Genomic DNA, 56,522 nt, shown 5'->3' with positions numbered 1-56,522 from the left:
GCCGGGACGATCGCCGTCACCGACGAGATGTCGGCCAAGTTCACCAGGTCGGACGAGCTGCTGGGGCGGTTGGTGGCCCGCGCGCACGAGGCGGGGGCGCTCAGGCCGGACGCCTCGGCCATGGACATCTCGCTACTGATCGAACAACTCGGCAAGTCCCCCCTGATCGACCAGCTCGACCGGCAAGGGCGTGGCGACCTGATCGACGCGGCCCGCAGCGCCCGGAAGCGGACGATCGCGATCGCTCTCGACGGCCTGCGCCCGCGCCACCCCCGGCTGCCCGGGACCGCCCCCTCCCCCACTCTCCTGTCCGAACGCTGGGAGCACGCCCTGGCCGAGTCGCCGAAGCAGCCGTAAGGCGGCGTTCTCCACGGCCGTCTGGGCTCCGTGTCGCGGGAGGCTAGGAGTAGGGGTCGAGGAACCAGGCGGCTTCGTCGACGCACGCCTGCAGCAGGCGCAGGTAGTCGCCCGCGAGATCGGCCGCCCGAAGAGCGGCCTCCACCTCCGTTTCCGCCGCGTACCGCACCACCGACCACTGCCGTCGGCCGTCGAACCGCAACACCGTGCCGGTCCCCGTCCAGGGGGTGGACGAGCGCTTGGTACCGGAGGTTCCGAAGTAGGCGGCCAGGCCTTCGCACGTCTCGATCAGTTCGTCGAGGACGCCCTCCAGCGGCCAGGGGAGGTCGAACTGGAGGAACCGCAGCCGCACCACGTCCCGCAGGCGGACACACGTCGACCGCGTTCCCGCCACCCCGCCGGTGACCGCCCGCAGGACGGGATCCTGCGACCACTGATCCACCATGCGGCGGACAGCCGCGTCGACGTCGGCCTGGCTGGTGTCGGACTGGAGAAGGCTCTGCGCCCGTGCGAGCGTCTCGGGCAGCTGCGAGGGCAGCCCCGGGCCGCTCGGGTTGTACGGCACCTGCGTGTGGACCAGCGCCGCCTCCAGATCGGCGCCGAGGCTGCGCGCGCCCTGCCGTAGCAGCGTGATGGCGACGTCCTGCTCGGTCCGCCGCGCGATGTGGCGGGCCACGTCCTGCAACAGCAGCAGGGCGACGGGGGCGCCGACGAAGAAGGCCGTGATGCTCGTCGCCAGGTTGGTCAGGAAGGGCAGCGCCGACCAGGTGCCGGTCAGGTCACCGGCGATCCCGGCGGCGCCGGCCGTCAGGCCGACCGCCCACATGAACGCGATGCCTCGCCGTACGGGCAGGCTGGTCGAGCGCCAGATCCGGCCGACACGCGAGCGGAGCTTGCCGAGATCGCCGAGGAAGCCGCGCTCGCGGGCGGCCGCGTCCCGCAGATCCCGCCCGCGTTGTGAGAGGCTCATCTCCCCCATATCGGAACCGCCGGTAGCCCGTTACCCGTGAGCGCCCGGCCCCGCTCATGCGCGCCTCCGGCCGGGACCTGCCGTGGTGAGTCGCCGCAGCGCCTGCGCGAGGTGGTCGAGGTGCTCAGGGGAGGTGAACAGCGCCGGGGTAGGGCGGCGTCCACGGCGAGGACGGGGGCGACGTCCCTGGTTCCGGAGTGGACTCGGGAGCGGATGTCGTCGGCGGGGTGGCTCTGGTCGGCGTAGGCGGGGTCGATGTCGGCCAGACGATCGCGGCGAATGTAGAGAAAACCGCTGCCCAGAGGTGCGCCCATCCATTTGTGCAGGGAGAACACCCCGAAGTCCGCGTCCAGGTCGGCGATCGTGAAGTCGAGTTGGCCCCAGGAGTGGGCGGCGTCGACGATCACGTCGACACCCCTGGCGCGGGCCATCGCGACGATCTGCCGTACCGGCAGGACGAGCCCGGTGCGGTTGTTCATGTGGGTGAGCAGGAGCAGCCTGAGCCGAGGGGTGGCCGACAGCGCGGCGGCATAGGCGTCCAGGACGGCCTGCCGGGTGGCCGGTTCGGGGATGACCAGGCGCTCGACCCGGACGCCGCGCCGCTCGCGCGGCCAGTCCATGGCGTACTGGGCGCTGTGGTAGCCGAGGTCGGCGTACATGACCGCGTCGCCGGGGCGCAGGCGACGGTAGCCGCCGATCAGGTTCTACAGCGCCTCGGTGCCGCCTCGGGTGAGGGCGATCTCCTCGGGGGCGGCGCCCAGGACGGCGGCGACACGTCCTCTGACCTTGTCGGCCAGCGTCTTGTAGGTGGTACGCAGCAGGTGGCTGTTGTGCTCGTTGAGGTGGTCGACGGCGCGATGGTGGGCCCGTCTCACCGGCTCGGGCATGATCCCGTAGTAGCCGTTCTCCAGGTTCACGAAGTCGGGGCTGACCCGGTACTGCCGTGCGACCGATCGCCAGAAATCCTCGTCCTGGGCGACCTGGACGGGTGAAGGAGCAGGGGGCGGGGTTCGCCGCGTGCGGGCGGGAGCCATGAAGGGCGCCGGCAGGCTGCTGAGCGCGGCGAGCAGACCACGGCGTGACAGATGCGGAAGGGTCATCGACGATCCCGGTGAACTCAGTGGAAGTGCCCCACGGGCGCGAGCGGCCCCGGTCAACGTGGTCGTGCCCGCATCGGTCGCTTCCCAGGCCGGGTGACCATCAGTCGTTCTCGGCAGCACAAGGTCATGTCGGGTCTCGGCATCCTCTTCTCCTGCGGGACATTTACCCCTTATTTGTGCAGGTGGCGGGCCTGGAAGTGGGCGTTTCGATAGGCTGCCACCGGCTTCGTGGCACGCCCCCGGCTCGCAGGCCCGCGCTTCGCACGAAGAAGAGAGGGACCACCGGATGGGAACCATGATCGCCGGCCGCGGAAGCGTCCGCTGGGGGGCCGCAGTGCTGATCGCACTGGTGTCGCCCGTAACCGCCCAGGCCGGGTCCGCCGTGGGCTCGGCGCCGCCGCTCACACCGTCCGTGCACGTCGAACCGCAGGAGCAGGTGCCGGAACTCGACGCTCCCGGCGCCGCCGAACCCGTGGTCTTCCCGCCGGACCACCGTACCCGCGCCGGGTCGGGCACGTTCACCTTCACCGCGCCGCGCCACACCCGCATCACCCGCCTGGAGATGAACTGCCGCCCTCGCGCCTGCGCGGAGGCCATCGCCTCCGACGGCTCCACCGCCACCGTCCGCACACCGCCGGGGCGGTGGCGATGGCGTCTGCCGGTGCGTGTCTGGATCCAGGCCGGCCTCAGCGCTCCCGTGCCCCGGGCCCGTTACAGCGGAAGCCTGAACGTCGACGGCGAGCGGCAACCTCTCGACGTGATCATCACCGAGGGCCGGCCGGGCCTGTTCGGCATCACCCGCAAGGACACTCCTGACAACAGCGGCGCGCTGGTGTCCTCCGTCACGCCGGGCGGCCCCGCCGACAAGGCCGGGATCCGCCCCGGGGACGTCATCGTCTCCTTCAATGGCAAGACCATCACCAACGCCGACCAGCAGGTCGCCGCCCGCAGGGAAGTACGCGCGGGAGCCACGGTCCCTGTCGTCTACCGCAGACCGGACGGCTCCGTCAGAACCACCGAGGCCACCCTGGTCGACACACTCTGACCTGACAGCGCCCCGCCGTGTTCGGTCTCCTCCGATGAACCAGGCCATCGGCGACTGACACCGAGGACACGCAGAACCCGCTCGCCACGTAGGACAGCCGATCAGTAGTGGACATCGGGTGGACACCACTGAGGCATGATGGCGGTGTGGCCAACACCTCGCAACGCGCGCTACGACTGCTGTCGCTGCTCACGACACATCGATACTGGTCGCTGAGCGAACTCGCGGCGCGACTGGAGGTCAGCGAGCGCACCGTCCGCCGCGACATCGAGACTCTGCGTGCGCTCGACTACCCCGTCATGACCGCCCACGGTCCGGGCGGCGGATACCGGCTGGGTGCCGCACACGCGCTGCCGCCCCTGTCGTTCGACGACGAGCAGGCGCTCGCGGTCGCGGTGGCGCTGCAGACCGCGCCGAGCACCGTCTTCGGTCTCGGCGAGGACGCCGCCCGCGCGCTCGAGACCCTCACGCGTGTCATGCCGGCCAGGCTCCGGGCGGCCATGGAGTCACTGCGCCTGACCAAGCTGCAGAACTACTGGGAGTTCCCCGCGCCGCCCATCGGTTCCGAGACGCTCAAAGCCGCAGGAAGCGCGGTGCGTCACCGCCAGGTCCTGATCGTCCACATGCTCCGGGCCGACGGCAGCCGCCCGGCGCCGGGCGACGACGACTTCTCCCCCGCCCGCCGTGTCGAACCGCATCATCTGGTGACCTGGGCCGGACGGTGGTACGTCGTCGGCTACGACCTCGCCGACGCGGCCTGGCGGGTGCACCGTCTCGACCGTCTGCATCTGAATCCCCCTACCGGCCTACCCGTGCGTCCCAGGGAACTGCCCGGAGGGGACGTCGCGCATTTCGTCATGACCAGCCACGACCGAGGGGACATCACCGACACCTGGCAGTGCACCGGCAGCGCACGCATGAACCTTCCGGCCGAGACCGTGGCCCGCTGGGCGCCCGGCGGGTCCGTGGTCGAGTACCTCGGCCCTGATCACTGCCGGCTCACGATCGGAGCCTGGTCCTGGGCCGGGGTCGCGGGCATCCTCGCCACCTTCGACACCGACCTGGACCAGGTGACTCCCCCGGAGTTGCGGCGGGCCTGCCGGCGGCTGGTCCGGAGGTGGCAGGCCGTGAGCGCCGATCTCGGGGACGGCTGAGAGAACCCCACGTCGACCGACCCGGCCTACCCGCCGCAGAACACCAGCTTGCGGAGGTTCTCCATCGGCTTCAGCCACTGGACCTCGGTGTCACCGTAGGTGAGCGAGGCGGTCAGCGTCTTCTTGCCGTCGGGCGTACCGAACATCACCGACACGTAGCCCGCCGTGGCGCTGCCGTGGTGGTGGAGGACGGTGCCGCACTTCTTGCCCAGGTTCTCCACGGACAGCCCCAAACCGTAGGCGAGCGGACCGCTCTCGGGGTGCGGCTTGCGCATCTCCGCGAGCAACTCGGGCGGCAGCAGCCTGCCTCGGTTGAGCGCGGAGAAGAACCGGTGGAGATCCTTGGTGGTCGAGATCATGTCGCCGGCACCGGCCACCATGGAGGGGTTGTGGCGAGTGACGTCGACGACCTTCCACTTTCCGGCGTCCTGGTAGCGGTAGTAGCCCCGGGCGTGCGGCCCGGGGATGTCCGTACTGCCCGGCACCACGGTGTCCCGCAGCTTGAGCGGCCCCAGGATCCGCCGCTTCATCTCCTCGCCGATCGAGCGGCCGGCGACCTTTTCGATCAGCAGTTGGGCCAGTGTGTAGTTGGTGTTCGAGTAGCTGAAACCTTTCCCCGGCTCGAAGCGCGCCGGCTTGGACAACCCGAACCGCACCAGTTCCTCGGGCTTGTAGGTCTTGAACCGGATGTCCACCCACTGCTTGCCCGCTGCGGGGATCCCCGCCTCGATCGAGCCGTCGGCGCGGTACTCACCGGTGTAGGCGTACAGCCCGCTCGTGTGCTGCAGCAGCATCCGTACGGTGATCCGCCGGTCCAGCTTGAACTCGGGCAGATAGTCGGCCACCGGTGAGTCCAGCCCGATCTTGCCGTCGGCCACCAGTTGCAGCACCACGGTCGCGATGAAGGTCTTGGTAGAACTGCCCAGCCGGAACCGTCCGTTCGTCGGCGGCTTGGCGCTCGCGCCGAGCTTGCGCCGCCCGGCGCTGCCGACCCATTCGCCACGCTCGTCGTTCAGCCGCAACTGCATCCCGAGGAATCCGGCGTCGACGAACGCCTGGACGGCCTTCTGCATTTCCGGGCGGTCCGGTCCGGCAGCGGCCGAAGCGGGTGCGACCGCTCCGGCCAGCAGCGCGGCGGCCACCGTTGTGACCACCACCGGGCGGAACACCCTCGGTGTCCGTCCGGTGACGCTCTCGGCGGGTTTGGGGGATTCGCTCACGACTCGTCCTCGATTCACGATAGTACGTGTTTTGTGTAATCCGAAAGCTATGTTGCATTCAATATTCTGTCAATCAAGGAGAACCGTTATCCCAGCTAGAAGGCCAAGAATTGAAGCAATGACGCTGCACCTGAATGCAAGTGTTGTTGCAATGAATGACGGCGAAGACAATACTTGCGGCATGCCAGGAGAACGACTGACCCAACAGGACCGTGAGCGCATCGCGGCCGGGCTCGCCGGCGGGCTCTCGTACGGCGAGATCGCCAGGCGGCTCGACCGGCCTACCTCGACGATCACCCGGGAGATCGCCCGCAACGGCGGCCCCGCCGAATACCGGCCACAGCAGGCGCACCAGGCGACGGTCCAGCGGGCCCGGCGCGGCACGCCGACACCCCCGAGCGAGGACGCACCGCCCGCAGGCGTGATGGCAGAGGAACTCCTGGAGATGGCCGTCAGCGCGGGAACCCCGAAGATGGCCGCGCGCATCCACCTGGACCTGGTGCTGTCCGAGGACGGCAGACGCACCGCCGCCGAACTGGCCCGCAGGCTGAACGTCAGCCCGGCCTCCGTCTCCGTGGCCGTGAACTTCCTGGTCCAGCAGGGATTTGTGCGGCGCGAGCGCGATCCGCAGCGGCGTCGTGACATCTACGTGGTCGACGACGACGCCTGGTACCACGCGATCATGACCAGCGAACGGCAGACGCTGGAGAACGCGCGGGTCACGATGGCGGCGGCCGAGGCGTACGGACTCGACAGCCCCGTGGGGCGACGGCTGGCGAAGACGGCGGCGTTCATGGAACACCTCAGCATGGACATCATGGAGGTGGCCGACCGCTGGCGCCCTCTCCTGGCGTGACCGGGACCACCCTCTGGCACCCGGTGGGGAACCCGGCGACGCCCTTCGGGAGACAGCACGGTGAAACACCGACTCACGAAGGAGAGGCGTTGAGTGCTGAGACGGTCGAGATCGACGACGGAGAGCTGATCCGTCGATCGGTACACGACCCCGAGCAGTTCGCCGTGCTGTTCGACCGCTACGCCAAGCAGATCCATCTGTATGCGGCGCGGCGGCTCGGAACACAGGCCGCCGACGACATCGTGGCCGAGACGTTCCTGGCCGCCTTTCGCAGGCGCGGGACGTACGACACCTCGTTCGCGCTGGCCAGGCCCTGGTTGTACGGCATCGCCACCACGTTGATCGCCAGGTGCCGGAGGCAGGAGGAGCGACTGCTGCGGGCGCTGAGCCGTACCGGAGTGGACCCTCTGCCCGAGGCGCTGGCCGACACCGTGGCTCGGCGGGTCACGGCGCAGGGCAGGGAGCGTGAGCTGGCGGGGGCGCTGGCGTCCCTGCCGCGCGGGCATCGGGACGTGCTGCTGCTGGTGGCGTGGGAGGACATGTCGTACGAGGAGGTGGCGCGGGCGCTGGACGTCTCGGTGGGGACCGTACGGTCACGGCTGCATCGGGCACGCAAGAAGGCCAGGAACGTGCTGGGCGAGGAGGAGCTGCCATGAAAGTGTTGAAGGAGTTCCGCCGGAACACCCCGGCGATGACGGACGAGACCGCGGAGTCGGTCAGGGCACGGCTGATAACGGCGATCCACGGGCCGGAGACCGTACCGAAGCGGGCCGCGAGGCGGCTCGGCCGGCGGGTCGTGCTGGCGGCGGCGCTGGCCCTGGTCGTCGGCGGGACCGTCGTGACGCTCAACGGCCCGCAGGAGATGGCGCCGGTGTCCGGCGTGGCCGAACTGGGCGAGCGCGCCGCCCGTGCGGCGGAGAAGGACCGCGCGCTCACCCCGGACCCCACCCAGTGGCTGTACACCAAGGAACTGCAGCTGAGCGGCGTGGTGGGAGACGTGGACCGCGACCAGCGCAACACCTGGGAGCGGTGGACCAGTGTGGACGGCAAGCAGTCGGCCTGGTACCAGGACGGCAAGCTGATGTTCCAGGGCAGCGCCTCCTTCGACCCGGCCGTGCTGGCCGAACCCCCTGTCACCCCGGCCAGAGTGATCGCCAAGATCGAGGCGGCCATCCTCGACGAGGACCGCCGGGGACCGCAGGAGCTGAACGGCCGTGTCCCGCCGAAGATCCTTCTCACGGTGATCACCCAGCTCATCACCGAACAGTGGCTCGCCCCCGAGGTGCGGGCCGCGCTCTACCGCGCGCTGCCCACGATCAAGGGCATGAAGGTGGCTCAGGATGTGCCCGTGGCCGACGGGCGGCGCGGTGTGGCGTTCAGTCTCACCGATGCCGAGGCACGCAGCTATCTCGTCCTCGATCCGCAGACCTTCCGGTTTCTGGGCACCAACTCGACGCGGCTGAAGGATCGCACGTTCAAGTGGGCCGATGGCAGCAAGGAGACATTCAAGGAGGGCACCGCAGGAATGACGGCGCGACTGGTGGCCGAGATCGTGGACCTTCCGGGCCAGCGCCCCTGATCGCGGAACGCCTACACTCCTGACCATGGACGCTCCTGTGCGGGTGACGATGGCGGGTGCGGGAAACGCCTTCGGCGACGGAGGGCTGCTGCAGTCCTGTGTGCACGTCCAGCCGGCGGGCGCCGACGGGGCGCTGCTCATCGACTGCGGAGCCAGCGCCCTGTCCGGCCTCAAACGCCTCGGTCTCGACCCCGGCGACGTGGCCGTCGTCGCGGTGTCCCACCTGCACGGCGACCATTTCGGCGGACTGCCGTACCTGATCCTCGACGGCCAGTTCAGTCGCAGGCTGCGGCCGCTGCACCTGGTGGGCCCGCCCGGCCTGGGCGAACGCCTTGAACAGGCGATGGAGGTGCTCTTCCCCGGTTCTACTGCGGTGACGAGGCGGTTCGCCGTGCGGGTGCACGAGGTCGCGCCGGGGTCGCGGGTCGAGGTCGAAGGCTGCGGCGTGCAGGCGTTCGAGGCGGACCACGCGGCCGGGGCGGTCGCGCTGGCGCTGCGGGTCGAGGTGGGCGGTCGCACGATCGGCTACAGCGGCGACAGCGCCTGGACCGACACTCTGATCGAGGTGGCGGACGGCGCGGACCTGTTCGTCTGCGAGGCGTACACCTTCGACCGGCCCGTACGCTACCACCTGCACGTACCCGACCTGCTGGCCAGGCTGGGCGAGTTGCGGTGCGGGCGGCTGCTGCTCACGCACGCGGGGCCGCAGGTCCTGGCCCGGCGAGCGGAACTCGGCCTCGAACTGGCCGAGGACGGCATGGTCGTGGAACTGTGACGACCTGCTAGCCCGGCGGCCGGGTGGACTCGCGGATGAGGAGTTCGGGGCCGAGCACGACCGGTTTTCCCGGTCGCTCGCCGCGCAGGAGCCGGGCCAGCATGCCGACGGCCGCGTGGCCGGCTTCCTCCAGCGGCAGACGCAGTACCGTCACGGCCGGTTTCGTGGACTGGAACAGGATGAAGTCGTCGGCGCTGGCCACGCTGACGTCCTCGGGCACCCGAACGCCCTGGGTGCCGAGCCCGTGCAGGAGGCCGAGCACGGTCGCGCTGTTGTAGCCGATCACGGCGGTGACGCCGGCCTTCGCGACCGTCTCCGAGACCTCGATGCCGGCGTCCACCGTCGGCGGGATGGGCCCGGCGACGACGAGGTCGGCGCCGCTCTCCTCGGCGCGGCCGCGCAGGGCCGCGATCCGAGGCGCGTCCGCCCACGAGCCGGGCGGGCCGCTGACGTAGCAGAGCCTGCGGTGGCCCGCGCCGATGAGGTGGTCGGCGATCGCGGCGACGCCGCTCGGAGTGTCGATCAGCACCGAGGGCAGCCGTCCGACCCTGCGGTCGACGAGCACGAGGGGGATCCGTTTGGCGACCTTGCGCAGAAAGGGGTCGCCGCAGAGCGAGGTGGCCACGATGAGGCCGTCCACCTCGGAGGAGAGTCGTTCGATGAGCCGCGTCTCCCGCTCTGCGGACAGCTCGGAGATCATCAGGACGATCTGGCGGTCCTCCTCTTCCGCCGCCTGCTGGACGGCCGCCACGAGCGGCCCGAAGAAGGGGTTGGACAGGGTGGGGACGACGAGGCCGAGCAGACCGGTGCGCCCGGTGCTCAGGGCCCGCGCCACCCGGCTCGGGCGAAAGCCCATCTCGTCGGCGATCCGCCGGATGCGCTCCCGCGTGGGGGCGGCGACGAGGGTGGGATGGATGAACGCCCTCGACACCGTCGATTTCGCGACCCCCGCGACCCGGGCGACGTCGGCCATGCTCACCGACTTTTGCTGGCGCATGCGCGTACCTCACGTTTTCCGACCTGTTCGCCCGCCGTTCTCCCCGGCGGCGCACGGCGATTCTCCGTAAAGGACGGCTCGCAGTGCAACCGGTAGCCGTGATGGCCTGCGGTTCTCACGGGCCTGCCGCGCCGGGGGCGGCGGAGACGACCGCCGGTTCCCAGCTTCGGTCGGTGACCCGGACCAGGCCCCGGTCGGTCAGCTTGATCTGGGGGGAGACCGGCAGCGTCAGCGTGGCGACGCTCATCAGCACGTTGCGGTGGCGCCAGCCCCACGCGTGCAGCGCCTCCCGCACTCGCCGCACTCCGTCGGCGACCTCTTCGGCGGGGCGGTCGGACATCACGCCCGCCACGGGCAGGGGCAGGCGGACCGGTTCGCGGCCGCCGCGCGCCACGCAGATGCCGCCGTGCGCGCCGATGACCCAGTTGGCCGCCGAGCGCATCAGCCGCGCGTCCGTGCCGACGACGGTGACGTTGTGGCTGTCGTGGGCGTAGCTGGTGGCCACCGCGCCCGTGCCCAGCTCGAAGCCGGTCACGGGCACCATCGCGTGCCGCCCGCTGCGCCGGTGGCGCTCGTAGACGGCCATCAGCGCCGTCCGGCCCTCCCAGCGGACCACGCCGTCGCGTACGGGCAAGGTGACGGTTCCCGGCACGGTGTAGGTGTCCTCCGCGTTCACCTGGATGCTGCGGAAGACGTGCTCGCCGTCGGGCAGTTCGACCCGCCAGACCGGGTCCGGCCCGGTCAGGGCCGAGAGGTTCACCGACGCGCCGAACGGGTTGAGGGTGGCGGCGCCCTCCTGCCGCCGGACGAGCCGCCCGCCGCACACGACCGCGACCGGGGTGAAGTCGGTCAGGTTCCGCAGGAGCACCAGGTCGGCGCGCCTGCCGGGGGCGACGGCGCCCCGGTCGTCGAGTCCGAGCCGGCGCGCCGGGTGCAGGCTGAGCGAGCGCAGCACGGTCAGCGGCGCCATGCCCGCCTCCAGCGCGAGCCGCGCGATGTGGTCGAGGTGCCCCCTGTCCATGATCGAATCGGCGGCGATGTCATCGGTGACCAGGCAGAACTCGGGAAGTACGGGCAGCCGTTGGAGCGCGCTCACCAGTTCCGCGCTCAGCGACTTCTCCTGGAGCATCAGCACCATGCCGAGGCCCGCCTTCTCCACGGCGACGGCCGTGCGGTTCTTGGTGTGGTCGGAGTCGATGCCCGCCCACAGGTACTCGTTGAGGTCGTCGCCGGACAGGTTGGGGCAGTGCCCGTCGAGCCTGACGCCCAACCGGCGGGCCGCGCGGACGATCTCCATCGTGCGCGGGTCGCCGGACACCACGCCCCGGTAGTCCATGACCTCGCCGAGTGTGCGGACACCGTCCCGGCTGAGCAGGTCGGCGATGTCGGCGACGGTGAGCCTTGCGCCCGAGGTCTCGAAGCCGTCCAGGGCGGGCACGCACGACGGCGCCGCCCACAGCATGGTCTGGGCGGTGGTGCGGCCCTGTTCCATCATCCAGGACATGCCGTCGGGTCCCACGACGTTCACGATCTCGTGGGGGTCGGCGAGCACGGTGGTGGTGCCTCTGGGCAGCGTGATCCGGGCGAACTCGGCGGGCGTGAGCAGGGAGCTCTCGATGTGCATGTGGGCGTCGATGTAGCCGGGCGCGACCAGCAGCCCGGTCCCGTCGATCACCTCCGGGGACTCGACGACGGTGCCGGGGCTGGCCAGCGCGCGGATCCGCGCGCCGCTGATCATCACCTCGGCGCGGCGGGTCTGCCCGGTGTGGACGGACACGACGCGGGCACCTCTGATGAGGACGTCGCAGCGTTGTGGCAGTGGCATGTGCGGCCTCGCACTCTCGGTCACGGCGGACGCGTTCGCGGCGCCCGCCCGCGCGGACGGTCGGACGGCGGCTATCCAGCGATCTCCCGGGCGAAACGCTGGATCCAGGCGTGGTGGTGCCGCATCACGAAATCCAGGTCGATGGGGCGGAACCCGGCGCCGATGGGGTCGGCTGCGGCCGCGCCGCTCACCCTGGTCAGTGCCGGGGGCAGCCTCGCCGTACGGTTGACGGGCTTGTCGTGGAAGGCGGTCGCGGCCCGTTCCTGGACCGGGCGGGAGAGCAGGTAGTCGATGAACCTCTCCCCCATGGCCCGGTTCGGCGAACCTTTCACCAGTTCGACGCGGTTGGTGATGAGGTAGCGGCCGAAGTCGGGTGGGGTCCAGGCGATGGGCCGGCCCCGCTCGACGAGGTCCACGGCGAAGATGTCGAGCGAGGGCGCCATGACGACCTCGCCCCGGTCGAGCAGACTGGCCAGTTCCGTGCTGCGGTTGTAGAAGGTGAGCACCCCGGGCTCCAGCCGGGCGAGGGCGCGGAAGGCGGCCTCGACGTCCGCCGGGCCCGATCCGTACGCCTGGGCGAGCGCCAGCAGGAACGGCACTCCGGCGGAGACCGCGGTGCCGGGGAGGGCGACCTGCCCCTGGTACGGCGCCGCCCCGAGCCGGTCGAGCGTCGGCGCGGCCGCGAGCCGGTCCGTGCGGTAGGCGATGCCGAGCAGTGCGTAGGTGTAGGCGGGTCCGTAGCCGCGCGGGTTGCGCGCGAAGGCGTGGGCGTCGGCCAGGTTCGGCAGGCGGGCGGGGTCCAGGGTGTCGAACAGTCCCTCCTTCTCCCCCATGGCGGCGTAGAGGTCGGACATCAGCACGACGTCGACGGTGGGAGCGGTCCTGTTCGCGCGCAGCTTGCTCAGCCGGTCGGCGTTGCCGCCCGTCTCCAGGACCACGTCGATGCCGGTCTGCCGTTCGAAGGGGGTGACGACCGCCTCCTCGACGCGGTCGGCGGCGTACCCGAAGACGCTCACGACCAGCGTCCCCCGCGCTGTCTCCGGCGTGCCGCCGCACGCGGTCGCGACCAGGACGAGGAGGGCCGGTAGTGCCGCTCGCCACGTCATGGCGCCCGCCCGTCCAGGCCGACGGCCCGTGCGAGCGGGACGGACAACCGGATGGCCGTGCCGGGGGCGAGACCCGCGTCGGCGCGCAGGACGACGACCGGCCCGCTCTCGTCCGTCTCGACGGTGACCGCGTAGCCGGTGCCCCGGAAGCGCAGGTCGCTCACCGTACCGGCGAGGACGACGGCGTCCGGGGGGAGGCGGTCTCCGGGCCTGAGCACCCCGATGTGCTCGGGCCGTACGGTGACCAGGCCCTTGCCCGGGAGGTCGAGGAAGTTCTGGTAGCCGAGGAAGTCGGCGATCCAGCGTGAGGCCGGTGCCCTGAAGACCTCCTCGGGGGTGCCGTGCTGCATCACCCGCCCTTTGTCGAGGATCGCGATCTCGTCGGCCAGTTCGAGGGCTTCCTCCTGGTCGTGGGTGACGAGGACGGCGGTGAGCCCCGTCTCACGCTGGACGCGCCGCAGTTCGCCGCGCATCTGCACGGCCAGCCGGGCGTCCAGGTTGGACAGCGGCTCGTCGAGCAGCAGCACAGCGGGCCGGATCGCCACCGCCCGGGCCAGGGCGACGCGCTGCCGCTGGCCTCCGGACAGTTCGTGGGGACGGCGGGCGGCGAGGTCGGCCAGCCCCACCAGGTCGAGGGACTCGCGCACCCTGCGGCGCAGATGCTCGCCGCGCAGGCGCCGCATCCGCAGGCCGAAGGCCACGTTGGCGGCGGCCGTCAGGTGCGGGAAGAGCGCGTACGACTGGAACACCATCCCGATGTCGCGGCGCTCCGGCGGCAGTGCGGTGGCGTCCCTGCCGTTCAGCAGCACCCGTCCGCCGCCGGGCCTGAGGTATCCGGCGATGACCCGCAGGATCGTGGTCTTGCCGCATCCGCTGGGCCCGAGGAGGGCGGTGATCCGGCCGGGCGGGGCGGCCAGGTCGACGTCGTCGAGGGCCAAGACGCCGGGGACACCGGGGAACTCGTGGCGCACCCGCTCCAGGCGTACTACCGGTTCCATCGGGTGGCCTCCTGCCGGCCGAAGACGTGGGTGAACCCGGCGAGCCGTTCGGTGACCAGCGTCACGGCCACGGCGAGGGCGAGCAGCAACGTGCAGGCGGCGGCGACGAGCGGGTCGAAGGCGAACTCGACGTGATGCAGCATCTCGACCGGCAGCGTGGTCGTGCCCGGCCCGTTGAGCAGCAGCGACAGCGGCACGTTGTTGAACGAGGTCACGACCGACAGCACGGCGGCCGCGACGATCCCCGGCCGCGCGACCGGCAGGGTGACCCGTGTGAACGTGGTCCAGCCGGTCGCGCCGAGGCCGCGCGCGGCCTCCTCCAGGGACGGGTCCGCGCGGGCCAGTGCGGCGCCGGTCACCCGGACGGCGTACGGCAGCAGCAGGACGGTGTGCCCGGCCAGCAGTGCGCCGAACGCGTCCACCCGCAGGTCCACCATGAGCGTCTGGAAGAGCGCGTAGCCGAGGACCAGTTCGGGCACGATGACCGGCAGCGTGAACAGGGTGCCGACCCCGGCGCGCAGGCGGGCGCCGCTGCGGGTGAGGGCCAGCGCCACGGGTAGCCCGAGCAGCAGCGCGAGTGCGGTGCCCGCCGCCGCCAGCAGCACGCTGGTCCGGAGGGCGGCGAGAAACGGCTCGTGGGCGACCGCTTCGGCGAACCAGCGCGGTGACAGCCCGCGCGGCGGGAACTCGATGGTGTCGCCCGCCGTGAGCGCGATCCCGATCACCGGCAGGATCGGGCCGAGCAGGAAGGCGAGGGCGACCAGGGCGATCCCGGTCAGCAGCGGGTGACGGCCGCTCATGACGGCACCGCCTTCGCGGACGCGCGGGCCGCGAGCGCCGCGGCCGCGAGGACGACACCGGTCATGACCAGCGCGACCGCGCCCGCCGACCGCCAGTCCACGCTCACGCCCGCGTAGGTGTACAGCAGTGTGGCCAGCGTCGGCGTACGGGCGCCGCCGAGCAGCAGCGGCGTGGTGAAGGCGGTGACGGCGCCGGCGAACACGAGGGTCGCACCGACCAGGATCCCCGGCAGGGCCAGTGGCAGCACGATCCGGCGGAACGCGGCCCCGGCGGAGGCGCCGAGTCCTCTGGCGGCGGCCTCCAGGTCGGGGTGGACCTGAGAGAACGCCCCGTACGACGTGACGACCACCAACGGTGTGAACAGTTGGGTCAGTCCGATGACCACGGCCGTCTCGGTGTAGAGCAGTTGCGTCGGCCGGTCGCTCAGCCCGAGTCCGGTGAGAACGGTGCTCATGAGCCCGGTACGCCCCAGGATCACCAGCCACGCGTAGGTGCGCACCACGGTGCTGAGCAGGAGCGGGAAGAGCGCCAAGGCCAGCAGGAGGGCCTGGCGGCGGGCGGGGCTGCGAGCGATGAGGCGGCCCAACGGCAGGCCGAGCAGCAGGCACAGGCCGGTGGTGAGCGCGGCGATCCGGACGGTGCGGGCGGTGGCCCGCCAGATGTGGTCGTCGGCGGCCAGCGCTCCCAGCCTGCCGGCCAGCCCGCCGTCCGCATCCGGTGACGGGGCCAGCAGCGCGGCGGCGACCGGATAGAGGAAGGCCAGGGCGAGCACGGCCAGTCCGGGCGCGAGCAGCAGCCGGGTCGTTCTCGTGTGCCACAAGGCGATCGTCCTCCCTCCCGGGGCCGACAGGGTCGTCCGGAGGACAGGGATGGGACCGGTAGCCGCAACCGGTTCCATTTCTATGAGAACTACAGCCGTAAAAGCGGGTCAACCATCCTCATTCAGGACACTCCAGCATTGTGATCAGCGGCCCCACCTGGCATTCCGCCTACCGGCACCCTCTGGCGCGACAAAAGAAGCCCCAGGTCAGAGACCTTTGCAGGAGAAGAGAAAATCTTGAGGAGGAATGTCCTTAATTCAATCGTTATCGCCATGTCAACTTATTGACAGACTTCCGGTGAACCCGCCGTTAACCTCGCATGACACATTCAAACGATCAATTCTCGTCTGATCATTGTGCGCGTTCTCCGGCCGCGCGTGCTTGCCACCCATTTCCGCATGTGCTCACATGACAAACGGAACAGGGAGCTTTCAGCCGCATGAGCGCGCTGAGCCAACACAATGCGCGCCTGTCATTCACTCGCAACACAAGGGTTGACGTCCGCATGTCCACTTCTCGGTTCTCTTACGACGCCCTGCTCGCCGGGCCGCCACGGCTGCTCGCCGGGCCCGGCGAGCTGACCCGCGTCGCCTCGGTCGCCGAGGCCGTGGCGGACCGGGCCGGCGGCCCCCTGCGCGCGCTGCTGGTCGTGGGCGGCGGGTTCCACCGGCGTTCCTGGCGGGAGCCGGTGCTCACGGCGCTACGGCCGTTCCGGGTACGGCTGGCCGTGCAGCCGGACATGCCGACACCGGACTGCGTGGCCCGGCTGGCCGCCCAGGTCCGCGCGCACCGCGCCGACGTCGTCGTGGCGGTCGGCGGCGGCAGCGTCATGGACGCGGGGAAGGCCGCGGCGGCGATGTCGGCCGAATCCGTGATCACCGCGGACCGGGTCGTCGAGGCGTGCGAGGAAGGCGCCCCCAGCCGGGGTGTTCCGGTGGTGGCCGTACCGACCACGTGCGGCACCGGAGCGGAGGCCACCCCGTTCGCCACCGTCTGGGACCGGCGGCGCGGGTGGAAGCTGTCGCTACGCGGCGGCGCGGTCCGGCCCGCCGCCGCCGTCCTCGACCCCGACCTGCTCGTCGGACTGCCCGCCGACCAGCTCGCCGCCAGCCTGCTCGACACCCTCGCGCAGGGGGTGGAGGCCGCGTGGTCCACGCGGTCCGACGAACGGTCGGCCGCGCTGGGCGCGGCGGCGTGGGCCGAACTGGCCACCCTGCTGGAGCGGCCGAGGCCGCTCGGGCCCGCCGAGCGGCGCTCCGTCCTGCTGGCCGGGCACTACGCGGGGCGGGCCATCGCGACGGCGGGCACCACGATCTGCCACGCGCTGTCCTACCCGCTGACCCTGCGCCACGGTCTGCGGCACGGGCATGCCTGCGGCCTCACCCTGGCGCCCGTCCTGCGCTACAACGCGGCCGTCGGCGAGAGCGACTGCGCCGACCCGCGCGGACCGGCGCGGGTGCGCGCCGCCATCGCCGGCGTCGCCCGCGCAGCGGGCGCCGACGGCCCCGGCGACCTGGCCGGGCGGGTGGAGTCCTTCCTCGCCGCCGCGCCCCTGCCCCGCGTGGCGGGGTTCGGCGACGCCGACCGGATCGCCGTGGAGGCGCTCGGCTACGACCGCGCCGCCGGCAACCCGCGCCGGGTCGACGCCCGGACCCTCGCGCGGATCCTGACGAACCTGCCCTGATCGACTCCGTGGAGGCGGACATGCACGTTGACACGTACAAAGTCGTGCACTGGATGAACGTGCGGAAGATGACGGCGGCCCAGGTCGCCAAGGCGTCCGGGATCGAGGCCGACGCCTTCGCGGCCTCGTTGTCCGGCGACGGCGAGTGGCCGGACGACGTGGCCGCGGCCGTCGCCAGGACCCTGGTGATCGAGCCGGAGAAGCTGGCCGCCAGCGGCAGGCGCGACCTCACCGTGCTCACGAGGACCGCCCGGCAACTGCACGACACGCGGCGGCCCATCCAGCGGGACGGGATCCACTTCTACAACTACTACACGATGGCCGCGCCGCCGGGCGCGGTCGCGCCGGTCATCCTCGACATCCTCTGCCCCGAGGGCCGCGTGCCCGCACTCAACAACGGGCACATGGAACCGGCGATCACCGTGAACCTCGGCCCCGGCGACATCAACGGCCGCTGGGGCGAGGAACTCAGCCCGGCCACCTGGCAGGTGATGCGGGCCAACGGGGACGGCGACGCCTGGATCGTCGGCGACTCCTACGTGGAGCCGTCGTTCTGCCCGCACAGCTACTCGCTGGCCTCCGGCATCCCGGCGCGGATCGTGTCGTACACCGGCCACTCCAACCTGGCCGCGCTGGTGGAGGACGTCAACGACTGGGCGGAACGGCCCGCCCAGGCGCTGCTCGACCATCTCGGCGACGGCCCCTCCCCCCGGGCGCTGGCCGTCCTGCTGCTGTCCAGGCGGGGGCACACCATGGACTCGGCCGCCGCCGTGCTCGGCACCAGCGGCGAGAAGCTGGCCGCTGCGCTCGACGACAGTGCCGGCGACACTGCCGACGACGTGCTGCGCGAACTGGGCTCGGCGCTCGGCTTCGACCACCGGCTGCTGCTGCCCCCGGAACGCCGCCACGACAGCGTCGGCAAGACCTACCGCGACATCGCCGAATGCCGTCGCGACACCCGGCCGTTCCTCGGCTACCAGGTCACCTCGCTGGCCAGCGCGCCGCACCTGCCCGACCTCACCGGCCTGTACGTGCGGGTGGACGGGGACGGCGGCGAGGACCTGTGCGAACCGGCGGAGACCCACTACCTCGTGACCGGCGGCGAGGTGAACCTGCACTGGACGACCGCCACGGGCCGCGACGCCTCGACCCGGCTGGAGCCGGACGGCAGCGCGTGGGTGGCACCGTTCGCCGCGCACCGGTGGACCGGCGACGGCGCCCTCATCAAGCTCGGCTCCGGCCGGCACCTCAGCTACCTCGACCTGTACGAGCTGGCCAACACCTACTCCGCCGCCGCCACCCTGCGCCGGGCCCGCCGTGACGGGCGCGGCTGGGGATACGACTCCTGAGGAGGACAGACAGATGCGCGTGGTGTACACCGACGCCGCCTGGTCGCTGGACGAGTCCGGCCAGGTGGAGCCGGCCAGGGCCGGCATCGAGCGCGAGGTGTTCGGGCCCGGTGTGGAGCTCGACTTCGGGCTGCACGACGGCCGCTTCCTGCTCGACGGCCCCGAGTTCCACCGGCATGTCCGAGGCGCGTCCGCACTGGTGATCTACCGCTGCCAGGTCACCCCGGCACTCCTCGACGCCGTCGGCCCGAGCCTGCGGGTGATCGCCCGCAGCGGCGTGGGGGTCGACAACCTCAACGCGCCCCTGCTCAAAGAGGCCGGCATCGCCGGCTTCAACATCCCCGACTACTGCGGCGACGAGGTCAGCACCCACACCCTGGCCCTCCTGCTGGCGCTGGAGCGCAACATCTGCGCACAGGACCGGCTGGTCAAGGGCGACCGGTGGAGCGTGCACGCGGGCGGGCTGCCCCGCAGGGTGTCCGCCAGGACGGCCGGAATCGTCGGCTTCGGCCGCATCGGCCGGGCCAGCGCCCGCAAGCTGCGCGCCTTCTACGACCGGGTCGTCGCCTACGACCCCTACGTCTCGGCCGACCTCATGGCCGCCCACGGCGTCGCCCACGCCGCCGAACTGGGCGAACTGTTCGCGGCGGCCGACGCCGTCGTGGTGCACGCCGCGCTCACGCCGGAAAGCGACCGGCTCGTCGACGCCGACGCACTGGCCCGGGCCCGGCCCGGCGCCCTGCTGGTCAACACCGCGAGGGGCCGCCTGGTGGACGTCACGGCGGTCCTCGACGCCCTGGAGCGCGGCGGCCTCGGCGGCTTCGCCTCCGACGTGTTCTCCCCCGAGGACCCCAACGACGATCCGGTGGCCCGCAAGCTGCTCGAACGCGACGACGTGGTGGTCTCGGCGCACCGCGCCTTCCTGTCCGCCGAATCCGAGCGCAGCGTCAGGCGGCGCGTCGCCCAAGGCGTCGCCGACGTACTGCACGACTCACTAGAGAGAGACGATGACAATCACTAACTCCCAGAGCCGCGACCGGCTGGGCCGCTCGCCCCGCAGCCCCGGCGCACTGCTGCGCGCGCTGCTCGCCGAGCCGGGGCCCACCCTCGTGATGGGCGCCCACGACGGCCTGAGCGCGCGGATCGCCGCCGAGGCCGGATTCCCCGCGCTGTGGGCCTCCGGCCTGTGCATGTCGACCGCGCTCGGCGTGCGCGACAGCGACGAGGCGTCGTGGACCGAACTGCTCGGCATGGTCGCGAGGGTGGTGGAGGCGTCCGCGTTGCCCGTGCTGGTGGACGGCGACACCGGCTACGGCAACTTCAACACCGCAAGGCGCTTCGTCACCCGGGCCGAGCGGATCGGCGCCGCCGGGGTCTGCCTGGAGGACAAGGTCTTCCCGAAGATGAACTCGTTCGTCGGCGACGGGCACGTGCTCGCGCCGGTGGCGGAGTTCGGCGGAAAACTCGCGGCCTGCCGCGACGCCCTGCGCGACCCCGACTTCATGATCGTGGCCAGGACCGAGGCACTGATCGCGGGTGCCGGGCTCGCCGAGGCGCTCGACCGGGCCGAGGCCTACCGGCTGGCGGGCGCCGACGCCGTCTTCATCCACTCGCGCAAACCGACCGTCACCGAGATCGCCGAGTTCGCCCGCGCGTGGGAGGGCAGGCTGCCGTTGCTGATCGCGCCGACCACCTACCACGCCACCCCGCTGGAGGAGTTCGCCCGCCTCGGCCTGTCCGGGGTGATCTGGGCGAACCAGAGCATGCGGGCCGCCGTCACCGCGATGAAGCGGGCCTGCCACTCCCTGTGGGCGGAGGGCCCGGTCTCCCTGGAGCCGACCATCGCCTCGCTGGACGAGGTGTTCGACCTGATGCGCTACCAGGACCTCGCCGACGACGAGAAGCGCTACGAGGCGCGGGGACAGGACGGGGCATGATCGATGCCGGCGCCCTGCTGGGCGAGCTGGCCTCCCGTGGCGTCGCCGACGTCGCGGGGGTGCCCTGCTCCTATCTGACGCCGCTGATCAACCGGGTGGCCTCCGGCCCGGATGTCGGGTACGTGCGCGCCACCCACGAGGGCGAGGCCGTCGCCGTGGCCGCAGGCTGCTGGCTGGCCGGGGCGACGGCGGCCGTCATCGCCCAGAACTCCGGCCTGGGCAACATGGTCAACCCGCTCACCTCGCTGAACCACCCCGGCCGCATCCCGGTGCCGCTGATCGTCACCTGGCGGGGCGAGCCGGGCCGGCCGGACGAGCCGCAGCACGAACTCATGGGCGGCATCATGCCGGCGCTGCTGGAGGTCATGCGGATCGGCCATGCCGTGCTCCCCTCCGATCCCGGCGGGCTCGGCGCCTGCCTGGACGGCGGCTGGGCCGCGATGGAGCGCGAGGCGCTGCCGTACGCGTTCGTGCTGCGCGACGGCGTCGTCGCGCCCGAGCCGCTGCGAGAGCGCCCGCCGCCCGCGCCCACCGTCCCCGACGTCGTCGGACACGGCGCGGCCGGGCCGCCGCCCTCCCGGACACAGGCGCTGGAACACCTGCTCGAAGCACTGCCGGACGCGGCCGCCGTGGTGTCGACGACCGGCAAGACCAGCCGGGAGCTGTACACGATCGCCGACCGGCCGCAGCACTTCTACCTGGTCGGCGCGATGGGCTCGGCGAGCGCGGTGGGGCTCGGCGTGGCCAGGCACACCGACCGGCCGGTGGTGGTCGTCGACGGGGACGGCGCCGCCCTCATGCGCCTGGGCACCCTGGCCACCGTCGCGGGCCATCCGGCCGCCGGGATGGTGCACGTGCTGCTGGACAACGGCGTGCACGACTCCACGGGCGGCCAGCTCAGCCTGGCGGCGCAGGTGGACCTCCCCCGGGTGGCCGCCGCCTGCGGGTACGCCGGCGTGCACGACTGCGCCGACCTGCCCGGTTTCGTGGACGCGCTCAAGGCCGCGCAGGCCGCCACCGGGCCGACCTTCGTCTACCTGCGAGTACGCCCGGGATCGCCGTCGAGTCTCGGCCGCCCGAAGGTCCACCCGTCGGAGGTGGCGCGGCGCTTTCGCGACTTCGTGACGGGAGCGGTGCGGTGAGCGGCGACGGTGTCAGCGTCGGCGCCGGTGTCGGCATCGGTGTCGGCGTCATCCACGGACGTTTCCAGCCGCTGCACCTCGGCCACCTGGAGTACCTGCTGGCCGGGGCCCGGCGCTGCGACGTCCTCGTCGTCGGCATCACCAACCCCGATCCGGAGCTGACCGCGCACGAGCCCAGCGACCCGGCCCGCAGCAGCCCGGAGGCCAACCCGTGCACCTTCTACGACCGCTACCTGATGGTCGAGGGGGCGCTGCGGGAGGCGGGCCTCGCCGCGGAGCGGATCCGCGTCGTGCCGTTCCCGCACAGCTTTCCCGAGCGGCTGCGCCACTACGCGCCGCAGGACGGCACCTACTTCCTAACCGTGTACGACGAGTGGGGCGAGACCAAGGCGGCCAGGTTCGCCGCGCTCGGGCTGCGCACCGAGGTCATGTGGCGCCGCACCGACAAGCCCATCAGCGGGAGCCGGGTCAGGCGGGCCATCGCCGACGGCGGCGACTGGCGCGCGCTGGTGCCGCCGGCCGTCGCCGCCGTGATCGAGGAGAGGAGGATCGATGAGCGGATCAGGCACGCTCTATCTGATCGCGCTGTGCGGCGGGGCTGACCGGCCGATCGGGGCGCTCGGCGGGCGCACGCCGTTCGAGGCGGCCCCCACCCCGCACCTGGACGCGCTGGCCGCAGCGGGCCGCAACGGACTGCTGGAGATCATCGCCGACGGCATCCCGCCGGAGTCGGACTCCGGCGCGATGGCGCTGCTCGGCTACGACCCGGCCGTGTACTACACGGGACGGGGGCCGCTGGAGGGGTTCGGCAACCGCTACTGGGATCCCGGGGGGCACTCGGTGGCCTTCCGGATCAACTTCGCCAGCCTCAACGAGGAGACCGGGCGGCTCGACCGGCGCACGTCGAGGGATCTGGCCGACGAGGAGATGGAACACCTCGTGGCCGAGGTCCTGGAGCGGGTCAGGCCGGAGCCCGGTATCGAGGTGCGGCTCACCGGCTGGGGCAGGCACCGGGGCATCCTGGCCTTCAGCAGCAGAAGCAGGCGGCTGTCCGGAGAGGTGTCCAACACCGACCCGGGGTTCGTCAAGTCGGGGGCCTTCGGCGTACCGGTCGCGGGCCACGCCGGGCGGCCGCTGCCCGCCCGCGCGCTCGTGGACGACCCGGCGGCGCATCTGGTGGCCACGCTCGTCAACGACTTCGTCCGGGCCAGCGCGCGGGTCCTGTCGGCCAGCCCGGTCAACCGGCGGCGCGTCGCGGAAGGGCGCAAGCCGGCGAACCTGCTGCTGGTCCGCGACGGCGGCCACCTGCTGCCCGACCTGCCCCCTGTCTCCGGACGCGTCTCGATGTACGGGCAGGTGCCCGCGGAGGCGGGCCTGGCCAGGCTGATCGGGGCGGAGTTCACCACCGCGAAGGTGGCGCCGGGCCAGTCGGAGCCGGACTTCTACGCCCGCCTGCTGCCGAGTCTGCTCGCCGATCCGGCCGACGTGGTGTTCGCCCACATCAAGGGCCCGGACGAGCCCGGCCACGACAACCAGCCGGAGGAGAAGGCGCGCGCGATCGCCGACATCGACGCCCACCTGGTGGGACCGCTGCGGACGGCACTCGGCCCGGCCGACACCCTCGTCGTCACCTGCGACCACGCCACCCCGTGCGAGGCCGGCATCCACACCGACGACCGGGTGCCGCTCGCGGTGGCGGGACCGGGGATCGCCCCCGACGAGGTCACCGCGTTCGGCGAGGCGGCGGCCGCGCGCGGCGCGCTGCCGGTCAAGCGCGCCAGCGACCTCATGCCCTGGTTGACGAGCCTGCGGAAGCCGTCATGACGACGGTGACCGGGCTGCGGTTGCGCGGCATCCTCGACTCACGCGCCCGCCCGACCGTCGAGGCCGACGTGTGGGTGGACGACGTACGCGGCCGAGGATCCTGCCCGGTGGCCATCGCCCCCGGCCGGTTGGAGCGCCGCCGGGGTCTGCGCACCGGCGGCCTGGGCGACCTGCGGGACGGCCAGGCCGCCCAACTGCTCCGCGAGGGTCTGGTCGGACTCCCCTTCAAGGGCCAGGACGACCTGGACGGGCGGCTGCGCGACCTGGACGACCGGCACGGGCTCGGCGCCGACGTCACGCTCGCGGTGTCGCTGGCCTGCGCCAGGGTGCTGGCCGGGCGCGAAGGGCGGTCGTTGCGCGGCTGGCTGTCCGGTCTGTTCCCACATCCGCCCCGGATGCCGCGCCTGCTCGTGAACGCCTTCTCCGGCGGCATCCACCGCTCCGGCGCGCCGGACTCCTTCCAGCAGATCATGCTCATCCCCGGCACCGGGGACCTGACCGGCGACGTGCTGGCCGCCCTGGAGATCTACGGCGAGCTGGAGGACCGGCTCACCGGCGCGGGCGGGCCGCCCGCGATCTCGGCCTCCAGCGGCTTCCTGCCGCCCGGCCGCGACAGCGCCCGGCACCTCGCCGAACTACGGCACGCGTGCCGGGGGCACCGGGCGACTCTGGGCGCGGACGTGGCGGCCGAGCACCTGCTCGCCGCCCCCGGCCGTTACCGGTACCAGGGCGCGGAGCACAGCTCCGAGCGCTTCGCCGAAATCCTGCTCGACCTGGCCCGCGCCCACCGCGTCGAGTACCTGGAGGATCCGTTCGACCCCGCCGACACCGACGCATGGCGGGCCTTCCTGCCCGCCGCGCGGCAGGCGGGGGTGACCGTCGTCGGCGACGACCTGTTCGCCTCCGACGCCGGCCGCGTCGTGCCGGGACTCGCCGACGCCGTCCTGCTCAAACCGAGCCAGGCCGGTACGGTCACCGCCACCCTCCAGGCGGCCGGGGCCGCCCGCGCGCTCGGCCTGCGCCTGGTCGTGTCACACCGCTCCGGCGAGACGGAGGACACCGCCATGTGCGACCTCGCGGTGGCCGTCGGAGCGGAATGGATCAAGATCGGCGGCCCCAGGAGGGGAGACCGCATAGCCAAGTACAACCAGCTCATCCGGCTGGCCGAATCGCTCACAGAAGGAGCAGCATGTCACGCGCCAAGCAGTTCAAGGATCTGATGCTCGCCCCCGAACTCCTGGTCGTGCCGAGCGCCTACGACGCGCTGAGCGCCAAGGTGATCGAGCAGGCCGGTTTCCCCGCCGTCCACATGACGGGCTCGGGGACCTCCGCCGCCATGCTCGGCCTGCCCGACCTCGGCTTCGCCACCATCACCGAGATGGCGTGGAACGCCAAGAACATCTGCCTGGCCGTGGACCTGCCGGTGATCATGGACATCGACGCCGGGTACGGCAACGCGATGAACACCTGGCGGTGCGTGCGCGAGTTCGAACGGGCCGGGATCGTCGGCGGGCACCTGGAGGACCAGGTGGTGCCCAAGCGGTGCGGGCATCTGGAGGGCAAGCGGCTCATCTCCGCCCGCGAGATGATCGGCAAGATCGAGGCCGCGGTGGAGGCCCGTACGGACCCGGACTGGGTGCTCATCGCCAGGACGGACGCCCGCGAGAAGCTCGGCCTGGACGAGGCCATCCGCCGCGCGAACGAGTACGTCGCCGCGGGCGCGGACTGCATCTTCCTGGAGGCGATGCTCACCGTGGACGAGATGAAGCGGGTCAGGGACGAGGTCGACGCCCCGCTGCTGGCCAACATGGTCGAGGGCGGCAAGACACCCTGGCTCACCACCCACGAGCTGGAGAAGCTGGGCTACAACCTGGCCATCTACCCCCTGTCCGGGTGGTATGCCGCCACCTCGATCCTGCGCAAGGTGTTCGCCGCGCTGCGCGACGAGGGCACCACGCAGGACTTCTGGGACCGCAACGACATGCGGATGACCTTCGACGAACTGTTCGAGGTGTTCGATTACTCGCGGATCTCCGAGCTGGAGTCCCGCTTCGTGGTCAGGGACGGCGACGGTGTTTCGTGACGGCGTCCTGAGCTCCTCCGGCGGCCGGATCACGGTGCGCAGCCCGTGGGACGGCGAGGTGGTCGGCGACGTACCGGCCGACACGCCGCAGGAGCTGGACGAGGCGATCCGGCATCTGCGGGCGGTCCGGCGACCGCTGCCGCCCAGGCGGCGGGCGGAGGTGCTGCGCCGGACGGCGGAGCTGCTCCGGGAGCGGGCGGAGGAGACCGCGATGCTGATCACCCGCGAGTCCGGCGTGTGCGTCGCGGAGACCCGGGGCGAGGTCGAGCGGGCCGCCGTCAACCTCACGGTCGCCGCCGAGGAGGCCGAGCGGCTGCGGGGGGAGAGCATCCCCGTCCCCGGGCAGAACCGGCTGGCGGTGACCCTGCTCGAACCCGCCGGGGTCGTGGCGGCGCTCACGCCGTTCAACCGGCCGCTGAACCAGGTCGTCGTCAAGGTGGCACCCGCCGTGGCGGCGGGGTGCGCGGTGGTGCTCAAGCCGTCGGAGAAGACGCCGCTGACCGCGCTGGCCCTCGCCCGGCTGATGATCGAGGCGGGGCTGCCGCCCGAGTCGCTCGTGGTCACGACGGGGGCGCCGGGCCGGCTCGGCCCGGCGCTGGCCGGCCATCCCGGCGTGGACATGGTGACGTTCACCGGGTCGGTCCCCACGGGCGAGCGGGTCGCCTCGGCCGCCTCCGGCAAGCGGATCCTGCTGGAACTGGGCGGCAACGACCCGCTGATCGTGCTTCCCGACGCGGACCTGGAACTCGCGTCGCGGCTGGCGGCGGACGGCGCCTTCGCCACGGCGGGCCAGTCGTGCCGGGGAGTCAAGCGGGTGATCGCCGTCGGCGGGATCGCCGACGACCTGTCAGCGGCGATCGCGACGCGGGCCGGCCGGAAGCGCGCGGGCGATCCGCTCGACCCGGCGACCGACGTCGGCCCGCTCATCAGCCGGGAGGCGGCGGCCGAGGTGGAGCGGCGGGTGCGCGAGGCCGTCGCCGCAGGCGCCAAGCAACTGTACGGCGGGGAGCGGGACGGCGCCCTGCTGACGCCCGTGGTCCTGGACCGGGTGCCGCCGGACGCGGAGCTGGTCGTGGAGGAGACGTTCGGCCCGGTCGCCCCGGTGATCCGGGTCGGCGGCGTGGACGAGGCGATCGAGGTGGCCAACAGCACGCGCTACGGCCTGCAGTCCGGGGTGGTGACCTCGGACGCGACGGCGTTCATGCGCATCGCGGCGGAGTTGCGCGTCGGCGCCGTCAACCTCAACGCGGGTCCGCAGTTCGACTCCCCGCACATCCCCTTCGGCGGGGTGAAGGCCAGCGGGCTGGGCCGGGAAGGTCTTCGCTACGCCATCAGGGAGATGTGCGTGACGAAGACCGTGACCCTGCCCCTGCCCTCGTACTGAGGGCGTGAGCGGCCCGGTGGCTCAGGCCGCCGGGCCGCTCACCTCGACGATGGTCCACGACGGCTGCGCGAACGGCGTCAGGCGCACGCCCATGCTGCCGCAGGAGCAGCGCACGTAGATCACCCGGCCCAGCGAGGTCGAGTGGCAGGAGAGGATCTCCTGCTCCGCCGTAGAACCGCAGACTTCGCACGCCTTCAGGTCCATGGCCCCACCTTCACAGCAGGTCGTAATATCATTACCAGTGAAATTAGATTACAATGGTTCCATGGTGAGAACCAGCCCCACCGAAGTGAGCGGCTACCGCAACGACGGCGTGGGCACCGCAGTGGCTCTGGTCAACGCCGTCACCGCAGGCGGAGACTCCTCCTCCGAGACCCTCGGCGCCCTGCTGACCTCCTACAACTTCAAGGTCGACGCGCCACTGACCGGCGAAGAGACCGAGGCGCTGCGCCGCTGGGCGGAGCTGTTGCGGCCGGTGTTCGCCGAGACCGGCCAGGAGCAGGCGATCGAGGTGCTCAACACGGTGATGGGCGCGGTCCCCATGCACCCGCACGTCTCCGACCACGGCCTGGGCCCGCACCTGCACTACGCCCCGCCGGGAGCCGGGCTCATCGACCGTGTCCGGGCCAACACCGCCGTCGGGCTGGCGTTCGTGATCTGTGAGCACGGCGCGGGCAGGCTCGGCGTCTGCCTGGACACCGGATGCGAGCGCGTCTACGCCGACGTCTCACGCGGGCCGCGCAGACGCTACTGCTCCAAGACCTGCCTCAACCGCGCCACCGTCGCCGCCTTCCGCGCCCGTCAGGCGGCGGCCTCCACCTGACCGCCGTCGAGAGGGGTAACGCTCCATGGCACCCGCGGACGCCCGTCGTACACTGCTCGTCCTGGCGGGCACACTGCTGCTGCTGAAGTCGACCTGGTTCTCAGCGACGGCCGTGATCCCCCAGGTCCAGCAGGAGTGGGGGCTCACACCCGACCTCGCGGCGTGGCTGACGATCTCCGTGCAGTGGGGGTTCGTCGCGGGTGCGGTCCTGTCCGCGGTGTTCGTCGTCTCCGACGCGCTGCCGCCCGTACGGCTCATCTTCCTGAGCTCGATCGGCGCCGCCACCGCCAACCTGGCCCTGCTGCTGACCGACGACGCGCTCACCGGCAGCCTGGCCCGGTTCGCCACCGGCCTGTTCATCGCCGGGGTGTACCCGCCCGCGCTGAAGCTCATCTCCACCTGGTACCGGCACGGGCGCGGGGCCGCGATGGGTTTGCTGGTCGGCGCCCTGACCGTGAGTTCGGGAATCCCGCATCTGATCAACGGCCTCGGCGGTCTGAACTGGCGCACCGTCATCGTGGCCACCTCGGGACTGACGCTGGCGGGCGGGCTGATCACGCTGCGGGTGGTGCGCGAGGGACCGTACCCGTTCCCCGCAGCGGTGCTGGACCCACGCCAGGCACGGCGCATCCTGCATGACCGGGGCACCCGGCTGGCCATGGTCGGCTACCTGTGCCACATGTGGGAGCTCTACGCGATGTGGACGTGGTTCCTGTTGTTCTTCTCGGCCGCGTTGCGCGGCCAGGGCATGGGGGGCTCGGTTCTGGCCGTCTACGTCACCTTCGCCGTGTTCGTCGTCGGCGGGGTGGCCAACTACACCGGCGGAGTGTTCGGCGACCGCTTCGGGCGCGAGCGCACCGCGATCGTGATGATGGCGCTGTCGGCCACCTGCGCCGCGTGCATCGGCCTGCTCATGGACGCGCCGCTCTGGCTGCTCGTCGTCGTCGCGCTGGTGTGGGGGTACGCGGTCGTGGGCGACTCCGTGCAGTTCTCCGCGCTGGTCACCGAGCTGGCCGACCAGAGCTACGTCGGCACCGCGCTGACGCTGCAGATGGCCTTCGGCTTCCTGCTGACGGGCGCGACGATCTGGCTGGTCCCGGCCGCCGAACAGGCCGTCGGCTGGCGGTGGGCGTTCGCCGTGCTGGCGGTGGGGCCGTTGGTGGGCATCGCGGCGATGTTCAGGCTGCTGCGGGTACGTGCGCGCGTCCCGGTGCGGCCGTCGGCCTGATCCCGGCGGTTCGTTCAGGACTCCGGGGCCGGGGGGCCAGGGGCTTTCCAGAGGCGTGCGAGGAACAGGACCAGCGTGTCCGAGGCGGAGTGGTCGAGGTCACGAGGGCGGGCCAGAGCCCACGTGTCGAGGGCGTCGAAGACGCCCTTGGTCGCGACGGCGACCAGTTCGATGCCGGGGTGCGGAGCGATCAGGCCGATCCGGGCCCCGTTCGCGACCAGGCTGTCGATCCACGGATCCCCACCGGATCGCCGCTGCCCGGCGAGCACGGCCCGGTCGTCCGGATGCCGCGTGAAATGCGCCGCCAGGCGGGCGGCGCCCTCGACCAGTTGCGTCCACAATTCATCCTCGGTGGACACCTCGCGCCAGCTGCCGAGCACGGCGAGGGTGCGGGCGGCCGCGTCGGCGACCACAGCGCCGAAGAGGTCGTCCTTGCCGTCGAAGTAGTGGTAGGCGGAGGTCTTCGAGATGCCCGCCTCGGCGATGATCCGGTTGAACGACGCGGCGTCCTTGCCGTCGCGGGCGAAGTGGGCGCGGGCGACCGCGAGGATGCCGGCGCGGGCGTCGGCCGGCAGCCGCTCGAAACGAGGCAGAGGCATGATCTTCCTAGCGGGTGTCCGGGAGCAGAGCGCTGACGAGCATGTGGTTGAGCCGCACGGTCATGATCCAGTGTGCCGCCCACAGCAGGAGGGCGAACCCGCCGCCGACGAATCCCGCGGTCCCGGGGAAGAGCGACAGGATCTGGAACCCGCACCAGCCGTACCCCAGAGCCGCCCATCGCCGAACGAAACCGCCGCTCGCGCGGCCGTCGCCGGCGAGGGAGGCGGAGACGTTCCGCATGATGAAGAAGTCCTCGGTGAAGTTGTAGGGGATCGCGAACATCCACCAGACGGAGGCGGGAGCGGCCACCCTGGCCTCCGGCCGTACGGCGCGCAGGGTGTTCTGGAGCGCTCGGCAGTACAGCGCGACCAGGCCGAAGAAGACGGCGACGGCCAGCAGGCCGGAGGGCATTCCCTGTGCGGCGATCTCACCCAGGATGCCGCTTCCCCACTGGGGAGCCCATAGCGGGTAGGTCAGCAGAATCGAGACGCAGACGGTGCCGAGAACTCTCACGACGGCTCGCATCTCGATAGTGTACCAGTGGTGCACACCTCTAGTACTGCTGATGGTTTCGGACGTTCCCCGGCCCGGCGCGTGACTCCGGACGCGGACGCCCGCCACGACGCGGCGGCGGCCGGGAAAGCGGCTATGGTCCACGGCATGACGATCCGCCGCGCCGTACCCGACATCACGACCGCAGACCCGGCCGCGAGCAGTGCCTTCTACCGGCTCCTCGGCTTCCGTGAGGAGATGAACATGGGCTGGGTGATCAACCTGGTCTCGCCGTCCAACCCGACGGCGCAGGTCATCCTCATGACCCAGGACGCGACGGCCACGGTGAACCCCGACCTCAGCGTGGAGGTCGGGGACGTCGACGCCGTCTACGAGGCGGTACGCGCGAGCGGGGCCGAGATCGTCCACCCGCTGTCCGACGAGGAGTGGGGCGTGCGCCGTTTCTTCGTCCGCGACCCGGACGGGACGGTGGTCAACGTCGTCGGCCACCGCTGAGCCGCCGGCGATCTCGGCTACGGGGTCCGAACCCCGCGCCGGGGCATGGCGGCGCGGGGTTCCTGAAGGCGCACCGGGCCGGGCCCCCGGCCTTCGAGCGCGTCGTCGGGGTTGAGGAGCAGGCACGCCTTCATCGACAGACAGCCGCAACCGATGCAACCGGTGAGTTCGCGTTCGAGGTCCTCGATGGCGCGGCGGCGCTCCTCAAGTTGCTTCTTCCACATCCGGGAGACCCGCTGCCAGTCCCGGTGGGTGGGCGCCCGGTCGGTGGGCAGGGTGGTGAAGACGTCGGCGACGTCCGACAGCGGGATGTTGAGACGCTTGGCCACGATGATCAGGGAGATCCGGCGGAGCATGTGCCGGGAGAAGATCCGCTGGTTGCCGCTGCCGCGCTCGCTGAAGATCAGGCCCTTGCGCTCGTAGAAGTGCAGGGCGGAGGCGGACACGCCGGTCCGGCGGATGATCTCACCGATCGTGAGGTGGTCTTCCGGACTGGCGCGCACGACGGGCTCCTTGACGTGACGGAGGTGGTCAGGTGGCGGTTCTGGACGAGGCGGCGCGGCCTCGGATCAGGGCGACCACCGTGACCGACAGTACGAGGCAGAGCAGCCCGACACCAAGCTGGGTCAGCTGCCAGGACCCGGTGAAGGCGGCGAGTTCCTCGGCCTCGGCGCCACTGGTGAGGCGTCCGGCGCCGACGGCGGCCGCGCGCGTCGGGTCGCCGAGTTCGGCGGCGAGGATGCCGACGAGGGAGGCGCTGAACGCGGCGATCACCAGCGCCTCCGCCGCGCCCCGCAGGGTGTTGAGGAATCCGGCCGCCGTGCCGGCGGCGTCGGCGGGGACGAGGGCCATGGCCTGGCCGTCCGCGATGCCGAAGGAGGCGCCCATGCCGACGCCGATCAGCACGAGCGGGACCGCGACGGCCGCGACCGCGTTGTCGGCCTCCAGCGCCATCAGCCACAGGTTCCCGGCCACGACGAGGACCAGCGCGATCGTGATCAGCAGGCGGGCCGACACGCCCTTGTTCACCAGCGTCACCGCGAGCATGGGGACGACCAGGACCGGCGCGGTCAGCAGCAGCATCGCCACGCCCGCCGAGGACGGGGACAGTCCGGCCGCCGTCTGCAGGTAGGTGGGCAGGAAGACCAGCACTCCGAGGAATCCGATGGAGGTGGTCAGCGTCGCGAGGCTCCAGCCCATGAAGCCCCGGTTGGCGACCAGCTCCGGGGCCAGCACCGGGGCCGGGCTGCGCCGCTGCACGAGGACGAAGGCGACCAGCGCGGCCAGGCCGGCGATCCCCGTGATCAGGATGCCGGGGTGGAGCCAGCCGAGTTCGGGCGCCTCCAGGAGGGCGAACATGAGCAGCGACAGCGAGGCGACGAACAGGGCGCTGCCCGCCCAGTCGACCGGACCGCGCTCAGCGGCGCGGGACTCGCGCGCCCGGGTGGCGCCGAGGGCGGCCAGGAGGCTGACGACGGTGAAGACGGCGAAGCTGCCCCGCCAGCCGGTGATGTCGATCAGCAGGCCCGACAGGGTGGGGCCGACGGCGATGCCGATACCGGCCATGGTGCCCATCAGCGCGAAGGCCCGGTTGCGGGCGGCGCCGTCGTAGCTGGAGGCGAGGATGGCGCCCCCGGCGGCCATGATGCCGGCGCCTCCGGCTCCGGAGACGATGCGGGCGAGGTCGATGAGGATGATCGACGGGCTCAGCGCGGTCGCGAGGAATCCGGCCGCGAACACCAGCGTCGAGGCGATGAACACCCGCCTGCGGCCGATGCGGTCGGCGGCCGAGCCCGCGATGAGCGTCATGGCGGCGAAGGCCAGATTGTATCCGGCGACGACCCAGTTCAGCGGGGAACCCGAGGTGTCGAGTTCGCGGCCGATGCCGGGCAGCGCGACCGCCGTCCCCGAGATGGACATGGCCACCAGGACGACGCCGACCAGAACCACCGGAAGCGTCAGCGGAGACGGCCGTTCCGCCGTGGCAGGGGGGTGGGAGGTTTTCGGGGTGCTGTCCATGCTGTCCGCTTTCTCTGGTCCACTGGCTGACGGCGCACAGCCCATCACCTCAACCGAGGTTGAGGGCAAATGCGCAGGTCAGCAGGGGTATAGAGCGGTGTGCGACACCCTCATCCGGGGGAACCGGCAGGTCAGAGGATTGCGCGCAGAGCGCGGACGACGTCGTCTGACCGGCGGGGGACAGGTCTGGCGCCGGGCGGGGGCGCGAGCAGGTCCGGGTCCGCCGTGAGGATGCGCTGGTGCAGCTCCCGCAGGTCCGCGCCGGGGTCGATGCCCAGCTCCCCGGTCAGGCGCGCGCGGAGGTCCCGGTAGTGGCTCAGCGCGTCCGCGGTCCTGCCGCCCCGGTACAGGGCGAGCATGTACTGCCCGGCCGCCCGCTCGTCCAGAGGGTGCCGCGCGGCCCGCCCGGCGAGTTCGGCGGTCAGGTGCGCGTGCTCGCCCCGGCGCAGCCGGACCTCCGTGTAGGCGAGTTCTGCCGCGAGGCGCTCGGCGTACAGGGTCTCGCGCAGCCCGTCGAGCCAGCGGTGCGTCAGGCCGGAGAACGGCTCACCACGCCAGAGGCCGAGGGCCTCGGCGAACAGCGGCGCCGCCGCATCGTCGCGCGCCGCCCCCGCCCGGGAGACGAGGTCGCGGAAGCGGTGCAGGTCCACCGCCGCAGGGTCCACGGTGAGCAGGTAGCCGCCGGTGCGGCGCTCGATGCCGACGCCGCCGGCGGCCGCCAGCGTCCGTCGCAGCCGGGACAGGTAGCTGTAGAGCGTGCCGCGCGCCTGTGCCGGAGGATCGTCCCAGACCCGGTCGATGAGCCGGTCGACCGGGACCGCGTGGTTGGCGTGCACCAGCAGCGCCGCCAGCACGTTCCGCTGCCGCGCGTGCCCCGTGGGGACCGGCGTGGCACCGAGGCTGACGCGGACCTCGCCCAGCAGGCTGAATCTCACCCTCGCTCCTTCGGACGGGCAGGAGGTTCAAGAAGTACTCAAGGTCGGACTGGAACAGTGTGTGCCATCCCGAGCGGCCGAAACGGGGCCGATCGCTCGCGATTGATTGATCGGCGCCGTACGGCGCGGCCGATCAATCCCCGTGGGACACCTCCGCTCGCGTCCACCACGCCGGGAAGACGGTGATCATCGTTATGACTGGGGCGGCCATCTCGGGTCAGGGGACCGTGTTCGGCCTGCTGGGCCCGGTGGAACTCGTCAGATCCGGGCGGCGCGACGCCGTCGGCGCGACCAAGCAGCGCATCGCGCTGGCCGCCCTCCTGCTCCATCCCAACCAGGCCGTCTCCGCCGACGAACTGATCGAACACCTGTGGCCGGGCGGCACCCCTCACAGCGCTCCCCGCGACGCGCGCGCGGCGTTGCACACCCACATCGCCCGGCTGCGGCAGGTCCTCGACGAGGAGCGGATCCGCACCGCCCGTGACGGGTACCTGATCCGGGTCGGCGCGGCCGACGTGGACGTCGCCCGGTTCCGCGACCTGCTCGGCCGCGCCGGGGAGACCTCGGACAGGAACACCGAGGCCGCTCTGCTCCGGGCGGCGCTGGACCTGTGGCGCGGGCCCGCGCTGGCCGACGTGCCGTCCCCGTCGCTGCAGCGCGACCACGCCGTGCACCTGGCCGAGGAGCGGCTGCGGACGCTGGAACGCTGGCTCGAACTGAGCCTGCGCGCCGGCCGGCACGAGCACGTCGTCGCCGAGCTGCGGGCGGCCACGACCGCGCACCCGCTGCGGGAGCGGCTGTGGGCGCAGCTGATGCTCGCGCTGTACCGGAGCGGGCGCCAGGCCGAGGCGCTGCACGCCTATCTCACCGTCGCCGCCGTCCTGCGGGAGGAACTGGGCATCGATCCCGGCGACGAGTTGCGCCGCCTCCACCGCGCCATCCTGGAGGCCGACCCCGGCCTGCGGATCCCTCCGGCCGGGCGGGAGAAGGTCACGGTGCGTCCGTGGCAGCTGCCGCAGGACGCCGCCGGGTTCACCGGCAGGCAGCGCGAGCTCCGGGCGCTGGACGGCCTGCTCGACGGGCCCGCAGGGGTCGCGGTCGTCACGGGTACCGCCGGCGTGGGCAAGACGGCGCTGGCCGTCCATTGGGGGCACCGCGTGCGGCGGCGTTTCCCCGACGGGCAGTTGTACCTCGACCTGCACGGCTTCGGGCCCGGCGAGCCGCTCTCACCCGTCGCCGCGCTGGAGGTCCTGCTGCAGGCGCTGAACGTCCCCACGCGGCGGATCCCGGCCGGGCTGCAGGCCCGTTCCGCGCTGCTGCGCAGTGCGCTGACCGGCCGCCGGCTGCTGATGGTGCTGGACAACGCGCGGGACGCGGCCCAGGTGCGGCCGCTGCTGCCCGGTTCCGACGCCGTGGCCGTGCTCACCAGCCGTGACCGGCTGCGCGGGTTGTCGGTCCACGGCCGGTGCTCGCATCTGACGCTGGGGGTCTTCTCGCCGGAGGAGTCGGCGACGCTGCTGACGTCCCTGCTCGGGCCGGGCGCCGACCGGGCGGAGCACGAGGCGAGGAGCGAGCTGGGACGGCTGTGCGCCCAGCTCCCCCTCGCCCTGCGGATCGCGGCGGCCGCCGTCGCGCACGACCCGCACCAGAGCGTGCGCGGCTACGCCGACGCGCTCCGCCGCGGCGACCGGCTCACTGCCCTGCGCCTCGACGAGCACACGGGTGTCCGCGAGTCCCTGGAGCGTTCCTACACGGCGCTGCCGCCGGCTGAGCGCGACCTGTTCCGGCTGCTCGGCCTGGTGCCCGGCGCCGACTTCACCGCAGGAACGGCCGCCGCCCTGTGCGGCGTCCGCGCCGACCTCGCCGCCCGGTGGCTCGCGCGGCTGGCGGACCGAAACCTCGTCGAGCAGTACGCGCCCGCCCGCTACCGTTGGCACGACCTGCTGCGCCTGTACGCCGTCGAGCAGTGCACGGCGCAGGAGCGCGCGGCGGCCGTGGCCCGGATGCACGAGTGGTACCCGCGCGGGTGCCGGTAGGAGCCAGGCCGCCTCGGCACTCATAGGATCTGGGGTGTGACCAGTCACGTCCTCCAGTCCGAGTGGGAGCTGTCGCGCCCGGCGGTGTTCGGTGTGGCCTACCGGCTGCTGGGCAGCGTCGCCGACGCCGAGGACGTGGTCCAGGACGTGTGGCTGAAGGCGTCGGCCGCCGACCTGTCCGACGTGGCCGACCTGCGCGCCTGGCTGGTGACGGTGGCCGCGCGCACCGGCTACAACGTGCTGAACTCGGCACGCGTACGCCGGGAGCACTACGTCGGCCCCTGGCTGCCCGAGCCGCTGCTCACCGGCCCGGACGCGGCGCAGCCGGTGCTGGTCGACGAGTCGGTCAGCGTGGCGATGCTCCTCGTCATGGACGAACTGAGCCCGCCGGAGCGGGTGGCGTTCGTGCTGCACGACGTGTTCGCCTTCCCCTTCGACCGGATCGCCGAGGTTCTCGGCAACACCACCGCCGCCAGCCGCAAGCTGGCCTCCAGGGCGCGGGCCCGCATCGCCAAGGCGAAGCAGCGGCCCAGGGCCTCGCGCTCCGAACTGGAGCGGGTGCTCCACGCGTTCAAGGCCGCCGCGCAGGCCGGTGACATGGCCACGCTGGTCGAACTGCTGCACCCCGAGGCCGTCTACGTGTCGGACGGCGGCGGGCGGGTCCTGGCCGCGCGCGTGCCCGTTCTCGGCGCCGAGCGGGTGGCGCTGCTGACGGTCCGGGTCACCCGCCAGGCCGCGCCGGACACCGTACGGGTCGTGGAGGTGAACGGCGCACCCGCGCTGGCCGCCTACCGGGACGGCACACTGCTGTGGGTGGACACGGTCGAACTCGCCGACGGCCGCGTGATCGCCTACCGGCGGGTCGCCAATCCCGAGAAGCTCGGTCACATCTGAGCGGGCTGTCTTGTCTCCCTGGTGTACGCACCGTTGAGGAGGAGAACGAGATGAGCCATGTAGTGATCGTGGGAGGCGGGTTCGCCGGCGTGTGGAGCGCGGCGGGCGCCGCACGGGCACGCGGTGAGGCGGACACGCGCATCACCCTCGTCGAGCCGAACGAGCACCTGGTGCTGCGTCCGCGCCTGTACGAGCCCGAGCCCGACCGCGCCAAGGTGGAGCTGAGCCGGATCCTCGGCCCGATCGGCGTGACCCATCTGCGGAGCACCGTGACGGCCCTCGACACCGGCGCCCGCACGGTGACCGCGGGCGGCGAGGTCATCGGCTACGACCGGCTGGTGCTGGCCGCGGGCAGCAAGCTCGTCAAGCCGGACCTGCCGGGCGCCGAGTGGCTGTTCGACGTGGACACCCTCGATGCGGCGCGCAGGCTCGCCGAGCACCTGCGCCGGCGGGAGCGCTTCACCGTCGTCGTGGTCGGCGCCGGGTTCGCCGGGCTGGAAGTGGCCACCGAACTGGCGGACCGGGGCCGGGTCATCCTGGTGGAGCGGGCCGAGGTGGTGGGGCCGGACCTGGGGCCGGGGCCGCGTCCCGACATCGAGGCCGCGCTGGACGAACTCGGCGTCGAGCGGCGGCTCGGCGTCACCGTGGCCGAGGTCGGGGAGAGCTTCGTGCGGCTGTCGGACGGCGAGCTGATCGAGACGGACGCCGTCGTCTGGACGGGCGGGATCAGGGCCAGTGAGCTCACCGCGCAGGTGTCGGCCGAGCGCGACGCCCTGGGCAGGCTGGAGGTCGACCCGTACCTGCGGGTGGGCGGTGCGGTCTTCGCGGCGGGCGACATGGCGGCCGCCCGGCTCGACGCCGACCACTACGTGGTGCAGAGCTGCCAGCACGCGGTGCCGCTCGGGATGGTCGCCGGGTACAACGCGGCCGCCGAGTTGCTGGGGCTGCCGATGCGGGAATTCGCGGCCGGGCCGTACGTCACGTGCCTCGACCTCGGCGCGGCGGGCGCGGTCTTCACCAGGGGCTGGGACCGCAGGGTGGTCGCGACGGGCGCCAAGGGCAAAGAGGTCAAGAAGTGGATCATGGACCTCATCCACCCGCCCGTCGACGACGCCGCCGCCATCACCGGGGCCGCGGACCACTACAACTTCGACATCCCCTTCTGATCCCGGACGACGCACGTCGCCCGGGAGGGTGACGTGCGTCCCGCGGCACGCCTGACCCGAGCCTGTCGATCTTCGCGAACGTGCGGCCCGGCCTGAGCCGGTAAGGTTCGTGAACATCGGCAGGCGAAAGCAGGAGGAGCGGCGTGGCCGACCACGGCAGAGGACGGCCCGGCTGGCTCCACGCCGGCCCGCTGGAGGAACGGCTGACCCGCGCGTGGTCGCCGGGAACGTTCCCTCCTGCCGAGACGCTGTTAGCGATCATGACGGTCGGGGCCGTCCCCCGGCACCTGGCCACCCGCCTGGGGGCGCACCTGACCGGCGGCATCGTGATCGGCCCGGGTGCGGTGCCCGACTTACCCGGCTTCGAGCATCTGCGAGCGGTCCCGCTCCCCCTGCAGGCCGGAACCTGGGAGCGATCCGCCGGGGTCTACGACCCCGCGCTCCGCCGCATCGGCGTCGGCAGTGTGGCCTCGCCGTCGGTCAGCGTCACCGGCCACGAACTCGGCCACGCCGTCGACCACATGGACGGCGTGCTGTCCCGCTCGGAGTACTGGCTGCACGTGCACAACCGGTGCCGGCCGTACCTGGCTCCGCCGTACCGGCACGACCCGGGCGAACTGCTCGTGGAGTCCTTCGCCTGCGTGCTGGCCCGCAATGCCCTGCACCTGATCCGCCTCGTCGGCGACCGGTCGATCGCCCACGAGGTGTACGTGTGGCTGGCGGGCCGCTACGGCATCGGCCACTACCACACAACCTGATCGGCCGCCTCCCGCCCGGCAGACGGTCGGGCTATGCTGACGGCAACGATCGGGGCATGAAAAGGCATGGCAAAGGGCATGGAAGGAGAAACGCGCACATGAGCGTCCTACTGCTCGACAGCGGCATCCTCCGTGTCCCCACCGCGACGACGCTGCCCGACGGCACCCGCGTCAGCGGCTCCCGGGACGTCGCCCCGGACGAACCCGACTACGACTCGCTGCTGCCGCACGCGGTCTCGGCCGGTGAGGCCGACGGCCGCCGGGCCCATGACGAGAACGCCGCCATCCTGCACAGCTGGGGCATGGCCGAGAGCGCGTAGTCCCCGGTCCACTGAGTGGACCGAATGTTGTCCGCCCCCTCCCCGCGCCAACAGCATGGACGCACGGCGTCCACGCCGGTTCTGGTACCTGCGAAAGGGGCGGGGAGATGGGCAGCAGAGTGGTGAAAGTGCTGATCGCGACGGCGGTGGCGGTCCCGTGCCTGGCGGTGACGGGCGGCGCCGCGGCCGCGGCGGACCCGACGTGCGGAAGCTGGGTCTCCAGCCTGACCTTCCCCGGGCTGTCGGCCCGTGCCTGCATCTGGGGTGTCGGCGCCAACTGGAAGCAGGCGCAGACCGAGGTCTTCAACGGGGCGGGCTTCACGCTGGACGTCGAGAACATGACCGCGACGCTGGACGTCCTTCCCGGAAACGCCCGGTGCACCGACATCCGGATCCGGAACGGGCAGACGGCGTTCTGCGCCACGCGCAGCGTCCCGGACAACGCGCCCTTCCAGTTCGACCGCGCCCTCGGCTCCGTCCAGGTCACCGACCTGATGAGGCGGGAGCAGTTCGCCTTCTCCTCTCCCTTCGTGGGCTGAGCGGAGAGGGTGGGTGGTGTCGCCGTGACCGGCCCCGCGCAGGAGCCGAGGCCGGTCCGCCTGGTCCGTGTCGCGGACCTGGCGGACCTGCGGTTCGGATTCCTCGGCCTGTCGTTCAGACGCCCGGCGGTACGGCGGATCCTGGTCAGGACCACGCCGGAGCGCGACGGGCTGATCGTCGTCACGTTCCCCGCGCAGCACGTGGTGGAGCAGGCGTTCTTCGAGTCGGCGGGGTCCGGGCTGCCCGATCCCGTCCCGGTTCAGCCGCACCCGCCGCCCCCGGTCGTCTCCCGGATCGGCGGGCGCACACTGCTGGTGTTCGCCGTGGGGCCGGACGACGAGATCCCGTACACCGCCGAGGGCCTGCTGGCGGCCATGACCCGGCTACCGCTGCGGACGGTGGGCGACGACGGTCCTGCCAACCCGCTGCGCGACCCGGCGGGCGATCCCAGGACCGCGATCGAACTGCCGTACCGTCTGCTGCTGTCGCCGCCGCCGGAGGTGCGATGGGCGCACCCCACGGCACCGGCCGATCCGGCGGCCCGCGTGGAGCTGTGGCACACGCGGGCGCACGGCACGCGGGCCAGGGCGGTGTGGACCAGGGACTTCCCCGGCGACACGCCGGTCGATCCGCCGCCCGACCCGCTGACCACGTCGCTGACGCCCGCCGACCGGGCCGCGCTCGTCCATCTGACCAGCGATCGGCGACTGACCGAGCCGGGCGGCCGGCCGTACGTGCCGGTGCCCGTCGAGGTCGGGCACCTGATCCTCTCGGCGCTCGGCGGCTGGCTCGACGCCCTCGGCCGCTGGGACCCCCGGCCGACGATCACGAACATCGCCGAGTGGCGGCACCGGGCGGCCATGGGCCGCGACCATTACGTCCGGGTGCTCTACTCGGGCTTCCTGTTCCCCTTCGGGCAGCGCGCCGACCTGGTGAAGGTGACGGAACGCACGTTCGACCCCGCGCGCCCCGAGCATCCCGCCTACCTCGCCCAGCGCCTGTTCGTCACCTGCCGCGAGCCGGTCAGGGACTTCCAGCCCGGCACGGTACGGCGGGACGCCTCGGGCGACCGGCTTGAGGCCCTGTTCCCGTTCCGGCGGATCGAACTGCTGACCCAGGTCACGCCCGCGCTGTCGCCGCCCGAGAACATCCTGCCGGTGGCGGAGGGGCAGTACGCGTTCTTCCCCGCCGTCCGCGACGAGGACCCGTTCCTGTTCACCGTACGAGCGAGCGACCTGGCCGGACGGGAGCACGAGTTCCGCACCCCGCTGCTGTTCCTCACCGAGAACTTCAACAAGGGCGCCGAACTGGCGGCGGCGGCCGAGGCGTACAACGCCCTCGACCCCGAGCCGATCGACCCCGAGGCGCCCCCCGCGCGGCTGAGCGCCGCCCTGCGCGGCGCCGGGGTCGCGGTCGCGGCGGCCTCGGCACCCGGCGACACCACGATCGAGGCCGCCCACCTGATCTGGGGCGCCGCCCTGCCGACCGATCGCGACGACCGCTTCTACCAGCGGACGCCCGGCTTCCTCCCGGTGCTGCGCCGGGCGTCGGCGGCGGTGCCCTCGGTGAGCCGGCTCACCGGGGCGCTCGGGCCGCACCCGGTCCGCTATGCCCGGCGCTACCGGGCGGCCGGTTTCGACAAGACGCCGGACCGGCCGGGCGACCCGGTCAACCCCGGCGAGGTCTTCCTGGAGCTGATCCCGGCCGCCGGGACGTCCCCGCTGGTGATGGACTTCGACGACCGGCGGGACCGCTCGGGCGGGCTGGCCGCGCCCACCCTCACGGTGGCGGGCCTGTCACGGCTGACCGGGCCGGTCAGCGCAGCCAAGTCACCGGTCGCCGACGCCACCGCCGACCCACTCGGTACGGTCGCCGACGGCACCTTCCGCCCCTCGGACTTCTTCGATGCGATCGGCGCGCGGCTGTTCGGCGTCATCCCGCTGTCGGCCCTGGTCAAGGCGGCCGGTCTGGACAAGGAGCTGAAGGCGCCCCGGTTCGTCACGCAGACGGTCAATGCCGCCACCGGCTTCCTGGCCGACCTGCGCCGGATCGAGCGCCAGCTGACCGAGGTCGCCGCCCGGTTCCCCGCTGTCGCCTCGGCGGCCGAGCGGGTCCGGACGACCGCCGTGGCGCTGGTCGAGACCGTCGAGGCGTTCATCGGGGGCACGGCCACCCTCGACCAGGTGGACACGGCGTTCGGGAACTTCCGCTCCGCCCTGGACGCGCTCGGCACCGGGCTGCCCGCCGAGGTCGATCACGCGGTGGTCACGCTGCTCGACCACCTGCGGCAGGCGGCCGCGATCTGGGAGAACGCCCCGGCCGGGGTACTGCCGCTGCGGCAGGCCGTCGAGGCGGCGAAGTCCGGCGTCCGGCTGCCGGAGTCCGTCGCCGCCCGCCTGGAGTGGGTGCCGGACATCCAGCCCTGGTCGCTGCGGGCGGGCGAGCCGCCGGTGTTCGTCCCGCACGACGGCGGCGGCGACCCGGCGCGGGCCGGCCGCTTCTCCGTGGTCGTCGATCTGCGCGCGGCGCTGCGGCCGGACCTCCGCCCGGCCGCCGACGTGACCTGCACGCTGGAGGAGTTCGACCTGGTCCTGCTGCCGGGCGTGCTGGAGGCGATGCGGCTGGACTTCCGGCGGGTCAGGTTCAGCGTGCGCGCCGGCGGCAAGCCCGACGTCGAGGTGGCGCTGCAGGACGTCGAGTTCGTCGGGGCGCTGTCGTTCGTCGAGACGCTGCGCCGGATCATCCCGCTCGACGGGTTCAGCGACCCGCCGATGCTGGACGTCTCCCCTGCGGGGGTGCGCGCGAGGTACGGCATGCCGCTGCCGAACCTGGCGATCGGCGTGTTCAGCCTGGAGAACATCTCCCTGAACGCCTATCTGGACCTGCCGTTCGCCGGCACGCGGCCGCTGGAGATCGGGTTCGCGTTCTGCCGCCGCGATGCGCCGTTCCGGCTCACCGTCTCGTTGTTCGGGGGCGGCGGCTGGTTCGGGATCGTGCTGTCACCGGACGGGGTCCGCGCACTGGACGCGGGCCTGGAGTTCGGTGCCTCGGCCTCGCTCGACTTCGGGGTGGCGAGCGGCAGCGTGTCGGTGATGGCCGGCGTCTACTTCCACCTGGACGCGGCGAGCGGCCGGGCCGTGCTGTTCGGCTACTTCCGCGCCCGGGGCGAGGTGGACGTGCTCGGCCTGGTCTCCGCGTCGATCGAGCTCTATCTGGAGCTCGGGTACGAGGGCGGCGACGCGGTCGGCCGCGCGAAGATCACGATCACCGTGGAGATCGGCTTCTTCGAGGAGTCCGTCGAGATCAGTTGTGAGAAGCGCTTCGGCGGCGCCCGATCGCTGCTCGCCGGGGCCTCGGGGGACGCGGCCGGTTCCGCGCCGACGTTCGCCCGGATGATGGCGCCGTACCGGGATCCGGTGACCGGCGCACGGCGGGATCCGGTCGCCGAGTACTGCGGCGCTTTCGCGGAGGTGGGCCCGTGAACACGTTCGAGATCCTCTGGACGGCGCTGCCCGCGGGCACGGCCGGGCCGGGCGAGGTGCGGCTGTCCGTCGCGGTCGGACCCCGGCTGACGGCCCCGCGCGGCAGGCTCGACGACGTCGCGGAGTTCGTCGACTGGCCGGAGACGCTGCGCGACACGGTGCTGCCCGCGCTGCGGATCGTGTGGGACGGGCACGCCGAACCGGCGCTCCCCCGCCCCGCCCCCGGCTCACCGGCCCCTGACTCGGACCTTTGGCGACGATTGTTCCCGCCCGCCTCGCCGGTACGGGCACGCTCGCTGGCCGCCGCCTTCGGACCGCCGGCCGTGCGGCTGCTGCGCTCGTTCCCGGCCGCGCTGATCCACGAGCGGGTCGCCACGCTGTACGACGAGGTCGGCAAGGCCGTGGTCGCCGACCGCCTCTCGCCGCCCGGAAACGGCGGCACCGATGCCGAGACCCCGTCCCGGCCCTGGTACCAGCCGCACACCGGGCTCGTCCGAGGCATCCCGGTGGTCGAGGACATGCGCAGGTTCACCGGCGACCCCGAGACCGCCTACCGGGCCCTCGACGGCATGATCGGCGGGCGCGCGCCGGCGGCGTTCGCCCGCGACTCCGGCCTCCTCGCCGCCGGGCTGCGGCCGGCGACGATCGATCGGGCGGGTGCGGCCTACCGGGCGGACGAGACACGGTTCGCGCTGGCGGAGGCGTTCCGCTTCTACGACCGGCCGGGGCGTGCGGGCAGGGGCGGGGAGACCGCGGCCGAGCCCCGGCCGGACCCTCCCGACGTCGAGTTCCACGGGGTGTGCGGGTTCCTGGCCGACTATCCGGAGCTGTGCCGGCGGCTCGGGCTCGTCGTCGACCTGGTGGTCGCGGTGCCCGCCGGGCTCGCCGCGACCGGCAGGTTCCGGGTGGCGTTCAAGGATCTCACCGCGCCCTTCGACGCCGAACCGCTGCGGCCGTGGACGCTGTTCGAGTACACGGCCGGCCGGGGTTTCGCCGCCGCGTCTCCGCAGGGGCACCCCGTCCAGGGCGGCTGGCTCGGCCTCGGCGGCGAGGACTGGACGGTCACCGACGCCGACGTCGACGGCGCGGCCGTCAAGGCGGCCGACTTCACCGCGCTGATCGAGCGCATGAACGAGCTGAGCGGACCGAGCGGCCAGCCGAGCGCGCAGAGTCTGGGCACCGGCCCGGCCGCGCTTCAGGGCGCCGGGCTCACCGTCTTCCACCGGGGGCGGGACGCGTGGCTGGCCGCCCAGATCGGCGACGACGCCGCCCACCGCGCCGGATCCGGCGCGACGGTCCCCGAACTGCACGCCGGGCACCTGGCGCGCGGCTTCCGCGTCGACGTCGGGACGCTCGGCCCGGCGGGAGCGGTCACCGGCTGGCTGTCCCTGTGCCGCCGCCGGGGCTCCTACCTGATCCGGCGGGACGGGCAGCCGCCGTACCGGATCGAGGGGATCGCCGACGACGAGGGCGCCGTCCGCGCCAGCGCGGTCACCCGGGACGCGGCGAGAACCGATGAACTGTACGTGCACCAGGCGCTGTTCGGCTGGGACGGCTGGAGCCTGGCCGCCCCGCTGCCCGGCCGGACGCTCGACCGGTTCGGCCTGCCGGTCGTCGCCGACCCGGAGGTGGACGCGCGCTTCCCGCTCGACACGAAGTTCACGCCGGTACCCGGTTCCCTGCCCGCGTTGCGGTACGGGCGGGCCTACCGGCTGCGGGCCCGCGTGGTGGACCTGGCGGGCAACGCCCTGGGGCCGGACGCGGCGGCGCCGGAGTCCGCGCTGTCGCGGCCGATCACGTTCTCGCGGTGGGAGCCGGTCCCGCAGCCGGCGCTGGTGGAGAGCAAGGCGTTCAACGAGGGCGAGTCCGGCCAGTGCCTGGTGATCCGTAGCACGGTCACGGCCGCCGGTCGGGACGTGCCCGCCTGGCAGTGGGCGCTGGAGCGCCGGGACGTCCCCGGTCACACGGACCGGCCGCCCGCCACCGACGGGCTGAGCCGCCGGTACGTGCCCTTCGACGAGCGGTTCGTCGCCCCGCCCAAGACGTCGCTGCAGATGGCCGAACGGCACGGCCGCTTCGACGACGCCATCGGCGGCGAGCGTCCGGAGGAGGTGCGCAGGAGGTTCTTCGCGGCGGCCTCCCGCGAGGCGGGCACGTTCCTCGACACGGTGGTCACCTTCGCCGACGACCCGCGCCGCACCCGCGACCTGCTGTTCTTCGAGGAGATCGCGGTCGCCAAGCACGACGCCTTCGACCCGGAGCCGGTCACCCGGCTGCCCGTGCCGCGCGGTGCCGGGCTGAAGTCCGGCGAGTTCGTGGTGCACACCGCCGCCGAACTCGTCCTGCCGTACCTGCCCGACGTCCTCGCCAGGGGCGTCACCCTGTACGGCCTGCCGGGCGCGCCGCCGATCCACCCGGTGTCGTTCTACGACGACTTCCACGAGAGCTGGCCGGACGCGGCGCCGTTCACGCTGCGGATCGAAGAGGGCGACGGGGAGCCGCGCTGGCGGGAGGGCCCCCGGGTGCTCACCGTGTTCCTGCCCAAGGCCGAGATGGCCACCGTCCGGCTGAGCTGCCGGCTCGACGCGGCCGACCTCGACCTCTTCCCCGTGTGGCGGCGTTTCCTCGCCACGGATCTCTGGCGGGATCTGACCGACGCGGAGCGGGCGCTCATCGCCGGGGAGGCCGCCGCCGGGCTGAACTGGCTGCTCACGCCGTACACGGAGATCCGCCTGGTGCACGCCGTGGAGCGGCCGCTGCGGCCGCCCGCGCTGGAGGCGCTGAGCTTCGAGCGGGAGCCCGAGCAGACCTTCGCCGAGGTGCGCGGCACGCTGCGCTCGCACCCCAGGAGCACCGGGCACGTGGACATCGACGCGACCTGGACGCGCTGGATCGACGACGTCGCCGAACCGGCTCCCCGCCGGATCGAGGAGCACGCCCACGTCGGCAGGGTGGAGCAGGCGTACTCCGACAGGGACGAGGTGCGCCTGCCGCGCGCCGGGAGGCCGATCCGGCACGACTTCGGCGACACGCTGCACCGCGACGTCGTCTACCGGCCGACCGGCGCCACCCGGTTCCGCGAGTACTTCCACCCGTCGATCACCGCCCGGCCCGAGCTCGTCACCAGCGTCGGCGAGCCGAGCACCGGGCCGTCCGCGCGGGGCTGGCCGGTGCCCGCGAGCAGGCGGCCGGAGCCGCCGAAGCCGTCGTACGTCCTGCCCACCTTCCGGTGGGAGCGGCAGGAGGACCGGGAGAACAGGCGGCTCGTGAGCGTGCGCGACGGAGCCGGGCTACGGATCTACCTGGACCGGCCGTGGTTCTCCTCCGGCGACGACGAGTTGCTGGCCGTCGTCCTCGACGCGCCCGGCGGCGTACCGCTGCCCGATCGGCTGGCGACCCGGTGGGGCGGCGACCCCGTCCGGTCGGATGCCACTGTGCTGCCCCCTCCGGCCCGGGTGAACTTCCCCGGCGCCGTCGCCGCCCCCACGGGGCTGCGGCTGGCGGAGTCCGGCGGGCCGGTCGCGGCGGCCGTGGCGTACGCGCCGGTGTTCGACGCGGCCAAGGGGCTGTGGTTCGCCGACGTCGACGTCGAGTTCGGCCCGGCCGGGCGGGAGTCGGCGTGTTTTCCGTTCCTGCGCCTGGCGCTGGCGCGCTACCAGCCGTACGCGCTGGCCGGGCTGGAGCTGTCCGGTGTCGTGCAGGCCGAGTTCGCGCAGGTGGTGCCGCGCCGTACGGTGACGGTCGAGGAGATGCGGGACGGCGGGCTGCGCGTCACGCTGGCCGGGCCCGCCGCCGCCACGGAACTGGGCGCGCAGGCCGGTTCCGGGCTGCCGGCGGTCGCGGCGAGCCACCGGGTCACCGCGACCGTGCAGCGGCGTCCCTTCGCCGGCGACGACGATCTCGACTGGACCGACACCGAGATCGGGGCCGAGCTGGTGTGCGGCGTGGCAGGGGCCGGTTTCCAGTGGTCGGCGGTGATCCCGGCGGCGGAGGCGGACCTCGGCCGGCAGTACCGGCTGCTGGTGGAGGAGCGGGAGCGCTACCGCACCGACCCGGGGACGGCCGACGGGACCGGACCGGCGGGGATCCCGATGGCCGAGCGGCTCGCCCACGCGGACGACGTACCCCTCCGTGCCCGGCCGGGCCGGCTGGTCATCGACTTCGACTCGTGGCGGCGGTCAGCAGGCTGAGTGCCCGGCCGGCGCCCGGCACGCGGGCCAGGTTGGCGGTGATGCGCGCCGCGGTGTCCCGTACGGCGTCGGCCAGCTCGGTCAGGCGGCCGGCGCCGAGCACGACGACGGCNNNNACGCCCGCCGAGGCCACCAGGTCACCCGTCGGGGTGCGCACCGGCGCGGCCACGCAGCACAGGGGCGGCAGGGCCGACTCGAGGTCGAAGGCCACTCCTCGCTCGCGGGCGTCCTTGACCCGCCGCGCCCACTCGGCCTCCGCGTGCCCTTCCGGACGGCCCCGGCCGTGGTCCTGCGGCACCTCCCACGCCGACAGGACGACCTCGGCGGCACTGGCCGACGGCAGCACCACCCCGGGGCGCAGCCGGAAGAACGCGTCCACGGCCGGGTCCGTGACCCCGGCCACGACGATGACGTCGCCGCCGTCCCTGACCGCGACGGTCGCGCTGCATCCGGCGGCGGCGAGCTGACGCAGCGGCCTCACCGCGGCCGCGCTCAGCACCTGGGCGGGCGCCCAGTGCTGGCCCCAGCGGAACGTGCGCGCCCCGATCCGGTAGCGACCGCCGTCGCCCCGGTGCACAAGGCCCAGGTCGGCGAGCCGGCACAGCAGCCGATGGGCGGTCGCCTTGGGCAGACCGGTGGCCAGCGCGAGCTGTGTCAGGCCCGCCTCCTCCACCCGTGCGAGTTCCTCCAGCACCGCGAACGCGCCGTGCAACACTCCCCGACCGGCCGGGCCCATCGCCCACCCCCTCAGTCGCAACGGCCCCACCCGTTACGTACCCGGGGCCGATGCGCGACTCAGGCCCGCCGGAGCCATAAGTCACTTACTAGGCGTCCCAGGTGACCGGCAGGCTCTTCACGCCGTAGATGTCCGCACTCTCCGGGCGAAGGACGACCTCGTCGGCCGGTACGGCCAGCCGCAGCGTCGGGAAGCGGTCGAGCAACGCGGGGAGGGCGACCTTCAGCTCGATGCGGGCCAGTTGCTGGCCCAGGCACTGGTGGATGCCGTGGCCGAAGGCCAGGTGGCCGCCGTCGTCGCGCTTCAGGTCGAGCGTTTGGGGGTCGGCGAAGCGTCCGGGGTCACGGTTGGCGGTGTTGTACGAGAGGATCACCGTGGCCCCCGCCTCGATCGTCCGCCCGTCCAACTCGACGTCCTCCAGCGCCACCCGCATGGACCCCTTCACGACGGCCAGGTAGCGCAGCAGTTCCTCCACTGCCCCGTCGGCGAGCGCCGGATCGGAGCGCCACGCGGCCAGTTGCTCCGGGTGCTGAAGCAGCGCGAAGGCGCCCAGCGCCAGCATGTTCGCGGTGGTGTCGAATCCCGCCCCCAGCAGGATCATGCTCATGCCCTTCAGCTCCTCGTCGGTGAGGTCGCTGTCGGTGAGGTCGCTGAGGAGGTCGTCGGTGGGGTCGGCGCGCTTTGCGGCCACCAGGTCGGCGAGGTACTGCTGGGTCGCGAGGTAGGCCGCGATCAGCTCCTCGTCGGTCGCCTCCCCGCCGATGAACACCTCGTACTGCTTCTGGAAGAAGTCCCTGTCCTCGTACGGCACCCCCAGCAGCTCGCAGATCACCACGGAGGGGATCGGCTTGGCGAAGGCGGTCACGAGGTCCGCCGACGGCCCGGCCTGCTCCATGGCGTCCAGGTGGGCGGCGGTGATCTGCTCGACGCGCTCGGTCAGCAGGCGCATCCGCCGGAGGGTGAACCGGCCCACCAGCGGCTTGCGGTAGCGGCTGTGCTGCGGGTCGTCCATCAGCAGGAACTCGCCGGGTGAGGCCGGAGGGACCTCGATACCGGAGTAGTCGACGGTCGGATGGTGGCTCATGAGTTCCTTGCGCGAGCTGAACCTCCGGTCGGCGAGGATCGACCTGACCAGGTCGTATCCGGTGACCACCCAGCCCTCGTGCCCGTCGGCGAAGACGAGACGGCTGATGGAGGCCTGTTCGCGAGCGTCGATCAACTCCTTGGGCGGGTCGAAGGGGCAGCCGGGCCGGCGCTCTGCCGGCATCGTCGTCAGCGTGTGTTCGCTGGCTGATCCGTTCATGGCAGACACCATCGCGGGCCGTGCTGACACCGGGCTGTCACGGCGCTGACACGGCCCCGACACCCACATCAGAAGGGGATCATGTGAGCCCGTTCTCGATGGCCGCCGGCGTCGGCCGAGCCGCCGGAAGCTAGGACAGCAGGGTGTCGTAGGCGACCGAGTGCTGCTGCCCGGACATGAAGGACAGGAACTGCCTGACGAAGGCACCGCGTGAGTACCGGTCGGCGTCGCCGGTCAGGTCGCGGTGGAAGGCCGCGCGGAACAGCTTCTGGTACTCCTGCGCGTCGATGAGCTGGTCGTCGTCGCTGTCGGTGACGTCGAACAGCACGTCGGCGACCCTGATGAGTCCGGAGCTCGGCAGCGCGACCGCGGAGGCCGCGTACTCCTGCCTGGTGACGCGCCCGTCGCCGTCGGTGTCGAGGTTGCTCTGCAGTTCGCGCCACCAGGCGGCGTAGGCGCTGTAGAGCCGTTCCTCGTCCGGCGCGTCCAGGTCGAGCCGCGTGGCGATCTCTCTGGCCATGGCCGCCAGGTCGGGCCAGGCGAGGTGGCCGTCGCCGGTCTGGTCCAGGACCTCGGCGAAGAACTGGTCGGCGGCGTAGGCCGCCTGGTGGACGTCGTCGCGGGCCGGAGTGATCAGCCTGACCATGGCCGCGGCCTGGCTCGCCTTACGCCGTACGGTCTCCCAGGGCCCGGCGCCCCCGGTGTGGCCCGGGTCCAGCAGGCTCATGAGCGCGTTGACGTCCGCCCAGCCGGTGGGCAGCAGATGGGCGGCGAGTCCGGCGGCCAGGTAGGTCCCTCGGGTGAGCGTCCGCACAGCCGGGAGGTCGGGCAGCGCGATACGCCTGCAGAAGGACTCGGGCAGGGCGGCGATGGTGATCGCGGCCGCCGCCGGGCCCGCCACGGCCCGGCCCGTCGCCCACACGGCGGGGTGGTCGCGCAGCAGGGGCGGCGCGGGCACGTTGGCGAACAGCCGGTAGAGGATGACGCGTACCGCCTCGGTGCTCTGCAGACGGTGGTCGATCATGTGATCGTAGTAGGGCCAGAACTCCTGCACCGTCGCGGGCAGCCGGTGGTCCTCGCCCTCCAGCAGTCTCAGGAAGGCGCCGAACTCGCCGTAGAGCTGCTCCAGCGCGGGCCCGTCGAGCGACTCGCCGCTCAGCCGGTACATCGTCACCGTCGACTCGAACAGGGTCGCCACCACCCAGGCGCGGGCCTCGACGTCCATCCCGTCGTACGGACGGCCCTGCGGGTCGGTGCCCGAGATGCGGGCGTGCATGCGGTTGATCCGGGCCACCTCCCGATCGCGGACGCGCGGATCCAGGTCGAGCACCCGATTCATGCTCACCAGCGTGTTGCGCAACCGGCGCCACGGGTGCGTCACGAACGTCGAGTTCTCCAGCAGCGCCGCGCCGATCTGCGGGTGCGCGGCTTCGAGGACGGTGGCGCGGGTCACCGCGAGGCCCCACCGTACGTCGTTGACGAGGTGGCGCAGCATCGAGTCCGGCCCGAAGACGTCCTCATCGGTGTGGGTCATCGAGGTTCCTCTCCCGTGATGGCGGTCGACTCGCGGACATCGCCGAACCGGCGCTGGCGCGATCGGTAGGTGTCGAGGCATTCCCAGAGGTGGCTCGCCCGGAAGTCCGGCCAGAGCACCTGCGGGAAGACCCATTCGGCGTAGGCCACCTGCCAGAGCATGAAGTTGGAGATGCGCTGCTCTCCCGAGGTGCGGATGACCAGGTCGACGTCAGGGGTGTCGGCGTGGGGCAGGTGGCGGGCGAAGGTGGCCTCGGTGACCTGGTCGGCGGGTATGCCGGCGCGGATGAGCGAGCGGGCGGCCTGCACGATGTCGCGGCGTCCGCCGTGGTCGAAGGCGACCGTCAGCGTCATCCGCCGGTTGTCGCCCGTGAGGACCGTCAGGTCGGTGATGTCCTGCACCAAAGGCGGCGGGATCCGGGTGTCCGACATGCCGAGGAACCTGCACCGGATGCCTCGCGCGTGCAGTGCGGGCGCGTGTTTGCGGATGGCCCCGCGCACGAGCCGCATCAGGATCTCGACCTCGCTCGACGGCCTGCGCCAGTTCTCGGTGGAGAAGGCGTAGAGACTCAGCCACCCGATGCCCGCCGACCGGGCCGCCTCGATGACGTCCATCACGGCGGCCTCGGCCGCCTCGTGACCTGCGGTGCGCGGCAGCGACCGCTGCGCGGCCCACCGCCCGTTCCCGTCCATCACACAAGCCACATGACGCGGCAGTCCGCTGGTGATTTCCATAGCTACGTGTGACTATATCATTACCATTAGTGATGTCGAGCATCACGGGCCTTGCGGGGCCCGGTCGCCAGAACGGCCTCGCGGACGTCGCCGGACCGTCCCTCGTACTGCGCGAGTCGGCCGTCGGCCTGGGCGTCGATGTATCAAGATTGTCAGCGATGACGCATGCCATGTCGAGGCCGCCGCGTACCTCGCCGAAGGACGGATCACCATGACGGACACCACCGCCCGCGTCGCCCTGGTCACCGGCGGTTCCGGCGGCATCGGCCGCGCGGTCGTCGAGCGCCTCGCCAGGGACGGCATCGCCGTCGGCGTGCACTACGCCGGCAACAGGGCCCGCGCCGACGAGGCGGTCGCCGCGATCATCGAGGCCGGCGGCAGGGCGACGGCGATCGGCGGCGACGTCGCCGACGAACACGCCATGGCGGACGCGTTCGACACCGTGGAGCGGGAGTTCGGCGGCATCGACGTCGTCGTCAACACGGCGGGCATCATGGTGCTGTCACCGATCGCCACGCTGGACCTGGACGACCTCGACCGGATCCACCGCACCAACGTCCGCGGCACCTTCGTCGTCTCCCAGCAGGCGGCCCGGCGGGTGCGCCGAGGCGGCGCCGTCGTCAACTTCTCCACGTCGATCACCCGCCTGCGGCCCCCGGCCTACGGCGCCTACGCGGCCAGCAAGGCCGCGGTCGAGAGCATGACCCTGGTCCTGGCCCGCGAACTGCGCGGCAAGGACATCACGGTCAACGCCGTCGCTCCCGGTCCCACCGCCACCCCGCTGTTCTTCCAGGGCAAGGACCAGGCCGCGATCGACGACCTCGCCGAGGCCACCCCGCTCGAACGGCTGGGCACGCCGGAGGACATCGCGGAGGCGGTCGCGTTCCTCGCCGGCCCGGCCCGCTGGATCAACGGTCAGGTCCTGTACGCCAACGGCGGCCTGGCCTGATCGCCCCGGGGCGGCGATCCTCGGCTCCTGTCAGACGGGGGTGTAAGCCGGGCGGACATGTCCGTCGAACAGGCTGACAACACGAACCTTCTTGCGGACACCCGGGCACTCCCGAGACCTTGAAGGCGCCACCGGGCATTCGCCCACACCCCGCCTCCGGGAGCCCTTCATGAAACTGTCCGTACCCGCCGCCGCCCTCATGACGGCGACCATGTTCGCGTCGCCGGCCGAGGCGGACACGACGGCAGGGACAGGGACGGCGAATGCCGGGCCGTCCGTGAGCATGGAGCTCACGGTGAAGGCGGCGCAGATAGACCCGAGACGTCCGGACGACACCCCTACGCCGGGTGCCAAGGGCGGCGTTCTGCTCGTGGAGCGGGCATTGCGCGACAAGGGCCTGCTCGACGCGAGGTGGGTGGACGGTCACTTCGGCACCACGACCGTGGCGGCCTACGCGAAGTTCCAGCGGTCGCTGGGCTTCACGGGGGCGGACGCCAACGGCCTGCCGGGCAAGGCGTCGCTGAGGCGGCTGGGCGCGGGCCGGTTCGCGGTCACGGACCTCATCGAGGTGGGGGCCAGGACGACCCACGGGGGTGTGGTGGTCAACGGGCGTACCCGGGACATGTTGGCCCAGGCTCGACGGGCGCTGGGGCGTGACCTCGTACTTGATCAGGGGTCGTACAACCCGGGTGGCGATCCGACGTCGGCGGGGACGCACGACGGCGGTGGCGTGGTCGACATCTCGGTGAAGGGGATGGATACCGCCACCCGTACCAAGGTCGTCCGGGCGTTGCGCCGCGTGGGGTTCGCCGCGTGGCTGCGTAATCCCCGGCAGGGTGACTGGCCGTGGCACGTCCACGCCGTCGCCATCAGTGACACGGACCTGTCCGTCCAGGCTCAGCACCAGGTCGGCGACTACTACCTGGGCCGGGACGGGCTCTCGGGCCGGGGTCCGGACGACGGTCCGAAGGTGGTCGTCCGGACCTGGGAGGAGTACCGGCGTCACTGACGCATCGTTTCCACGACAGTCCGTATCCACGACAGTCCGTATCCACAGCAGTCGTATCCACAGCAGGAGGAGACGAACATGAGCACGTCCATCAAGGTTCTGGTCGCGGCGAGCGCAGCCATGATGCTCGGCGGCATGGTGGTGACGGCCACGCCCGCAGCGGCGGCGGCCGGCCGCGACGGCGTCTGCGACAACGGCGAGTTCTGCTACTACTTCAACAGCGGCAACCAGGGATCGGTCTCGGACTTCACCGGATCGGTCGCCAACTACGCCACCACACAACCGTCCTGCTACGACTTCAAGGGACCGGGCACGGGCAAGGGCGAGTGCATCAAGAACTCGGCCGCCTCGGTGTGGAACCGGAGCAACCAGACCGTCCGCGTGTTCTACAACAGCGGTCACGCCGGCAGACACCAGGACTTCGCCCCCGGAGCCAAGGCCAACCTGGAGCCGGGGCTGAAGAACCAGAACGCCTCACACCAGTTCAACCCGTCGGCGTCGCCGTCGCCTTCGCGCGCTGAGATGTCGTTCTCGTTGTACGCCGCCAGGGGCAAGATCACCTGCGGGTTCGACCGCTACACCACCACGCCCGGCAGGCACGAGGGCATCGACCTGGCCCGCAGCGTGGGCGCGAACGTCCGCTCGCTGGTGGACGGGCAGATCATCAACGTCCAGCATGGACGTACCGGGTCGGGGGGACTGTCCACCATCGCCATCTACGTCGCCTCGGCGAACAAGACGGTGATCTACCTGCACTCCAAGCCGGCATCCTCCCTGCGGGTGGGTCAGCAGGTAAGGCGCGGGCAGGTCATCGCCACCGAGTCCTGGCACGGAGTGGGATCGTCCTCGTCGGCGCACACCCACGTCGAGATGCGTCCCGGACGGCACCTGCGCGCGGCCAAGAGCGTCGGAGACCCGCACCTGGAGAACCCGAACCCGACCCCGTTCTGGAACTCCCAGGGCTACCAGGTCCGCTGAGGCCGGAAGGACCAGGAGGAGACGAACATGAGCACGTCCATCAAGGTTCTGGTCGCGGCGAGCGCAGCCATGATGCTCGGCGGCATGGTGGTGACGGCCACGCCCGCAGCGGCGGCGGCCGGCCGCGACGGCGTCTGCGACAACGGCGAGTTCTGCTACTACTTCAACAGCGGCAACCAGGGATCGGTCTCGGACTTCACCGGATCGGTCGCCAACTACGCCACCACACAACCGTCCTGCTACGACTTCAAGGGACCGGGCACGGGCAAGGGCGAGTGCATCAAGAACTCGGCCGCCTCGGTGTGGAACCGGAGCAACCAGACCGTCCGCGTGTTCTACAACAGCGGTCACGCCGGCAGACACCAGGACTTCGCCCCCGGAGCCAAGGCCAACCTGGAGCCGGGGCTGAAGAACCAGAACGCCTCACACCGGTTCCAGGGCTCCGGAACGCCGACAGGGTGCAAGACCGACGGTACGGACACCAGGATGCCCACGACGATCCTCGTGTACATGCGCGCCCAGAACCGTGTGGTGCGAGTGGGTTTCAAGGACTACGTCAAGAACGTCCTGCCCAACGAGTGGCTGTCGAACTGGCGCCCGGAGTCGCTCAAGGCCGGGGCGGTGGCAGTGAAGAACTTCGGCTGGTACTGGGCGCTGCGTTCCAACAGCAAGACGCCGGGCGGCCAGTGCTACGACGTCCAGGACAGCACGATGAGCCAGGTGTACCGGCCCGGCTCGGCCAAGGCGAGTACGAGCGCCGCGGTCGACGCGACCTGGGGCACCCGGCTGACGCGGGCCGGGAAGATCTTCAAGGCGCAGTATTGCCGGACGCACACCGAGTGCGGCCACTGGTCCGACGGCGACTGGATGTCGCAGATCGGCTCCCGCGACCTGGCCAATGCGGGCTGGGACCACCGGAGAATCCTCCAGCGCTACTACCGGGGCGTCGTCCTCCACTGAGCCGCTTCCCCGCCATGCCACGCATGGCGGGGAACTACCACGCGTTGACGATGATCTGGAAGTTGATGGGACGGCTTCCGGGAAACAGGACCGCCCCCGAAGCGTCGACCATCTTGAACCGCACGTAGCACAGACCCGGCTTCCTGGGCGTGATGACGTCGGTGCGGATGTCGACCAGGTCGCCGGGCTTGGTGTCCGCGATGGGCACGTCAACAGCGGTCCGGCAGTGGTCAGGGTGTTGCGGGAGGTCGAGGCGTCGCAGCTGGTAGCCCTCCCAGGGCACCGTCCCGGCGTTCTTGATCCGCCATACCTTGGTCATGGTCTGGCCGGAGCCGACGTGGGTGCAGTCGGTGAGGGTGACGTCCTCGACGAACTCGGTGGCGTCACCCTTGCGTAAGGGCGGTGCCGAAGGCGGGCTGGTCGGGCGTACCGGACAGACGACCGGAGTCGGCGCGGCGATCGCAGCCCCGCCGGACGGGTTCTGATCGGGACTGGAGCCGCGGTTGGCGAGGACCACGACGACGACCGCCGCCCCGGCCAGGACGGTCAGTGCCGTGATGACGACCAGGCGGGTCAGCGCCCTGGGGCGCGCGAGCGGAGGGGCGTCGCCGGGCAGGCGGTCCACCGACCTGACCGCCTGGTTCGCGTTCTCCCAGCGTTCGCGGTAGGCGGCCGGGTCAGCCCCGCACGCCTTGAGGAACTCGACGGTGGTCTCCCAACTCGGCAGCCGGTTGCCTTTGGCCGCCTCGTGCAGCGTCGTGTGGGAGATCGCCTTCGACCGGCCGGACATCTCCCGGAAGGACGGATTGCCGGCCTCATCGCGTAGTTTCCGCAGGGTGGCGGCGAAGTCCTCGATCGCCGCGACACGCGCACGGTTGTCGTCCACCGTGCGAAGCTAACAGCACCCCGGTCCGCACTCAACCGAAACCCGTGCACGCCTGCCTCGACAGGGCCATTCACCGGGCAACCGGCTTCCGCGAAGGCCGGAACAAGCCCGGAATGACCACGCAATGGGCACAGAGTGGACTGCCGGATGGCCAGGGAATTGCCCGAGACTCCTCTCGACCACTTCCTCGACAAGGAGTAAACAGGCATGAAACTCGCGCTCCCCAAGATTCTCACCGCCTCCGCCGTCGCCCTCGCGGCCCTGGTCACCTTCGCGGCCACCCCCGCACACGCCATCAACAAGGTGCATTGCAGGTCCGACGGCGGGTTCCTCTGGATCAACAACGGCTCCGCCGAGCAGGACAACCACTGCTTCGCGAACCGGGGCACCGTGAACGTGGCCATCTACGGGACCTACGTCATCTGGG

54 protein-coding genes (2 of these 54 only partly in view) are annotated in these 56,522 nt (G+C 72.1%); 33 read left to right on the top strand and 21 right to left on the bottom strand.

The genetic code is table 11. The features are described from left to right. Positions 1-357, top strand: partial view of a TetR/AcrR family transcriptional regulator gene (locus ABD120_RS22215; RefSeq protein ID WP_343951891.1) — the 3' portion only. The gene continues 318 nt to the left of window position 1, outside the view; the window shows 357 of its 675 coding nt (coding positions 319-675); the start codon falls outside the window, past its left edge; it ends in the stop codon at positions 355-357. 43 nt (positions 358-400) lie between these two features. Here ABD120_RS22215 and ABD120_RS22210 read toward each other — a convergent pair whose 3' ends face one another. From ABD120_RS22210 to ABD120_RS22200, 3 genes are read right to left on the bottom strand one after another with little or no spacing between them, the layout of a single operon-like run. Continuing rightward, the gene (locus tag ABD120_RS22210; RefSeq protein WP_343951890.1) at positions 401-1,327 is read right to left on the bottom strand and encodes a hypothetical protein; all 927 of its coding nucleotides are present in this window, start codon (positions 1,325-1,327) and stop codon (positions 401-403) included. Next, complete coding sequence (locus tag ABD120_RS22205; protein ID WP_343952188.1) at positions 1,324-2,007, bottom strand: aminotransferase class V-fold PLP-dependent enzyme; 684 nt, start codon at positions 2,005-2,007, stop codon at positions 1,324-1,326. Before ABD120_RS22205 ends, ABD120_RS22210 begins: the two co-directional genes overlap by 4 nt. A 24-nt stretch (positions 2,008-2,031) precedes the next feature. Further along, positions 2,032-2,427 carry a hypothetical protein gene (locus ABD120_RS22200; RefSeq protein ID WP_343951889.1) on the bottom strand — a complete coding sequence of 132 codons (396 nt, stop codon included), beginning with the start codon at positions 2,425-2,427 and terminating at the stop codon, positions 2,032-2,034. 286 nt (positions 2,428-2,713) lie between these two features. Between ABD120_RS22200 and ABD120_RS22195 the strand changes: the two genes are divergently transcribed. Together ABD120_RS22195 and ABD120_RS22190 are read left to right on the top strand one after the other, a co-directional pair. Beyond that, positions 2,714-3,472: a PDZ domain-containing protein gene (locus tag ABD120_RS22195; protein WP_343951888.1), complete on the top strand. Its 759-nt coding sequence runs from the start codon at positions 2,714-2,716 to the stop codon at positions 3,470-3,472. Between the two features lie 146 nt (positions 3,473-3,618). Beyond that, a complete protein-coding gene (locus ABD120_RS22190; RefSeq protein WP_343951887.1) occupies positions 3,619-4,626 on the top strand; it encodes a helix-turn-helix transcriptional regulator in 1,008 nt (335 codons plus the stop codon). A gap of 26 nt (positions 4,627-4,652) precedes the next feature. Here the strand turns inward: ABD120_RS22190 and ABD120_RS22185 are convergent, their stop codons facing one another. Further along, positions 4,653-5,846: a serine hydrolase domain-containing protein gene (locus tag ABD120_RS22185; RefSeq protein WP_343951886.1), complete on the bottom strand. Its 1,194-nt coding sequence runs from the start codon at positions 5,844-5,846 to the stop codon at positions 4,653-4,655. A 181-nt stretch (positions 5,847-6,027) separates the two neighbouring features. Here ABD120_RS22185 and ABD120_RS22180 point away from each other — a divergent pair, with 181 nt between their 5' ends. From ABD120_RS22180 to ABD120_RS22165, 4 genes are all read left to right on the top strand, one after another. Further along, a complete protein-coding gene (locus ABD120_RS22180; protein WP_343951885.1) occupies positions 6,028-6,702 on the top strand; it encodes a GbsR/MarR family transcriptional regulator in 675 nt (224 codons plus the stop codon). An 89-nt stretch (positions 6,703-6,791) separates the two neighbouring features. Beyond that, positions 6,792-7,358 carry an RNA polymerase sigma factor gene (locus tag ABD120_RS22175; protein WP_343951884.1) on the top strand — a complete coding sequence of 189 codons (567 nt, stop codon included), beginning with the start codon at positions 6,792-6,794 and terminating at the stop codon, positions 7,356-7,358. Then, positions 7,355-8,281, top strand: a complete 927-nt coding sequence (locus ABD120_RS22170; protein ID WP_343951883.1) for a CU044_5270 family protein — start codon at positions 7,355-7,357, stop codon at positions 8,279-8,281. Before ABD120_RS22175 ends, ABD120_RS22170 begins: the two co-directional genes overlap by 4 nt. Positions 8,282-8,306: 25 nt before the next feature. Then, complete coding sequence (locus ABD120_RS22165; RefSeq protein ID WP_343951882.1) at positions 8,307-9,056, top strand: MBL fold metallo-hydrolase; 750 nt, start codon at positions 8,307-8,309, stop codon at positions 9,054-9,056. Between the two features lie 7 nt (positions 9,057-9,063). Here ABD120_RS22165 and ABD120_RS22160 read toward each other — a convergent pair whose 3' ends face one another. The 6 genes from ABD120_RS22160 to ABD120_RS22135 form a co-directional block, all read right to left on the bottom strand. Beyond that, complete coding sequence (locus ABD120_RS22160; RefSeq protein WP_343951881.1) at positions 9,064-10,053, bottom strand: LacI family DNA-binding transcriptional regulator; 990 nt, start codon at positions 10,051-10,053, stop codon at positions 9,064-9,066. A gap of 115 nt (positions 10,054-10,168) precedes the next feature. Further along, on the bottom strand, positions 10,169-11,830 hold the full coding sequence (locus ABD120_RS22155) for an adenine deaminase (RefSeq protein WP_343951880.1): 1,662 nt from the start codon (positions 11,828-11,830) through the stop codon (positions 10,169-10,171). 119 nt (positions 11,831-11,949) lie between these two features. After that, positions 11,950-12,984: an ABC transporter substrate-binding protein gene (locus tag ABD120_RS22150; protein ID WP_343951879.1), complete on the bottom strand. Its 1,035-nt coding sequence runs from the start codon at positions 12,982-12,984 to the stop codon at positions 11,950-11,952. After that, the gene (locus ABD120_RS22145; RefSeq protein ID WP_343951878.1) at positions 12,981-13,982 is read right to left on the bottom strand and encodes an ABC transporter ATP-binding protein; all 1,002 of its coding nucleotides are present in this window, start codon (positions 13,980-13,982) and stop codon (positions 12,981-12,983) included. Before ABD120_RS22145 ends, ABD120_RS22150 begins: the two co-directional genes overlap by 4 nt. After that, positions 13,970-14,782, bottom strand: a complete 813-nt coding sequence (locus ABD120_RS22140) for an ABC transporter permease (protein ID WP_343951877.1) — start codon at positions 14,780-14,782, stop codon at positions 13,970-13,972. The genes ABD120_RS22145 and ABD120_RS22140 overlap by 13 nt, the downstream gene beginning before the upstream one ends. Continuing rightward, entirely contained in the window at positions 14,779-15,603 is an 825-nt protein-coding gene (locus ABD120_RS22135) for an ABC transporter permease (RefSeq protein ID WP_343951876.1), read from the bottom strand. Before ABD120_RS22135 ends, ABD120_RS22140 begins: the two co-directional genes overlap by 4 nt. Before the next feature lie 506 nt (positions 15,604-16,109). On the opposite strand from ABD120_RS22135, the gene ABD120_RS22130 reads away from it, so the two are divergent. From ABD120_RS22130 to ABD120_RS22085, 10 genes are read left to right on the top strand one after another with little or no spacing between them, the layout of a single operon-like run. Beyond that, positions 16,110-17,288, top strand: a complete 1,179-nt coding sequence (locus ABD120_RS22130) for an iron-containing alcohol dehydrogenase (protein ID WP_343951875.1) — start codon at positions 16,110-16,112, stop codon at positions 17,286-17,288. A 20-nt stretch (positions 17,289-17,308) separates the two neighbouring features. Further along, positions 17,309-18,637: a histidine kinase gene (locus tag ABD120_RS22125; protein ID WP_343951874.1), complete on the top strand. Its 1,329-nt coding sequence runs from the start codon at positions 17,309-17,311 to the stop codon at positions 18,635-18,637. A gap of 13 nt (positions 18,638-18,650) precedes the next feature. Further along, positions 18,651-19,658 carry an NAD(P)-dependent oxidoreductase gene (locus ABD120_RS22120; protein WP_343951873.1) on the top strand — a complete coding sequence of 336 codons (1,008 nt, stop codon included), beginning with the start codon at positions 18,651-18,653 and terminating at the stop codon, positions 19,656-19,658. After that, positions 19,645-20,574 (top strand): phosphoenolpyruvate mutase, encoded by a 930-nt coding sequence (gene aepX, locus ABD120_RS22115; protein WP_343951872.1) that lies wholly within the window; start codon positions 19,645-19,647, stop codon positions 20,572-20,574. The genes ABD120_RS22120 and aepX overlap by 14 nt, the downstream gene beginning before the upstream one ends. Then, complete coding sequence (aepY, locus tag ABD120_RS22110) at positions 20,571-21,716, top strand: phosphonopyruvate decarboxylase (RefSeq protein ID WP_343951871.1); 1,146 nt, start codon at positions 20,571-20,573, stop codon at positions 21,714-21,716. Before aepX ends, aepY begins: the two co-directional genes overlap by 4 nt. Continuing rightward, positions 21,713-22,318, top strand: a complete 606-nt coding sequence (locus tag ABD120_RS22105) for an adenylyltransferase/cytidyltransferase family protein (RefSeq protein WP_343951870.1) — start codon at positions 21,713-21,715, stop codon at positions 22,316-22,318. The genes aepY and ABD120_RS22105 overlap by 4 nt, the downstream gene beginning before the upstream one ends. After that, positions 22,269-23,540, top strand: coding sequence for a CMP-5'-phosphonoformate--3-phosphoglycerate phosphonoformyl transferase (locus tag ABD120_RS22100; protein WP_343951869.1), 1,272 nt, complete (start codon positions 22,269-22,271; stop codon positions 23,538-23,540). Before ABD120_RS22105 ends, ABD120_RS22100 begins: the two co-directional genes overlap by 50 nt. Continuing rightward, positions 23,537-24,760, top strand: coding sequence for an enolase-like domain-containing protein (locus ABD120_RS22095; RefSeq protein ID WP_343951868.1), 1,224 nt, complete (start codon positions 23,537-23,539; stop codon positions 24,758-24,760). Before ABD120_RS22100 ends, ABD120_RS22095 begins: the two co-directional genes overlap by 4 nt. Continuing rightward, positions 24,730-25,623, top strand: a complete 894-nt coding sequence (gene bcpA / locus ABD120_RS22090) for a carboxyvinyl-carboxyphosphonate phosphorylmutase (RefSeq protein WP_343951867.1) — start codon at positions 24,730-24,732, stop codon at positions 25,621-25,623. Before ABD120_RS22095 ends, bcpA begins: the two co-directional genes overlap by 31 nt. Further along, positions 25,613-27,007, top strand: a complete 1,395-nt coding sequence (locus ABD120_RS22085) for an aldehyde dehydrogenase family protein (RefSeq protein ID WP_343951866.1) — start codon at positions 25,613-25,615, stop codon at positions 27,005-27,007. Before bcpA ends, ABD120_RS22085 begins: the two co-directional genes overlap by 11 nt. Positions 27,008-27,028: 21 nt before the next feature. On the opposite strand, the gene ABD120_RS22080 is transcribed toward ABD120_RS22085, so the two are convergent. Further along, positions 27,029-27,211 (bottom strand): hypothetical protein, encoded by a 183-nt coding sequence (locus ABD120_RS22080; protein ID WP_343951865.1) that lies wholly within the window; start codon positions 27,209-27,211, stop codon positions 27,029-27,031. Positions 27,212-27,272: 61 nt separating this feature from the next. Between ABD120_RS22080 and ABD120_RS22075 the strand changes: the two genes are divergently transcribed. After that, complete coding sequence (locus ABD120_RS22075; protein WP_343951864.1) at positions 27,273-27,830, top strand: CGNR zinc finger domain-containing protein; 558 nt, start codon at positions 27,273-27,275, stop codon at positions 27,828-27,830. A gap of 25 nt (positions 27,831-27,855) precedes the next feature. Beyond that, positions 27,856-29,058, top strand: a complete 1,203-nt coding sequence (locus ABD120_RS22070) for an MFS transporter (protein WP_343951863.1) — start codon at positions 27,856-27,858, stop codon at positions 29,056-29,058. A gap of 14 nt (positions 29,059-29,072) precedes the next feature. On the opposite strand, the gene ABD120_RS22065 is transcribed toward ABD120_RS22070, so the two are convergent. Together ABD120_RS22065 and ABD120_RS22060 are read right to left on the bottom strand one after the other, a co-directional pair. Next, the gene (locus ABD120_RS22065; RefSeq protein WP_343951862.1) at positions 29,073-29,657 is read right to left on the bottom strand and encodes a TetR/AcrR family transcriptional regulator; all 585 of its coding nucleotides are present in this window, start codon (positions 29,655-29,657) and stop codon (positions 29,073-29,075) included. A 7-nt stretch (positions 29,658-29,664) separates the two neighbouring features. Continuing rightward, complete coding sequence (locus ABD120_RS22060; RefSeq protein WP_343951861.1) at positions 29,665-30,183, bottom strand: hypothetical protein; 519 nt, start codon at positions 30,181-30,183, stop codon at positions 29,665-29,667. A gap of 135 nt (positions 30,184-30,318) precedes the next feature. Between ABD120_RS22060 and ABD120_RS22055 the strand changes: the two genes are divergently transcribed. Beyond that, complete coding sequence (locus ABD120_RS22055; protein ID WP_343951860.1) at positions 30,319-30,666, top strand: VOC family protein; 348 nt, start codon at positions 30,319-30,321, stop codon at positions 30,664-30,666. A gap of 17 nt (positions 30,667-30,683) precedes the next feature. On the opposite strand, the gene soxR is transcribed toward ABD120_RS22055, so the two are convergent. The 3 genes from soxR to ABD120_RS22040 form a co-directional block, all read right to left on the bottom strand. Then, a complete protein-coding gene (gene soxR, locus ABD120_RS22050; protein ID WP_343951859.1) occupies positions 30,684-31,169 on the bottom strand; it encodes a redox-sensitive transcriptional activator SoxR in 486 nt (161 codons plus the stop codon). A 28-nt stretch (positions 31,170-31,197) separates the two neighbouring features. Then, positions 31,198-32,685, bottom strand: coding sequence for an MFS transporter (locus ABD120_RS22045; RefSeq protein WP_343951858.1), 1,488 nt, complete (start codon positions 32,683-32,685; stop codon positions 31,198-31,200). Positions 32,686-32,816: 131 nt separating this feature from the next. Beyond that, complete coding sequence (locus ABD120_RS22040) at positions 32,817-33,620, bottom strand: AfsR/SARP family transcriptional regulator (protein ID WP_343951857.1); 804 nt, start codon at positions 33,618-33,620, stop codon at positions 32,817-32,819. Between the two features lie 194 nt (positions 33,621-33,814). On the opposite strand from ABD120_RS22040, the gene ABD120_RS22035 reads away from it, so the two are divergent. The 8 genes from ABD120_RS22035 (at position 33,815) to ABD120_RS22000 (ending at position 47,006) form a co-directional block, all read left to right on the top strand. Continuing rightward, positions 33,815-35,656, top strand: a complete 1,842-nt coding sequence (locus ABD120_RS22035; RefSeq protein WP_343951856.1) for an AfsR/SARP family transcriptional regulator — start codon at positions 33,815-33,817, stop codon at positions 35,654-35,656. A gap of 36 nt (positions 35,657-35,692) precedes the next feature. After that, complete coding sequence (gene sigJ / locus ABD120_RS22030; protein WP_343951855.1) at positions 35,693-36,550, top strand: RNA polymerase sigma factor SigJ; 858 nt, start codon at positions 35,693-35,695, stop codon at positions 36,548-36,550. 50 nt (positions 36,551-36,600) lie between these two features. After that, positions 36,601-37,716 (top strand): NAD(P)/FAD-dependent oxidoreductase, encoded by a 1,116-nt coding sequence (locus tag ABD120_RS22025; protein WP_343951854.1) that lies wholly within the window; start codon positions 36,601-36,603, stop codon positions 37,714-37,716. A gap of 143 nt (positions 37,717-37,859) precedes the next feature. Then, positions 37,860-38,474 carry a hypothetical protein gene (locus ABD120_RS22020; RefSeq protein ID WP_343951853.1) on the top strand — a complete coding sequence of 205 codons (615 nt, stop codon included), beginning with the start codon at positions 37,860-37,862 and terminating at the stop codon, positions 38,472-38,474. 98 nt (positions 38,475-38,572) lie between these two features. Beyond that, positions 38,573-38,794, top strand: a complete 222-nt coding sequence (locus ABD120_RS22015) for a hypothetical protein (protein ID WP_343951852.1) — start codon at positions 38,573-38,575, stop codon at positions 38,792-38,794. A 107-nt stretch (positions 38,795-38,901) separates the two neighbouring features. After that, on the top strand, positions 38,902-39,333 hold the full coding sequence (locus ABD120_RS22010; protein WP_343951851.1) for a hypothetical protein: 432 nt from the start codon (positions 38,902-38,904) through the stop codon (positions 39,331-39,333). Between the two features lie 24 nt (positions 39,334-39,357). Further along, the gene (locus tag ABD120_RS22005; protein ID WP_343951850.1) at positions 39,358-42,816 is read left to right on the top strand and encodes a hypothetical protein; all 3,459 of its coding nucleotides are present in this window, start codon (positions 39,358-39,360) and stop codon (positions 42,814-42,816) included. Beyond that, complete coding sequence (locus ABD120_RS22000) at positions 42,813-47,006, top strand: hypothetical protein (protein ID WP_343951849.1); 4,194 nt, start codon at positions 42,813-42,815, stop codon at positions 47,004-47,006. Before ABD120_RS22005 ends, ABD120_RS22000 begins: the two co-directional genes overlap by 4 nt. On the opposite strand, the gene ABD120_RS21995 is transcribed toward ABD120_RS22000, so the two are convergent. The 4 genes from ABD120_RS21995 to uppS all read right to left on the bottom strand — a co-directional run bounded on the left by ABD120_RS21995 (position 46,969) and on the right by uppS (position 51,313). Next, positions 46,969-47,742 carry an IclR family transcriptional regulator gene (locus ABD120_RS21995; protein WP_343951848.1) on the bottom strand — a complete coding sequence of 258 codons (774 nt, stop codon included), beginning with the start codon at positions 47,740-47,742 and terminating at the stop codon, positions 46,969-46,971. The two genes, ABD120_RS22000 and ABD120_RS21995, sit on opposite strands and share 38 nt — an antisense overlap. Positions 47,743-47,830: 88 nt before the next feature. Further along, positions 47,831-49,045, bottom strand: a complete 1,215-nt coding sequence (locus ABD120_RS21990; protein ID WP_343951847.1) for a cytochrome P450 — start codon at positions 49,043-49,045, stop codon at positions 47,831-47,833. Between the two features lie 130 nt (positions 49,046-49,175). Further along, positions 49,176-50,579: an oxygenase MpaB family protein gene (locus ABD120_RS21985; protein WP_343951846.1), complete on the bottom strand. Its 1,404-nt coding sequence runs from the start codon at positions 50,577-50,579 to the stop codon at positions 49,176-49,178. Next, the gene (uppS, locus tag ABD120_RS21980) at positions 50,576-51,313 is read right to left on the bottom strand and encodes a polyprenyl diphosphate synthase (protein ID WP_343951845.1); all 738 of its coding nucleotides are present in this window, start codon (positions 51,311-51,313) and stop codon (positions 50,576-50,578) included. Before uppS ends, ABD120_RS21985 begins: the two co-directional genes overlap by 4 nt. Positions 51,314-51,524: 211 nt before the next feature. Between uppS and ABD120_RS21975 the strand changes: the two genes are divergently transcribed. The 4 genes from ABD120_RS21975 to ABD120_RS21960 all read left to right on the top strand — a co-directional run bounded on the left by ABD120_RS21975 (position 51,525) and on the right by ABD120_RS21960 (position 55,209). Continuing rightward, complete coding sequence (locus tag ABD120_RS21975; RefSeq protein ID WP_343951844.1) at positions 51,525-52,262, top strand: SDR family oxidoreductase; 738 nt, start codon at positions 51,525-51,527, stop codon at positions 52,260-52,262. Between the two features lie 169 nt (positions 52,263-52,431). Then, positions 52,432-53,271 carry a peptidoglycan-binding protein gene (locus ABD120_RS21970; RefSeq protein ID WP_343951843.1) on the top strand — a complete coding sequence of 280 codons (840 nt, stop codon included), beginning with the start codon at positions 52,432-52,434 and terminating at the stop codon, positions 53,269-53,271. 78 nt (positions 53,272-53,349) lie between these two features. After that, entirely contained in the window at positions 53,350-54,249 is a 900-nt protein-coding gene (locus ABD120_RS21965; RefSeq protein WP_343951842.1) for a peptidase inhibitor family I36 protein, read from the top strand. Between the two features lie 27 nt (positions 54,250-54,276). Further along, positions 54,277-55,209, top strand: a complete 933-nt coding sequence (locus tag ABD120_RS21960; RefSeq protein ID WP_343951841.1) for a SpoIID/LytB domain-containing protein — start codon at positions 54,277-54,279, stop codon at positions 55,207-55,209. Between the two features lie 34 nt (positions 55,210-55,243). On the opposite strand, the gene ABD120_RS21955 is transcribed toward ABD120_RS21960, so the two are convergent. Continuing rightward, positions 55,244-56,095: an NBR1-Ig-like domain-containing protein gene (locus tag ABD120_RS21955; protein ID WP_343951840.1), complete on the bottom strand. Its 852-nt coding sequence runs from the start codon at positions 56,093-56,095 to the stop codon at positions 55,244-55,246. Positions 56,096-56,302: 207 nt separating this feature from the next. On the opposite strand from ABD120_RS21955, the gene ABD120_RS21950 reads away from it, so the two are divergent. Beyond that, positions 56,303-56,522, top strand: partial view of a beta/gamma crystallin domain-containing protein gene (locus ABD120_RS21950; protein WP_343951839.1) — the 5' portion only. It continues 146 nt past the right edge of the window; the window shows 220 of its 366 coding nt (coding positions 1-220); the start codon lies at positions 56,303-56,305; its stop codon lies beyond the right edge, outside the window.

It is taken from the genome of Nonomuraea longicatena (genome assembly GCF_039525605.1).
GTDB lineage: Bacteria > Actinomycetota > Actinomycetes > Streptosporangiales > Streptosporangiaceae > Nonomuraea > Nonomuraea longicatena.
The sequence above is the reverse complement of the archived record's forward strand: the minus strand, read 5'-3'. Positions and strand labels throughout refer to the sequence as shown.

Coding starts and splice junctions, on each gene's coding strand:
- ABD120_RS22210 (WP_343951890.1), bottom strand. CDS start 1,327: ATGAGCCTCTCACAACGCGGGCGGGATCTGCGGGACGCGGCCGCCCGC.
- ABD120_RS22200 (WP_343951889.1), bottom strand. CDS start 2,427: ATGACCCTTCCGCATCTGTCACGCCGTGGTCTGCTCGCCGCGCTCAGC.
- ABD120_RS22195 (WP_343951888.1), top strand. CDS start 2,714: ATGGGAACCATGATCGCCGGCCGCGGAAGCGTCCGCTGGGGGGCCGCA.
- ABD120_RS22180 (WP_343951885.1), top strand. CDS start 6,028: ATGCCAGGAGAACGACTGACCCAACAGGACCGTGAGCGCATCGCGGCC.
- ABD120_RS22170 (WP_343951883.1), top strand. CDS start 7,355: ATGAAAGTGTTGAAGGAGTTCCGCCGGAACACCCCGGCGATGACGGAC.
- ABD120_RS22165 (WP_343951882.1), top strand. CDS start 8,307: ATGGACGCTCCTGTGCGGGTGACGATGGCGGGTGCGGGAAACGCCTTC.
- ABD120_RS22160 (WP_343951881.1), bottom strand. CDS start 10,053: ATGCGCCAGCAAAAGTCGGTGAGCATGGCCGACGTCGCCCGGGTCGCG.
- ABD120_RS22150 (WP_343951879.1), bottom strand. CDS start 12,984: ATGACGTGGCGAGCGGCACTACCGGCCCTCCTCGTCCTGGTCGCGACC.
- ABD120_RS22145 (WP_343951878.1), bottom strand. CDS start 13,982: ATGGAACCGGTAGTACGCCTGGAGCGGGTGCGCCACGAGTTCCCCGGT.
- ABD120_RS22140 (WP_343951877.1), bottom strand. CDS start 14,782: ATGAGCGGCCGTCACCCGCTGCTGACCGGGATCGCCCTGGTCGCCCTC.
- ABD120_RS22130 (WP_343951875.1), top strand. CDS start 16,110: ATGTCCACTTCTCGGTTCTCTTACGACGCCCTGCTCGCCGGGCCGCCA.
- ABD120_RS22125 (WP_343951874.1), top strand. CDS start 17,309: ATGCACGTTGACACGTACAAAGTCGTGCACTGGATGAACGTGCGGAAG.
- ABD120_RS22120 (WP_343951873.1), top strand. CDS start 18,651: ATGCGCGTGGTGTACACCGACGCCGCCTGGTCGCTGGACGAGTCCGGC.
- aepX (WP_343951872.1), top strand. CDS start 19,645: ATGACAATCACTAACTCCCAGAGCCGCGACCGGCTGGGCCGCTCGCCC.
- aepY (WP_343951871.1), top strand. CDS start 20,571: ATGATCGATGCCGGCGCCCTGCTGGGCGAGCTGGCCTCCCGTGGCGTC.
- ABD120_RS22100 (WP_343951869.1), top strand. CDS start 22,269: ATGAGCGGATCAGGCACGCTCTATCTGATCGCGCTGTGCGGCGGGGCT.
- ABD120_RS22095 (WP_343951868.1), top strand. CDS start 23,537: ATGACGACGGTGACCGGGCTGCGGTTGCGCGGCATCCTCGACTCACGC.
- bcpA (WP_343951867.1), top strand. CDS start 24,730: ATGTCACGCGCCAAGCAGTTCAAGGATCTGATGCTCGCCCCCGAACTC.
- ABD120_RS22080 (WP_343951865.1), bottom strand. CDS start 27,211: ATGGACCTGAAGGCGTGCGAAGTCTGCGGTTCTACGGCGGAGCAGGAG.
- ABD120_RS22075 (WP_343951864.1), top strand. CDS start 27,273: ATGGTGAGAACCAGCCCCACCGAAGTGAGCGGCTACCGCAACGACGGC.
- ABD120_RS22070 (WP_343951863.1), top strand. CDS start 27,856: ATGGCACCCGCGGACGCCCGTCGTACACTGCTCGTCCTGGCGGGCACA.
- ABD120_RS22065 (WP_343951862.1), bottom strand. CDS start 29,657: ATGCCTCTGCCTCGTTTCGAGCGGCTGCCGGCCGACGCCCGCGCCGGC.
- ABD120_RS22060 (WP_343951861.1), bottom strand. CDS start 30,183: ATGCGAGCCGTCGTGAGAGTTCTCGGCACCGTCTGCGTCTCGATTCTG.
- ABD120_RS22055 (WP_343951860.1), top strand. CDS start 30,319: ATGACGATCCGCCGCGCCGTACCCGACATCACGACCGCAGACCCGGCC.
- ABD120_RS22045 (WP_343951858.1), bottom strand. CDS start 32,685: ATGGACAGCACCCCGAAAACCTCCCACCCCCCTGCCACGGCGGAACGG.
- ABD120_RS22035 (WP_343951856.1), top strand. CDS start 33,815: ATGACTGGGGCGGCCATCTCGGGTCAGGGGACCGTGTTCGGCCTGCTG.
- ABD120_RS22025 (WP_343951854.1), top strand. CDS start 36,601: ATGAGCCATGTAGTGATCGTGGGAGGCGGGTTCGCCGGCGTGTGGAGC.
- ABD120_RS22015 (WP_343951852.1), top strand. CDS start 38,573: ATGAGCGTCCTACTGCTCGACAGCGGCATCCTCCGTGTCCCCACCGCG.
- ABD120_RS22010 (WP_343951851.1), top strand. CDS start 38,902: ATGGGCAGCAGAGTGGTGAAAGTGCTGATCGCGACGGCGGTGGCGGTC.
- ABD120_RS21990 (WP_343951847.1), bottom strand. CDS start 49,045: ATGAACGGATCAGCCAGCGAACACACGCTGACGACGATGCCGGCAGAG.
- ABD120_RS21985 (WP_343951846.1), bottom strand. CDS start 50,579: ATGACCCACACCGATGAGGACGTCTTCGGGCCGGACTCGATGCTGCGC.
- uppS (WP_343951845.1), bottom strand. CDS start 51,313: ATGGAAATCACCAGCGGACTGCCGCGTCATGTGGCTTGTGTGATGGAC.
- ABD120_RS21975 (WP_343951844.1), top strand. CDS start 51,525: ATGACGGACACCACCGCCCGCGTCGCCCTGGTCACCGGCGGTTCCGGC.
- ABD120_RS21970 (WP_343951843.1), top strand. CDS start 52,432: ATGAAACTGTCCGTACCCGCCGCCGCCCTCATGACGGCGACCATGTTC.
- ABD120_RS21965 (WP_343951842.1), top strand. CDS start 53,350: ATGAGCACGTCCATCAAGGTTCTGGTCGCGGCGAGCGCAGCCATGATG.
- ABD120_RS21960 (WP_343951841.1), top strand. CDS start 54,277: ATGAGCACGTCCATCAAGGTTCTGGTCGCGGCGAGCGCAGCCATGATG.